The organism is Streptomyces sp. NPDC006335 (genome assembly GCF_040612795.1).
In the GTDB taxonomy this organism is placed as follows: Bacteria; Actinomycetota; Actinomycetes; order Streptomycetales; family Streptomycetaceae; genus Streptomyces.
In genome coordinates, this window is record NZ_JBEXQX010000003.1 from 572,510 (window position 1) to 628,294 (window position 55,785).

56 protein-coding genes and 1 pseudogene (2 of these 57 only partly in view) are annotated in these 55,785 nt (G+C 72.2%); 37 read left to right on the forward strand and 20 right to left on the reverse strand.

Annotation, left to right across the window (positions count from 1 at the left end):
- The 3 genes from ABZ098_RS13285 to ABZ098_RS13295 all read right to left on the reverse strand — a co-directional run.
- Positions 1–1,054, reverse strand: the 5' portion of a protein-coding gene (locus tag ABZ098_RS13285; protein ID WP_356590294.1) for a nucleotide sugar dehydrogenase. It extends 224 nt beyond the left edge of the window; only the first 1,054 of its 1,278 coding nucleotides appear in the window; the start codon lies at positions 1,052–1,054; the stop codon falls past the left edge of the window.
- A 315-nt stretch (positions 1,055–1,369) separates the two neighbouring features.
- Positions 1,370–2,185, reverse strand: coding sequence for a TetR family transcriptional regulator (locus ABZ098_RS13290; protein ID WP_356590540.1), 816 nt, complete (start codon positions 2,183–2,185; stop codon positions 1,370–1,372).
- A gap of 160 nt (positions 2,186–2,345) precedes the next feature.
- On the reverse strand, positions 2,346–4,151 hold the full coding sequence (locus ABZ098_RS13295; protein ID WP_356590296.1) for a 3-hydroxybutyryl-CoA dehydrogenase: 1,806 nt from the start codon (positions 4,149–4,151) through the stop codon (positions 2,346–2,348).
- A gap of 377 nt (positions 4,152–4,528) precedes the next feature.
- Here ABZ098_RS13295 and ABZ098_RS13300 point away from each other — a divergent pair, with 377 nt between their 5' ends.
- Positions 4,529–5,104, forward strand: a complete 576-nt coding sequence (locus ABZ098_RS13300) for an adenylosuccinate lyase (RefSeq protein ID WP_356590298.1) — start codon at positions 4,529–4,531, stop codon at positions 5,102–5,104.
- A 296-nt stretch (positions 5,105–5,400) separates the two neighbouring features.
- On the opposite strand, the gene ABZ098_RS13305 is transcribed toward ABZ098_RS13300, so the two are convergent.
- The 4 genes from ABZ098_RS13305 to ABZ098_RS13320 form a co-directional block, all read right to left on the reverse strand.
- A complete protein-coding gene (locus tag ABZ098_RS13305) occupies positions 5,401–5,925 on the reverse strand; it encodes a GNAT family N-acetyltransferase (RefSeq protein WP_356590300.1) in 525 nt (174 codons plus the stop codon).
- 41 nt (positions 5,926–5,966) lie between these two features.
- Positions 5,967–6,365: a RidA family protein gene (locus tag ABZ098_RS13310; RefSeq protein ID WP_356590302.1), complete on the reverse strand. Its 399-nt coding sequence runs from the start codon at positions 6,363–6,365 to the stop codon at positions 5,967–5,969.
- A 57-nt stretch (positions 6,366–6,422) separates the two neighbouring features.
- Positions 6,423–8,000: an alpha/beta hydrolase gene (locus ABZ098_RS13315; protein ID WP_356590305.1), complete on the reverse strand. Its 1,578-nt coding sequence runs from the start codon at positions 7,998–8,000 to the stop codon at positions 6,423–6,425.
- Positions 8,001–8,134: 134 nt separating this feature from the next.
- A complete protein-coding gene (locus ABZ098_RS13320) occupies positions 8,135–9,172 on the reverse strand; it encodes an Rv2578c family radical SAM protein (RefSeq protein WP_356590307.1) in 1,038 nt (345 codons plus the stop codon).
- A gap of 134 nt (positions 9,173–9,306) precedes the next feature.
- On the opposite strand from ABZ098_RS13320, the gene ABZ098_RS13325 reads away from it, so the two are divergent.
- From ABZ098_RS13325 to ABZ098_RS13340, 4 genes are all read left to right on the forward strand, one after another.
- Positions 9,307–9,750 carry an SRPBCC family protein gene (locus ABZ098_RS13325; protein WP_356590309.1) on the forward strand — a complete coding sequence of 148 codons (444 nt, stop codon included), beginning with the start codon at positions 9,307–9,309 and terminating at the stop codon, positions 9,748–9,750.
- Between the two features lie 149 nt (positions 9,751–9,899).
- Positions 9,900–12,278, forward strand: a complete 2,379-nt coding sequence (locus tag ABZ098_RS13330) for an MFS transporter (protein ID WP_356590311.1) — start codon at positions 9,900–9,902, stop codon at positions 12,276–12,278.
- A gap of 132 nt (positions 12,279–12,410) precedes the next feature.
- The gene (locus ABZ098_RS13335) at positions 12,411–14,879 is read left to right on the forward strand and encodes a SpoIIE family protein phosphatase (protein WP_356590313.1); all 2,469 of its coding nucleotides are present in this window, start codon (positions 12,411–12,413) and stop codon (positions 14,877–14,879) included.
- Positions 14,880–15,018: 139 nt separating this feature from the next.
- On the forward strand, positions 15,019–15,744 hold the full coding sequence (locus ABZ098_RS13340) for a class I SAM-dependent methyltransferase (protein ID WP_356590315.1): 726 nt from the start codon (positions 15,019–15,021) through the stop codon (positions 15,742–15,744).
- 35 nt (positions 15,745–15,779) lie between these two features.
- Here ABZ098_RS13340 and ABZ098_RS13345 read toward each other — a convergent pair whose 3' ends face one another.
- Entirely contained in the window at positions 15,780–16,895 is a 1,116-nt protein-coding gene (locus ABZ098_RS13345) for an acyltransferase family protein (protein ID WP_356590317.1), read from the reverse strand.
- A gap of 146 nt (positions 16,896–17,041) precedes the next feature.
- Between ABZ098_RS13345 and ABZ098_RS13350 the strand changes: the two genes are divergently transcribed.
- From ABZ098_RS13350 to ABZ098_RS13370, 5 genes are read left to right on the forward strand one after another with little or no spacing between them, the layout of a single operon-like run.
- Positions 17,042–17,875, forward strand: coding sequence for a M55 family metallopeptidase (locus ABZ098_RS13350; protein ID WP_356590319.1), 834 nt, complete (start codon positions 17,042–17,044; stop codon positions 17,873–17,875).
- A complete protein-coding gene (locus ABZ098_RS13355; RefSeq protein WP_356590321.1) occupies positions 17,868–19,172 on the forward strand; it encodes a M20/M25/M40 family metallo-hydrolase in 1,305 nt (434 codons plus the stop codon). Before ABZ098_RS13350 ends, ABZ098_RS13355 begins: the two co-directional genes overlap by 8 nt.
- A gap of 16 nt (positions 19,173–19,188) precedes the next feature.
- On the forward strand, positions 19,189–21,138 hold the full coding sequence (locus tag ABZ098_RS13360; protein WP_356590323.1) for a prolyl oligopeptidase family serine peptidase: 1,950 nt from the start codon (positions 19,189–19,191) through the stop codon (positions 21,136–21,138).
- On the forward strand, positions 21,135–22,058 hold the full coding sequence (locus ABZ098_RS13365; RefSeq protein WP_356590325.1) for an LD-carboxypeptidase: 924 nt from the start codon (positions 21,135–21,137) through the stop codon (positions 22,056–22,058). The genes ABZ098_RS13360 and ABZ098_RS13365 overlap by 4 nt, the downstream gene beginning before the upstream one ends.
- 33 nt (positions 22,059–22,091) lie before the next feature.
- Positions 22,092–22,655: a GNAT family protein gene (locus ABZ098_RS13370; protein ID WP_356590326.1), complete on the forward strand. Its 564-nt coding sequence runs from the start codon at positions 22,092–22,094 to the stop codon at positions 22,653–22,655.
- Here the strand turns inward: ABZ098_RS13370 and ABZ098_RS13375 are convergent.
- The gene (locus tag ABZ098_RS13375; RefSeq protein WP_356590328.1) at positions 22,627–22,974 is read right to left on the reverse strand and encodes a DUF6204 family protein; all 348 of its coding nucleotides are present in this window, start codon (positions 22,972–22,974) and stop codon (positions 22,627–22,629) included. The genes ABZ098_RS13370 and ABZ098_RS13375 overlap by 29 nt on opposite strands.
- A 59-nt stretch (positions 22,975–23,033) precedes the next feature.
- Between ABZ098_RS13375 and ABZ098_RS13380 the strand changes: the two genes are divergently transcribed.
- Together ABZ098_RS13380 and ABZ098_RS13385 are read left to right on the forward strand one after the other, a co-directional pair.
- Positions 23,034–23,933: an arginase family protein gene (locus ABZ098_RS13380; protein ID WP_356590330.1), complete on the forward strand. Its 900-nt coding sequence runs from the start codon at positions 23,034–23,036 to the stop codon at positions 23,931–23,933.
- Positions 23,934–23,973: 40 nt separating this feature from the next.
- Positions 23,974–25,902, forward strand: coding sequence for a DUF5107 domain-containing protein (locus ABZ098_RS13385; protein ID WP_356590332.1), 1,929 nt, complete (start codon positions 23,974–23,976; stop codon positions 25,900–25,902).
- Between the two features lie 10 nt (positions 25,903–25,912).
- On the opposite strand, the gene ABZ098_RS13390 is transcribed toward ABZ098_RS13385, so the two are convergent.
- Positions 25,913–26,263 carry a VOC family protein gene (locus ABZ098_RS13390; RefSeq protein ID WP_020119141.1) on the reverse strand — a complete coding sequence of 117 codons (351 nt, stop codon included), beginning with the start codon at positions 26,261–26,263 and terminating at the stop codon, positions 25,913–25,915.
- A gap of 124 nt (positions 26,264–26,387) precedes the next feature.
- On the opposite strand from ABZ098_RS13390, the gene ABZ098_RS13395 reads away from it, so the two are divergent.
- Positions 26,388–26,888, forward strand: a complete 501-nt coding sequence (locus tag ABZ098_RS13395; RefSeq protein ID WP_356590334.1) for a phage holin family protein — start codon at positions 26,388–26,390, stop codon at positions 26,886–26,888.
- Positions 26,889–26,921: 33 nt separating this feature from the next.
- Entirely contained in the window at positions 26,922–27,938 is a 1,017-nt protein-coding gene (locus ABZ098_RS13400; RefSeq protein ID WP_356590336.1) for an SDR family oxidoreductase, read from the forward strand.
- Between the two features lie 572 nt (positions 27,939–28,510).
- Here the strand turns inward: ABZ098_RS13400 and ABZ098_RS13405 are convergent.
- Positions 28,511–29,470, reverse strand: coding sequence for an LLM class F420-dependent oxidoreductase (locus tag ABZ098_RS13405; protein WP_356590338.1), 960 nt, complete (start codon positions 29,468–29,470; stop codon positions 28,511–28,513).
- Positions 29,471–29,610: 140 nt separating this feature from the next.
- On the opposite strand from ABZ098_RS13405, the gene ABZ098_RS13410 reads away from it, so the two are divergent.
- From ABZ098_RS13410 to ABZ098_RS13470, 13 genes are read left to right on the forward strand one after another with little or no spacing between them, the layout of a single operon-like run.
- Positions 29,611–31,488 (forward strand): FAD-dependent oxidoreductase, encoded by a 1,878-nt coding sequence (locus tag ABZ098_RS13410; protein WP_356590340.1) that lies wholly within the window; start codon positions 29,611–29,613, stop codon positions 31,486–31,488.
- A complete protein-coding gene (locus ABZ098_RS13415; protein WP_356590342.1) occupies positions 31,485–33,332 on the forward strand; it encodes a transketolase in 1,848 nt (615 codons plus the stop codon). The genes ABZ098_RS13410 and ABZ098_RS13415 overlap by 4 nt, the downstream gene beginning before the upstream one ends.
- Positions 33,329–34,261 (forward strand): non-homologous end-joining DNA ligase, encoded by a 933-nt coding sequence (ligD, locus tag ABZ098_RS13420; protein WP_356590344.1) that lies wholly within the window; start codon positions 33,329–33,331, stop codon positions 34,259–34,261. Before ABZ098_RS13415 ends, ligD begins: the two co-directional genes overlap by 4 nt.
- Before the next feature lie 44 nt (positions 34,262–34,305).
- On the forward strand, positions 34,306–34,674 hold the full coding sequence (locus ABZ098_RS13425) for a gas vesicle protein (protein WP_356590346.1): 369 nt from the start codon (positions 34,306–34,308) through the stop codon (positions 34,672–34,674).
- Positions 34,675–34,732: 58 nt separating this feature from the next.
- A complete protein-coding gene (locus tag ABZ098_RS13430) occupies positions 34,733–35,161 on the forward strand; it encodes a gas vesicle structural protein GvpA (RefSeq protein WP_356590348.1) in 429 nt (142 codons plus the stop codon).
- Positions 35,158–35,928, forward strand: coding sequence for a GvpL/GvpF family gas vesicle protein (locus ABZ098_RS13435; RefSeq protein ID WP_356590350.1), 771 nt, complete (start codon positions 35,158–35,160; stop codon positions 35,926–35,928). Before ABZ098_RS13430 ends, ABZ098_RS13435 begins: the two co-directional genes overlap by 4 nt.
- A 7-nt stretch (positions 35,929–35,935) precedes the next feature.
- Entirely contained in the window at positions 35,936–36,199 is a 264-nt protein-coding gene (locus ABZ098_RS13440; RefSeq protein ID WP_356590352.1) for a gas vesicle protein GvpG, read from the forward strand.
- Positions 36,196–36,954: a DNA primase gene (locus ABZ098_RS13445; protein WP_356590354.1), complete on the forward strand. Its 759-nt coding sequence runs from the start codon at positions 36,196–36,198 to the stop codon at positions 36,952–36,954. Before ABZ098_RS13440 ends, ABZ098_RS13445 begins: the two co-directional genes overlap by 4 nt.
- Positions 36,954–38,105: an SRPBCC family protein gene (locus ABZ098_RS13450; RefSeq protein WP_356590356.1), complete on the forward strand. Its 1,152-nt coding sequence runs from the start codon at positions 36,954–36,956 to the stop codon at positions 38,103–38,105. Before ABZ098_RS13445 ends, ABZ098_RS13450 begins: the two co-directional genes overlap by 1 nt.
- Positions 38,102–38,440, forward strand: coding sequence for a gas vesicle protein (locus tag ABZ098_RS13455; protein ID WP_356022240.1), 339 nt, complete (start codon positions 38,102–38,104; stop codon positions 38,438–38,440). Before ABZ098_RS13450 ends, ABZ098_RS13455 begins: the two co-directional genes overlap by 4 nt.
- The gene (locus ABZ098_RS13460) at positions 38,437–39,207 is read left to right on the forward strand and encodes a GvpL/GvpF family gas vesicle protein (RefSeq protein WP_356590358.1); all 771 of its coding nucleotides are present in this window, start codon (positions 38,437–38,439) and stop codon (positions 39,205–39,207) included. Before ABZ098_RS13455 ends, ABZ098_RS13460 begins: the two co-directional genes overlap by 4 nt.
- Entirely contained in the window at positions 39,204–39,392 is a 189-nt protein-coding gene (locus tag ABZ098_RS13465; RefSeq protein ID WP_037706474.1) for a gas vesicle protein, read from the forward strand. Before ABZ098_RS13460 ends, ABZ098_RS13465 begins: the two co-directional genes overlap by 4 nt.
- Entirely contained in the window at positions 39,389–39,673 is a 285-nt protein-coding gene (locus ABZ098_RS13470; RefSeq protein WP_356590360.1) for a gas vesicle protein K, read from the forward strand. The genes ABZ098_RS13465 and ABZ098_RS13470 overlap by 4 nt, the downstream gene beginning before the upstream one ends.
- Before the next feature lie 12 nt (positions 39,674–39,685).
- Here ABZ098_RS13470 and ABZ098_RS13475 read toward each other — a convergent pair whose 3' ends face one another.
- From ABZ098_RS13475 to ABZ098_RS13485, 3 genes and pseudogenes are all read right to left on the reverse strand, one after another.
- The gene (locus tag ABZ098_RS13475) at positions 39,686–39,856 is read right to left on the reverse strand and encodes a hydrophobic protein (protein WP_356590362.1); all 171 of its coding nucleotides are present in this window, start codon (positions 39,854–39,856) and stop codon (positions 39,686–39,688) included.
- 42 nt (positions 39,857–39,898) lie between these two features.
- Complete coding sequence (locus ABZ098_RS13480) at positions 39,899–40,744, reverse strand: class I SAM-dependent methyltransferase (RefSeq protein ID WP_356590542.1); 846 nt, start codon at positions 40,742–40,744, stop codon at positions 39,899–39,901.
- Between the two features lie 156 nt (positions 40,745–40,900).
- Positions 40,901–41,286 (reverse strand): annotated as a pseudogene (locus ABZ098_RS13485) (phosphoesterase); the annotation flags it as partial.
- Between the two features lie 188 nt (positions 41,287–41,474).
- Here ABZ098_RS13485 and ABZ098_RS13490 point away from each other — a divergent pair.
- Positions 41,475–43,097, forward strand: coding sequence for an ATP-binding cassette domain-containing protein (locus ABZ098_RS13490; protein ID WP_356590364.1), 1,623 nt, complete (start codon positions 41,475–41,477; stop codon positions 43,095–43,097).
- A gap of 31 nt (positions 43,098–43,128) precedes the next feature.
- Here ABZ098_RS13490 and ABZ098_RS13495 read toward each other — a convergent pair whose 3' ends face one another.
- Positions 43,129–44,232 carry a Vms1/Ankzf1 family peptidyl-tRNA hydrolase gene (locus ABZ098_RS13495; RefSeq protein ID WP_356590366.1) on the reverse strand — a complete coding sequence of 368 codons (1,104 nt, stop codon included), beginning with the start codon at positions 44,230–44,232 and terminating at the stop codon, positions 43,129–43,131.
- A gap of 66 nt (positions 44,233–44,298) precedes the next feature.
- Here ABZ098_RS13495 and ABZ098_RS13500 point away from each other — a divergent pair, with 66 nt between their 5' ends.
- Entirely contained in the window at positions 44,299–44,580 is a 282-nt protein-coding gene (locus ABZ098_RS13500; protein ID WP_356590368.1) for a DUF6158 family protein, read from the forward strand.
- Between the two features lie 95 nt (positions 44,581–44,675).
- Here the strand turns inward: ABZ098_RS13500 and ABZ098_RS13505 are convergent, their stop codons facing one another.
- Genes ABZ098_RS13505 through ABZ098_RS13515 form a run of 3 tightly spaced genes read right to left on the reverse strand, consistent with a single transcriptional unit; the run spans position 44,676 to position 46,083 of the window.
- Positions 44,676–45,221: a type 1 glutamine amidotransferase domain-containing protein gene (locus ABZ098_RS13505; protein WP_356590369.1), complete on the reverse strand. Its 546-nt coding sequence runs from the start codon at positions 45,219–45,221 to the stop codon at positions 44,676–44,678.
- A gap of 44 nt (positions 45,222–45,265) precedes the next feature.
- Positions 45,266–45,700 (reverse strand): CBS domain-containing protein, encoded by a 435-nt coding sequence (locus ABZ098_RS13510; RefSeq protein ID WP_356590371.1) that lies wholly within the window; start codon positions 45,698–45,700, stop codon positions 45,266–45,268.
- On the reverse strand, positions 45,697–46,083 hold the full coding sequence (locus ABZ098_RS13515; RefSeq protein ID WP_356590373.1) for a DUF2795 domain-containing protein: 387 nt from the start codon (positions 46,081–46,083) through the stop codon (positions 45,697–45,699). The genes ABZ098_RS13510 and ABZ098_RS13515 overlap by 4 nt, the downstream gene beginning before the upstream one ends.
- 123 nt (positions 46,084–46,206) lie before the next feature.
- Here ABZ098_RS13515 and ABZ098_RS13520 point away from each other — a divergent pair, with 123 nt between their 5' ends.
- The 5 genes from ABZ098_RS13520 (at position 46,207) to ABZ098_RS13540 (ending at position 50,810) form a co-directional block, all read left to right on the forward strand.
- Positions 46,207–46,386 carry a hypothetical protein gene (locus ABZ098_RS13520; RefSeq protein ID WP_356590375.1) on the forward strand — a complete coding sequence of 60 codons (180 nt, stop codon included), beginning with the start codon at positions 46,207–46,209 and terminating at the stop codon, positions 46,384–46,386.
- A gap of 268 nt (positions 46,387–46,654) precedes the next feature.
- Positions 46,655–47,452 carry an RNA polymerase sigma factor SigF gene (locus tag ABZ098_RS13525; RefSeq protein WP_356590377.1) on the forward strand — a complete coding sequence of 266 codons (798 nt, stop codon included), beginning with the start codon at positions 46,655–46,657 and terminating at the stop codon, positions 47,450–47,452.
- Between the two features lie 215 nt (positions 47,453–47,667).
- Positions 47,668–48,357, forward strand: coding sequence for a hypothetical protein (locus ABZ098_RS13530; protein ID WP_356590379.1), 690 nt, complete (start codon positions 47,668–47,670; stop codon positions 48,355–48,357).
- Positions 48,358–48,513: 156 nt separating this feature from the next.
- Positions 48,514–49,758: an aminotransferase class I/II-fold pyridoxal phosphate-dependent enzyme gene (locus ABZ098_RS13535; protein WP_356590381.1), complete on the forward strand. Its 1,245-nt coding sequence runs from the start codon at positions 48,514–48,516 to the stop codon at positions 49,756–49,758.
- Positions 49,755–50,810, forward strand: coding sequence for an MBL fold metallo-hydrolase (locus ABZ098_RS13540; protein WP_356590383.1), 1,056 nt, complete (start codon positions 49,755–49,757; stop codon positions 50,808–50,810). Before ABZ098_RS13535 ends, ABZ098_RS13540 begins: the two co-directional genes overlap by 4 nt.
- A gap of 13 nt (positions 50,811–50,823) precedes the next feature.
- Here ABZ098_RS13540 and ABZ098_RS13545 read toward each other — a convergent pair whose 3' ends face one another.
- Positions 50,824–51,438, reverse strand: a complete 615-nt coding sequence (locus ABZ098_RS13545; RefSeq protein WP_356590384.1) for a VTT domain-containing protein — start codon at positions 51,436–51,438, stop codon at positions 50,824–50,826.
- Complete coding sequence (locus ABZ098_RS13550; protein ID WP_356590386.1) at positions 51,435–52,208, reverse strand: MBL fold metallo-hydrolase; 774 nt, start codon at positions 52,206–52,208, stop codon at positions 51,435–51,437. Before ABZ098_RS13550 ends, ABZ098_RS13545 begins: the two co-directional genes overlap by 4 nt.
- Positions 52,209–52,291: 83 nt before the next feature.
- On the opposite strand from ABZ098_RS13550, the gene ABZ098_RS13555 reads away from it, so the two are divergent.
- The 3 genes from ABZ098_RS13555 to ABZ098_RS13565 all read left to right on the forward strand — a co-directional run.
- Positions 52,292–52,693, forward strand: a complete 402-nt coding sequence (locus ABZ098_RS13555) for a hypothetical protein (RefSeq protein WP_356590388.1) — start codon at positions 52,292–52,294, stop codon at positions 52,691–52,693.
- Positions 52,694–52,752: 59 nt separating this feature from the next.
- Positions 52,753–54,837, forward strand: coding sequence for a phage holin family protein (locus ABZ098_RS13560; protein ID WP_356590390.1), 2,085 nt, complete (start codon positions 52,753–52,755; stop codon positions 54,835–54,837).
- A gap of 152 nt (positions 54,838–54,989) precedes the next feature.
- Positions 54,990–55,785: the 5' portion of a MoxR family ATPase gene (locus tag ABZ098_RS13565; RefSeq protein WP_356590392.1), read on the forward strand. Its footprint extends 266 nt past the window's final position; 796 of the gene's 1,062 nt are visible here — the first part of the coding sequence; the start codon lies at positions 54,990–54,992; the stop codon falls past the right edge of the window.

The following is a 55,785-nucleotide window of genomic DNA, read 5'->3' on the forward strand; positions in this document are numbered from 1 at the left end:
CGAGCGCGGCCATGATCTCCAGGGACGGCGACTCCCGCAGATCGGCCACCCCCGACTTGTACGCCACCCCGACCACCAGTACCCGGGCCGCGCGCAGCGGTACGCCCCCGTCGGCGAGGACGTCCCGGGCGCGCTGCACGACCGCGTGCGGCCGGGTGGCGATCGCGGTCATCGCCGTGTCGATCAGCGGCGAGGCGACCCGCTTCTCGCGCAGTTGCCACAGCAGGTAGTGCGGATCGCAGGGGATGCAGTGCCCGCCCACTCCGGGGCCGGGGAAGAACGGCATGAACCCGTACGGCTTGGTGGCCGCCGCCTGGATGACCTCCAGGGCCTCCAGGCCCAGCTCCCCGCAGATGGTGGCGAACTCGTTGGCCAGGGCGATGTTGACCGCGCGGAAGGTGTTCTCCAGCAGCTTGGTCATCTCGGCGGCCTCGGGCGAGAGCACCTCGTGCACCTCGGCGCCGGTGCGCCGCAGCACGTCGGCGGCGCGCCGGGTGCACTCCGGACTCACCCCTCCGACCACCCGCGGGGTCGTGCTCTGGGTGTGCTCGGTGCTGCCCGGGTCGATGCGCTCCGGGGCGTAGGCCACGCTCACGTCCTCGGGCACCCGCAGCCCGCGCTCGGCCAGCGGGCCGAGGAGCAGGTCCCGGGTGGTGCCGACGTAGCTGGTCGAGGTCAGCACGATGGTCTGCCCGGGAACCGCCTGGGCCGCGGCGGTGGCGCAGGCGCCGGACAGGGCCCGCAGGTCGGGCACCAGATGGTCGTCGACCGGAGTCGGGACGCAGATCAGGACCGTCTCGGCGGCGCGCAGGGCCGCGGGGTCCGTGGTCAGGACGAACCGGTCGGCACCCGGGCCGTCACCGGTGTGCAGGCGCAGCCTGCGGTGGTCCTCGGGGACCAGGTCGACGTGGTGGGCGCGGACGGCGTCCAGCCGGGCGGCGTCCACGTCGAGGCCTATGACCGTGAGACCAGACTCCAGCAGGGCGAGAGCCGTGGGCAGCCCGACATAGCCCAGTCCGATGATGCCGACGACGGGCGGAGTGGAAAAGGACAAGGAAATCCCCCCTGAAAATGCCGCGCGCGGGCGGCAGAAAAGGATTGCGCGAGGGCGCGCACCGAGCCTCATTCCCCTGTTTCCCCGAGGCTTTTTCCGGTGTTCACGCCAAGACCGCCGGCCTCCCCAGGCCCGCGGATTTCGTTTCCGACGATCCGAGAGCCTGCCATGCCGTCGGACCGCGGGAGAGATTTTCGGTGAAGATCACGGAGGAGCTGGGTCATCCTTGGCGAAGAGTTCGAAAAGAAACCTTTCCTCGAACGCGAAAAAGGGGCCGGTACCGGGTTTTCCGGTACCGGCCCCTTGACGCGTACGTCAGGAGTGCTCCTTGAGCGCCTGCTCGATGGTGCGCATGACCTCGTCCAGCGGGGCGTCGGTGCGGGCGACCGCGACCAGGACCTCGCCGTGGGTGGAGACCGTCGCGTCGGCCGGCGGCTGAGCGGTCGTGGTGCGGCCCGCGCCGATCCCCGTCCCGAAGGTCTTCCGCACGATCGCGAAGGCGTGGTCCAACTGCGCCTCGACGTCCCCCTGCCCGCCGGCCCGCAGCCACCGCCGCAGCACGTGGTTGTGCGCGGTGACCACGGCCGACGCGGCGACCTCCGCCAGCAGGGGGTCGTCGTTGGCGTCGTCGTCATGTGCGTGCTCGTCGAAGTGTCCGAGCAGATACCGGGTGAACAGCCGCTCGTAGCGGGCCACCGAGGCGATCTCCGCCTCCCGCAGCGTCGGCACCTCGCGCGTCAGCTTGTAGCGGGCGACCGAGATCTCCGGCCGGGCCGCGTACATCCTCATGACTTCCTTGATGCCGCGGCACACCGTGTCGAGCGGGTGCTCGTGCGCGGGGGCCGCGTTCAGCACGGCCTCCGCCCGGATCAGGGTGTCGTCGTGGTCGGGGAAGATCGCCTCTTCCTTGGAGCGGAAGTGGCGGAAGAAGGTGCGGCGGGCGACGCCGGCCGCGGCCGCGATCTCGTCGACGGTCGTCGCCTCGTACCCCTTGGTGGAGAACAACTCCATCGCGGCGGCGGCCAGTTCTCGACGCATCTTGAGCCGCTGGGCGGCCGCGCGACTGCCCGCGGCACTCTCCGGCGCGTCGGACGTGGCTGGTGTACGGGACGACTTGGCGGGCTGGGACATGACCCGAACGTACTGCATGTGCGCAGGTTGGTGCGCGTGTCCGGGTTTTGTCCCGTCCGGGACCCGCGGGGCGCCGCCGGGTCCCGGGGGCGGGTGAGGACCGCCCGGACCGAGCAGTCCGCCCCAGTCCTCACCGCCCGTGAACCAGTCGCCGGCGTGCTCAGCGGCGGGCATGTTCGCGGAAGCCTCGGCCGGTCTTGCGGCCGAGGCAGCCCGCGGCCACCAGGTGCTCCAGGAGCGGGGCCGGAGCCAGACCCGGGTCGCGGAACTCGCGGTGCAGGACCTTCTCGATCGCCAGCGAGACGTCCAGGCCGACGACGTCAAGGAGCTCGAAGGGGCCCATCGGGTAGCCGCCGCCCAGCTTCATCGCCGCGTCGATGTCGTCGAGGGACGCGTAGTGCTCCTGCACCATCTTGATCGCGTTGTTGAGGTACGGGAACAGCAGGGCGTTCACGATGAAGCCCGCGCGGTCACCGCAGTCGACCGCGTGCTTCTTGATCCGGACGCAGACCTCGCGGACCGTCGCGTGGACGTCCTCGCCCGTCAGGACCGTGCGGACGACCTCGACCAGCTTCATCGCCGGCGCCGGGTTGAAGAAGTGCATGCCGATCACGTCCTGCGGGCGCGAGGTGGCGCGGGCGCAGGCGACGACGGGCAGTGAGGAGGTCGTGGTGGCCAGGACCGCGCCCGGCTTGCAGACCTTGTCCAGCGCCTGGAAGAGCTGCTGCTTGATCTCCAGGTCCTCGGCGACGGCCTCGACGGCCAGGTCGACGTCCGCGAACGCCTCGTAGGAGCCCGCCGCGGTGATCCGGTCCAGGGCCTGCGCGGCCGCCTCGGCGGTCATCCGGCCCTTGTCGACAGAGCGTGAAAGGGACTTGCCGATACGGGCCTTCGCGGTCTGCGCCTTCTCCTCGCTGCGGGCGGCGAGCACGACCTCGTACCCGGCCTTTGCGAAGACCTCCGCGATACCGGACGCCATGGTGCCGGAGCCCGCGACACCGACGGAGCGGACCTCGCGGCCGGGGACCTGGGTGGCGCTCTGCGCGGGAGTCAGCGCGTCCCGCACGACCGTCGCGCTGCCGGCGGCCTCGTAGGTGTAGAAGCCGCGGCCCGACTTACGGCCGGTCAGACCCGCCTCGCTGAGCTGCTTGAGGATCGGGGCGGGGGCGTGCAGCCGGTCGTGGGACTCGGCGTACATGGCCTCCAGGACCGTGCGCGCGGTGTCGACGCCGATCAGGTCGAGCAGGGCGAGGGGGCCCATCGGCAGGCCGCAGCCGAGCCGCATCGCCGCGTCGATGTCCTCACGGGAGGCGTACTTCGCCTCGTACATCGCGGCCGCCTGGTTGAGGTAGCCGAACAGCAGTCCGTCGGCGACGAAACCGGGCCGGTCGCCGACCGCGACGGGCTCCTTGCCGAGGTCGAGGGCGAGGTCGGTGACCGCCGCGACGGCCGCCGGGGCGGTGAGCACCGAGGAGACGACCTCGACCAGCTTCATCGCCGGCGCCGGGTTGAAGAAGTGCAGGCCCAGCACCCGCTCCGGGCGGGCCGAGTCGGCGGCCAGACGGGTCACGGACAGGGCGTTGGTACCGGTCGCGAGGATCGTCTCGGGCCGCACGATCCCGTCCAGCTCGCGGAAGATCTGGTGCTTGATCTCGTACGACTCCGGAGCCACCTCGATGACGAGGTCGGCGTCGGCCGCCGCGCGCAGGTCGGTGGAGGTGCGGACGCGGGCGAGGACGTCCGCGCGCTCCTGCTCGGTGAGCCGGCCGCGCTCCACGGCACGGGCGCTCGTGGTCTCCAGGACGGCGACGGCCTGGGCGGCCTGCGCCTCGCTGATGTCGATGCCGACGACCTCGCGGCCGGCCCTGGCGAGGACCTCGGCGATGCCGGTGCCCATCGTGCCGAGGCCGACGACGGCGATCGTCTTGAGCGGGGACAGAGAGGGGTGGGGCAGGGGAGTGGCCATCGCGGAACTCCAGGAATGAGGGTGACGACTGGGAGCGCGACCCGGTACGCCGAGGGGCGCACCGGGTGCGAGAAGAACTGCTGAGTGCGGGTGTTGCCGGGCTGCGAGCGCACACGCCCGGACCGTCGTCGCGGGCATCGCACATGCCCGGAGAACGGCGGAAACCGACCGGCCCTGTCCCAGGCCGGGTCGTACTGGTGGTACGCGAGGTACCGAACCGACTGCTCTCGCGGTAGCTGCGTCACCAGGCCACCGCAAGGAGTTCCGCGAGTGGGTAACTCGCTCGTCTGAGCTTAACCGGTGGGTAACGAGCGCGCCAGCCCCCGGATTTGTGATGTACGTCCCGCGCCCCGGGCGGGCCGCCTAACCTCGGGTTCATGGACGAAGAGTTGCGATCGCTCACGGAGCGCTTACGGCAGGAGTCGGGGGCGTCGGCCGCCTTCGACCGTCTGGTGGCGACCGAGGACCCGGACGAGCTGGCCTCTGTACTCACCGAGCCCGGACAGCCTTTGTGGGCCCGGGAACTGGCCGCCTTCCGGCTCGGCCTCGCCGGCGACCGCCGGGCCTTCGAGTCGCTCGTCCTGCTGCTCAACCACCGCGATCCGCCGCGCTGCGCCGCCGCCGCGTACGCCCTCGCCCGGCTCGACGACCCGCGCACGGCCCGCGCGGCCGCCGCCCTCGCCACCAACGAACTGCGGGTCGCCTACGCCCTGCACCCGGTCCGGCTGCTGGCCCAACTGCGCGCCCCCGAGTCCGTACCCGCCCTCATCACCACGCTGGAGCGCCGACTGCGCCCGCACGACCCCTACCGCCGCGTGGCACTGGCCTGCGTGGAGGGCCTCGGCACCCTGGCCGACGCCCGCGCCAGACCCGTACTGAACGAAGCCCTCGCCCATCCGTCGCTGGCCGAGGCGGCGGTGCACGCGCTGGCGCGGATTCCGAGGCAGCGGTGAGGGGGCGGCCGGGGGGTGCTGAGGGCCGGGTGTGGAGGGGGCGGTGTCGGATGGCGCGCCGCCGGGTGGACCGGGGCTTGGAGCTGGGCGGTGCGCGGAGGGTGCTGGTGGCGGTCGTGGCTTGCAGGTCCGGAGAGGTGAGAGCGCGGTCGGCGGGTGGGCGCCGGTCGGGAAGTCGATGCAGGGCGTGAAGCCGGTGCTCTTGCACACCTCGACCAACTGGCCGCGGCAGCGGCGGACGACGAGCGGGCGGGCCCCGACCCACGGCCCGTCCCCACGGCGCCGGCGGACGGCCTTCAGGCGTTGAGTGCCCGCACGTACCGCACCTCCGGGACCGGGACGCCGTCCACCTCGTAGGGATCCTCGGCACCGTCGGGCCGGAAGCCATGGCGTTCGTAGAAGCGTCGGGCGCGGGTGTTGCCCTTGACGACCCAGAGGAGCATGCGGGGGTGGCCGGCGGTCGTGCAGCGGCGTACGGACTCCTGGAGCAGGGCGTGTCCGAGACCGCTGCCGTACCGCCGCGCGTCCACGTAGATCGCGTACAACTCGGCGTCCTGGGTGCGGATCTCGCCGTCGCGGTAGGGGCCGTGGCAGGCCCAGCCGAGGATCTCGCCGTCCCGCTCGGCGACCAGGTCCACCACGCTGCCGCCCTGTCCGAACCGGGCTCGGCGGCGCTCGGCGTCCTCCGTCACGCTGAGCGCGTCGAGGAACGGCTGGGGCATGAGGCCCCGGTACGCGCTCTGCCAGCCCCGGATCCGGATCTCGGAGACGCGGTCGCAGTCGGCGAGGGTCATCTCGCGGATGAGGAGAGGGTCGTTCATGGCGGCACCCTAGACAGCCGCCGCCCGCGCCGGCCTCCGATTTACTCGCGCAGCACAGCGAGCGCCTCGATCTCCATCAGGAACTCCGGCCGCACCAGCGCCGCCACCTGTACGGCCGAGGCCGCCGGCAGTCGGTCGTCGGGTATGTGCTCGGCGCGTGCCGCGCGGATCGCCGGCATATGGGCCATGTCCGTGACGAAGTAGGTGAGCTTGACGACCTCGTCGAAGGTCGCCCCGGCGGCGGCCAGGCAGCGGCGGAGGTTCTCGAAGACCTGGCGGGCCTGGGCGGCGGGATCGCCGTCGCCGATGAGCCTGCCGTCCTCGTCGAGGGGGACCTGGCCCGAGACCGCCACGAAACGGCCGCGGCCCAGCACCACATGGGAGTACTGGGCCGCGGGGGCGACCCCGGCGGGGGCGGGAATCCTGGTCAGCTCACTCATGCGTCCATGGTGGACCACGGCACTGACAACGCCCGTCCCCGACGGAGTGTCAGGCGCTCAGCCGCGGGCGCCGAGCAGCCCGTGCAGGGCCGCGCCGCGCGAGGACGTCGACGCCGCCTTGGAGGCCAGGGGCTTCGGATCGGGCAGTGCCGCGCACACCGCGTCGGCCTCGCCACCGCCGCGCGGCACCTTGCCGTCGGTCAGATACGCGGTCAGGTACTTGTCCAGGCACGTGTTCCCGCTCAGCGTGATGCCGTGGTTCCCGCCGCCCCGCTCGACGACGAGACTGGAGTCCGCCAGCAGCCGGTGGACCGTGACACCGCCCTGGTACGGGGTCGCCGCGTCGTTGGTCGCCTGGAAGAGCAGCGCCGGCGGCAGCTTGCCGTTGGCGACGTTCACCGGGCTCAGCGACCGCGTGGGCCAGAACGCGCACGGCGCGTTGTACCAGGCGTTGTTCCAGGTCATGAACGGGGCCTGCTCGTACACGTCCCAGTTGTCCTTCTGCCACTGGCGCCAGTCGCGCGGCCAGGAGGCGTCACGGCACTGCACCGAGGTGTAGACGCTGTAGCCGTTGTCCCCGGACGCGTCGACGGCGCCGAAGTTCTCGTACGCCTCGACCAGCGGATCGGCGTTCTTCTTGTTCACGTACGCCGCGAACGCCTCGGCCAGGTAGGGCCAGTAGCCGTTGTAGTAGCCGCCCGGGATGAAGGTGTCCTCCAGTTCGGAGGCGCCGACCTTGCCGTCCGCGGGCTTCTTGGCGAGGGCCGCCCGCATCGCGTACCACTTGGCCTCGATCCTCTCCGGATCGGTGCCGAGCCTGTACGTCGCGTCGTACTTGGCGATCCAGGCCATCAGCGCCCGGTGCCGGTCGTTGAAGGCGTGGTCCTGGGCGAGGTTGTCGTCGTACCAGACGCCGGTCGGGTCCACGATCGAGTCCAGGACCAGGCGGCGTACCTGGTGCGGGAAGAGCTTGGCGTAGACCGCGCCCAGATAGGTGCCGTAGGAGTAACCGAAGTAGTTGATCCGCTGGGCGCCGAGGGCCCGGCGGATCGCGTCCATGTCCCGCACGGCGCTGATGGTGTCGATGTGCGGCAGCACGCTCGCGTACTTGCGGCCGCAGGCGGCGGCGAAGGACTTGGCGCGTTCGAGGTTCGCCTTCTCGATCGCGGGGCTGCTCGGCACGGAGTCCGGGCGTACCGGGTCGAAGTGGCCCGGCTTGCAGTTGAGGGCGGGCGTGCTCCTGCCCACCCCGCGCGGGTCGAAGCCGATGACGTCGTACTGGGCCGCGACGGCCTTGGGCAGGCCGGAGGCGATGAACCCGGCGAAGGTCAGACCGCTGCCACCGGGGCCGCCGGGGTTGACCAGCAGCGGGCCCTGGAACGTCTTGGCGGTGTGCGGGACACGGGACAGTGCGAGGGTGATCTGCCGCCCGCGCGGGTTCGCGTGGTCGAGCGGCACCTTGAGGGACGCGCACTGAAGCGTCGGGTAGTCGGCGGTGCCGCACTTCTTCCAGGTGAGTCGGGCGGCGGATGCGGTGGGTACGGACTGCGGGGCGCTGGCGTCGGCGGGGACGGCGGTGAAGGTCCCGGCCACGACGACCGCGGCACCGCACAGCACGGCTGCGCGCTTTCTCATGGGGTCCTCCCAGGACGGAGGTGGCGGACCGCGAGGGCCACGGTCCACGCGGCATCGTCCCGGAAAGCACGCCCGGAAGAACGTGTTCTGACAATACTTGACCCGATTGGTCAGTCCGATGCGCTCGAACGCTCTCAGATCAACGTGAGTTGTACCGGTTCGGACACCGGCTCGACCTCGGGCTCCGGCTCCCGGATCCGCCGACGCGTCCCCGCGCCCGCGGGACCGATGCCGTACTCCTGGGCCAGTTCATGGACCTGACGGGTGATCCGGCGCTGGTACCACTTGGGAGCGTAGGCGCCGTCCGCGTAGAGCCGCTCGTAACGGCGTACCAGATACGGGTGCTCGCGGTGCAGCCAGGCCATGAACCACTCGCGGGCGCCCGGCCGCAGATGCAGCACCAGCGGGGTGACCGAGGTGGCCCCGGCGGCGGCGATCGCGCGCACGGTCGCCCGCAACTGCGCGGGGCTGTCGCTCAGGAACGGGATCACCGGCGCCATCAGCACCCCGCACCCGATGCCGTGCTCGCCCAGCGTCCGTACGACGTCCAGACGCCGCTCCGGAGCGGGCGTGCCCGGCTCCACGGTGCGCCACAGGTCGGGGTCGGTGAAGCCGACCGAGACCGAGACGCCGATGTCCGTCACCGAGGCGGCCTGCCGGAGCAGGTCGAGGTCGCGCAGGATCAGCGTGCCCTTGGTCAGGATCGAGAAGGGGTTCGCGTGGTCGCGCAGGGCGGCGAGGATGCCCGGCATCAGCTTGTAGCGGCCCTCCGCGCGCTGGTAGCAGTCGACGTTGGTGCCCATCGCTATGTGGTCGCCGCCCCAGCGGTGCGAACCGAGCTGGCGGCGCAGCAGCTCGGGGGCGTTCACCTTGACGACGATCTGGGAGTCGAAGCCGAGACCGGTGTCCAGGTCGAGATAACTGTGGGTCTTGCGGGCGAAGCAGTACACGCACGCGTGGGAGCAACCTCGGTAGGGGTTCACCGTCCACTCGAAGGGCATGCGGGAGGCGCCCGGCACCCGGTTGATGATCGAGCGGGCCCGGATCTCGTGGAACGTGATCCCGGCGAACTCGGGCGTGTCGAAGGTACGGCTGACCACCGCGTCGGCGCCGAAGAGAGCGGCGTCGGCCCGCCCGTGTTCCGCGGACTCGGTGAGGTTCTCCCAGCGCATGAGGCCTCCTCGGTAGCACTGCCCTTCGAGTGAAACACTTGTTCGATTTTCTGCGCAACCCCGATTTGGGCGGCCACGGGCGGGGGTGGTTGGCTTGCCCCAAGCCCGAGAACTTGAAGTCCTGGAGGAAGTCGATGGCGCAGGTCGAGGCCACTACGGAGCGGATCGTCGCGGCGGACGCGGATGAGGTGTTCGACGCCGTCGCCGACTACACCGGCACGCGCGGCAAGGTGCTCCCGGAGCAGTTCAGCGAGTACGAGGTGCGCGAGGGCGGCGACGGCGAGGGCACCCTCGTCCACTGGAAGCTCCAGGCCACCAGCAAGCGGATCCGTGACTGCCTCCTGGAGGTCACCGAGCCCACCGACGGCGAGCTCGTCGAGAAGGACCGCAACTCCTCCATGGTCACCACCTGGCGGGTCACCCCGGCCGGCGAGGGCAAGTCCCGTGTCGTCGTGACCACCGTCTGGCAGGGTGCCGGCGGCATCGGCGGCTTCTTCGAGAAGACCTTCGCCCCCAAGGGCCTCGGCCGGATCTACGACTCCCTCCTGGACCGGCTCGCCGCCGAGGTCGAGAAGTAAGTCCCCGGCACCCGGCGGACGTTGCCGCCGGTCACCGGATCGAGTGGATCTCCGTACGGCCCACCGGGGTGCCGTAACTCGTCGCGCTTGCTCGTAGTTGTCGCCTTATGCGTGGAAATGCGGGGCAGGCGCGGCGAGGGGAGCGGGACGTGGGCGTGACGACGGCGACGGCGACTGCGGCGCACGAGGAACCGGTCGAAGCGCCACCGGAGGCCCCCGCCCCGACCGTCGAACTCGGCCCGCGCCGGGTGCGGTTGATCTTCTTCGGGCTGATGCTCGCACTGCTCCTCGCCGCGCTGGAGCAGATGATCGTCGCCACCGCGCTCCCGAAGATCGTCGGTGAGCTGCACGGCCTGGACCGGATGTCCTGGGCGATCACCGCCTACCTGCTCACCGCCACGATCGGACTGCCGGTCTACGGCAAGCTCGGCGACCTGCTCGGCCGCAAGGGCGTCTTCCAGTTCGCGATCGTCGTCTTCGTGGCCGGCTCCGCGCTCGCCGGACGGGCCGCGACCATGGATCAGTTGATCGCCTTCCGCGCGGTCCAGGGCGTCGGCGCGGGCGGCCTCATGACCGGTGTGCAGGCGATCATCGCCGACATCGTGCCGCCCCGGCGGCGCGGCCGCTTCATGGGCCTGATCGGCGCCGCCTTCGGGCTCGCCTCCGTCGCCGGCCCGCTGCTCGGCGGCTGGTTCACCGACCACCTCTCCTGGCGGTGGTGCTTCTATGTCAACGTGCCCTTCGGGCTGCTGACCCTGGCCGTCGTCACCGCGGTGCTCAAGCTTCCGAAGCCGCGGGTCAGGCCCCGGTTCGACGTCCTCGGTGCCCTGCTGCTCGCCGCGGCCTCCACCTGCCTGGTGCTGCTGACCAGTTGGGGCGGCACCGAGTACGCCTGGGACTCGCGGACGATCCTCGGCCTCGCGGTCGGAGCGGCGGTCTCCACCGTCCTCTTCCTGGTCGCCGAGCACGTCGCCGCCGAACCCCTCATCCCGCTGCGGCTGTTCAGGGACTCCGTCTTCAACGTCACCGGCCTGGTGGGCCTGGTGATCGGAGTCGCGCTCTTCGGGGCGGCGAGCTATCTGCCGACCTTCCTCCAGATGGTTGACGGCGCGAGCGCCACCGAGTCGGGGCTGCTGATGCTGCCCATGATGGCCGGGATCGTCGGCGCCTCCGTCGTCTCCGGACAACTCGTCAGCCACACCGGCCGCTACCGGATCTGGCCCCTTCTCGGCACCGCCCTCTCCGTCGTCGGCATGTGGCTGCTGTCCCGGCTCGAAGCCGACACCCCTCGGCTGCACTACAGCATCTGGATGGCTGTGCTCGGCGCCGGGATCGGCATGGTGATGCCGGTGCTGATCCTCGCCGTGCAGAACTCCGTCCGCCCCGCGGACCTCGGCACCGCCACCAGCGCCAACAACTACTTCCGGCAGATCGGCGGCAGCGTCGGAGCGGCGATCTTCGGCACCCTGTTCGCCGACCGGCTCGCGGACTCGCTGGAACGGCGGCTCCCCGGCGGGCAAGGGCTGCCCGACCCGGAGTCCCTCACCCCGCAGCTCGTCCACGCTCTGCCCCCGGCGCTCCGCGACGGCTACGTCCGGGCCTACGCCGACGCCATGCCGAGGATCTTCCTCTACCTCGTGCCGGTGCTCGTCCTCGGTCTGCTCATCGCCTTCTTCCTCAAGGAGAAACCGCTGGTGTCCCACCACACCGCCGACCCGGAGACCGCCCCCGTCCCGCAGGTCCCCATCCCACCGCGCCCGCCGCACGCCACCGCGATCCCCGTGCGCGGCACCGTGCAGCACTCCGACGGGACCGCGGTGCCGCGGGCCGCCCTCACCCTCATCGACATGGCCGGAGCGCAGGTCGGGCGCGCTTTCGGCGGCGAGGACGGGCGGTACGCGCTGTCGACGCCGGGAGCCGGGTCGTACGTCCTCATCGCCGCCGCGAGCGGCCACCAGCCGCAGGCCGTGTCCGTGACGGTCGGCGAGCACCCCGTCACGCTGGACCTCGTCCTCGGCGGCCCCGGACGGCTCGCGGGCCGGGTGCGGACCGCCGACGGCACACCGGTACCGGACGCCGCCGTCACCCTCACCGACGCGCACGGCGAGGTCGTGGCCACCACCCGCAGCGGGCAGGACGGCACCTACGTCGTCACCGAACTGGTCGCGGGGGAGTACACCCTCGCGGCCGGGGCGCCCGCGTTCCGTCCCGCCGCCCTGCCGGTCACCGTCCGGGCCTCCCGGGAATCGCGTCAGGACGTCGAACTGACGGGCGGCGCGATGCTGCGCGGTACCGTGCGGGCCGGTGGCGGTCGATCCGTGCAGGACGCGCGCGTGACGCTCCTGGACGGCGCCGGAAACGTGGTGGACAGCCTCACGACCGGCCCCGACGGCACCTTCCGATTCGGCGACCTGTCCGGCGGCGAGTACACCGTCATCGCCACCGGCTACCCGCCGGTCGCCGCCGTGCTCCAGGTGGCCGGAGGCGGCCGCACGGAGCGGGATCTCCAGCTGGGGCACGACGACTGACGGAGCGTCAGCGCCGGGCGCACGCCGGGGTGGTCCGGTCCGGGCCAATTCCCGCATTGCCGCACACTGTGACCGACCGGCGCCGTACGGTGGAGCAGGCGGCACAGATCTTGCGGAGAGAGGGCCTGGGCCATGGACCGTGGCACCGAGAGGGGCACACCTCCCAGCCGCGGAGCTGGGAACGGCGCGGCGGACGGACCCGCCGCGGCCGGACGGGTCCCGCTGGCCGTGGTGGTCGTGGACCGCGACGGCCTGGTCTCCCACTGGAGCCGCGGCGCGAGCCGGCTGTTCGGCGCCGGAAAGGAAGACGCCATCGGGCGCTCGGCGGCCGATCTGCTGCCCGTCTCCGGAGCCCTTCCCGACGAGGTGAACGCCCCGCCCCACGGCGGGTACGCGGCCTACGACGGGCTCGGACCCGACCTGGAGTCCTCCCTCGACAGCGGTCTGTCCTACCCGGCCGCCGGCCGCGCCCGCCTCACCGTGCCCGGCGCGGACCGGGTCGACGTCCTGTGGTGGGCCTACCCACTGGTGGGCCCAGGCAGCGAGCGTCTGCTGGTGCTGGCCGCCGACGCCGGTGCACTCCACCGGGATCTCGACCTGGACGGGGGCGGTGCGGCCGTCGAGCGGATCGCGCCCGCCTTCGCCCTGCACACCGACTTCCCCGGAGCCGACGAACTCGCCCGCCGGCTCCCCGAGATCCTGCCCAGCATGAGCGTCGGCGAAAGCGCCCGCATCGTCGCGCAGATCCTCGAACTGGGCTATCCCATCCTGGAGTTCAGCCAGAACGACCGGGTGCCCGTCACCCCCGACTGGGGCGTGCCCCGGCGCGCCGAGCGCAAGGCCCGCCGCGAGCGGGCGGCCCGGGCGGCCGCCGAGGGCCTGCCACTGCCGCAGGACGAGCCGGACGAGGGCGAGGACCTCGAGTACGTCGCCGTGCGCGAGCGGCTGGAGTTCCTCAACGAGGTCAGTGGGAAGATCGGCACCTCCCTCGACCTGTCCCGGACCATCGTCGAGGTCAGCAGGGCCGTCGTGCCCCGCTTCACCGACGTCGCCGGCACCTATCTGCGCGAACAGGTCGTCGCCGGCGAGGGGTTCCCCGACGGCGTGCCGGACACCACCACCATGTGGCACCGGGTGGCCCTGGAACACACCGACGAACCGGGCCGCTGGGACGACGTGGTGCCGGTCGGCGAGGCCATGCCGTTCCCCGCGCACACCCCGTTCTTCCAGTGCATGACCACGGGCGAGCCCGTCCTCGTGCCCCGCATCAGCGAACAGATGGGGCACGCGATCGCCTCGCAGTTCGAGAAGCGGGACATCAGGCCGCTGATCACCGGCCGCTCCATGCTCGTCGTACCGCTGAAGGCCCGCAACGTCGTCCTCGGGTTCATGATCCTGCTCCGGCACCCCGAGCGCGTCGAGTTCAACGACATGGACCGGGTCACCGGCGCCGAACTCGCCGCCCGCGCGGGCCTCGTGCTGGACAACGCGCGCATGTACACCTTCCAGGAGTCCGTCGCCGAGACCCTCCAGGACAGCATGCTCCCGCACATCCCGCCGCGCATGGCGGGCTGCGACATCGCCACCCGCTATCTGCCGGGCACGCTCCTCGGACGCGTGGGCGGCGACTGGTTCGACTCCGTGAAGCTGCCCGGCGCACGCACCGCCCTGGTCGTCGGGGACGTCATGGGGCACGGGCTCAACTCGGCCGCCATGATGGGCCAGTTGCGGACGGCCGTACAGACCATGGCCGCGCTCGACCTGCCGCCGGCCCAACTGCTGCGCAACCTCGACGACCTCGCCCAACGGCTCGGCGACACCTACCTCGCGACCTGCCTCTACGCCGTCTACGACCCGATCGCGGGCGAACTCCACCTCGCCAACGCGGGACACATCCCGCCGGTGATCGTGCGGGCCGAGGACGGCCGCAGTGAGCTGCTCGACCTGCCCACGGGCGCGCCCATCGGCGTCGGCGGGGTGCCGTTCGAGGCGGTACGCGTGCGGGTGGAGCCCGGAGACAGGCTGCTGATGTGCACCGACGGCCTCGTGGAGGTGCGGGGCGAGGACATCGGGGTGGGGCTCGCGACGCTCACCGAGTCCGCCGCGCACCCGGCCGCGTCCATGGACGACGCCTGCGACGCGATCATCCGCGCGCTCAACCCGCGGGGCGGACGCAAGGACGACGTGGCGCTGCTCATGGCGCGGCTCAACGGCATCGAGCCGGACGACGTGGCCGAGTGGCGCATCTCCCTCGACCCGGCCGAGGTGGGGCGGGCCCGGGCGGTGGTGCGGGAGCAGCTGCACGACTGGGGGCTGGCGAAGCTGGCCGACGGCGCGGAGCTCATGGTGAGCGAGCTCGTCACCAACGCCGTACGGCACGCGCACAGCCGGCCCGTCGAGCTGCGGCTCGTGCGGGAGGACACCTTGCTGTGCGAGGTGGACGACGACGACCACGAACTGCCGAACCTGCTGAGCGCGGGACCCACCGACGAGCACGGGCGGGGACTGAGGGTGGTGAGCACGCTGGCCCGCGAGTGGGGCGCCAGTCGGACGAAGGCGGGGAAGACCGTCTGGTTCGAACTGACCTTGCCGCGGCGCTGAACCGCCCCTCACGGGGGCGCGTGCGCGTCGAACTGGCAGTGAAGGATCGCGTCATGCGCTTGTCCGCGTGATCTCGGCGCGATACACCGTACTGGCCCGCCGATGTGGTGGGTCTGTGGCGCATCCTGGGGAGTTGGGCATGGGCGTGACTGGTCGGTACCGGGAGTCCTGGGAGGGCTTCTGGCGGGAGGCCCCGGGGCGGCAGGGGGCCGTGTTCTGGGACGCGGAGCCGGTGTTGACCGCCGGAGTCCACCTCGCCCACTTCGAGCCGCTCCTGGTCGATCCCGGGCTCCCCCTCGTGGACCTGGGCTGCGGCAACGGCACCCAGAGCCGCTTCCTCGCCGCCCACTTCACCCAGGTCGTCGGCGTCGACCTGTCCGCCGCCGCCCTCGACCGCGCGCGCGACGCCGACCCCGACGGACAGGTGACCTACCGGCTGCTGGACGCCTCCGACAAGAGCGAACCGCAGAACCTGCACGCCGAACTCGGGGACACCAACGTCTACATGCGGGGCGTGCTGCACCAGGCCGCGCCCGAGGACCGGCAGCAGTTGGTCGACGGGATCGCGACGCTCGTCGGGGAGCGCGGCCGCGCCTTCCTGGTCGAGCTGTCCGAGGCCGCCAAGGCTGTCCTGGTGGGCCTGGCACAGAGCCCCGACGGGCCGCCCGCGAAACTGGCCCCCGTCTTCCGGCACGGCATCGCACCCGGCGAGGTCGCCGACGAGGCGGTGCCCGTGTACCTCGGGGCGGCCGGGCTGACCGTCGTGGCGAGCGGTGAACTACCGCTCGTCACCACCGAGTACCGGTCCGACGGCACCCGGATCGAACTGCCCTCGAAGTGGTGGGTGGTGGGACGCGCCGGCTGACAGTCGGATGGGGCCCGCTTCCCCGGAGGCAGGCCCTAGCGGCGGACCTGGGCGGGCACCCCGTCCGTGACCGGCGAGGCCTTCCGGAACGCCCACTCCATCCTCGGCTCCATCACGCACCGGAAGACCCGCCGCACGGGAGCGGTGCACAGGGCGGTCACCACGACACCGGCGACCAGCGTGACGGCGATCTCGCCGAGCGGGGTGTGCGGCCAGCGGTGGCCGGCCCAGTCGAAGTGGTTGCCGGCCTGCACGACGAAACCGTGCAGCAGATAGCCGTAGAGCGTGCCCGCGCCCAGGGTGGTGAACCACATCCGGCGCCCCGGCACCCAGGACAGGAAGCAGGCGACCAGGACGAGCGAGCAGCCGAAGAGGCCCAGGGTCATCAGCGGGCCGTACCAGTCGGGCACCCCGAAGTGCTCGGCGGCGTCGCGGTGGAAGAACCAGGCGTAGTCCATGCGCGGGACCGCCCAGTACGAGAAGACAAGCGCGCCCGCGGACACCGGTACCGCCAGGAGGCGGACCCGCCACCGCCGTACCAGCGAGAAGTGCTCCGGACGCAGGCACAGGCCGAGCACGAAGTACGGCAGGAACTGCAGGGTCCGCTGGAGGTCGAGGTCGTCGCCGATGGACGGGCTGAGGGTGGCGAGCGCGGCGATCGTCAGGGCGATCGGCAGCGGCCACCGCACGCAGCGCCAGATCGGCGTGGTGAGTCGCCAGATGAACAGCGCGGCCAGGAACCACGTCAGGTACAGCGGGTCGAGCAGGCTGATGGGGCGGTCCGGGACTCCGTCGGACCAGCGGGTGAAAAGGGTGTACGCCGTCTCGAACACGACATACGGGACGACGACCCCGGTGACCAGCCGCTTGATCTTCGCCGGGCTCGCGTCGAACGAGCGGGAGAAGTAGCCCGAGACGATGATGAACGCCGGCATGTGGAAGGCGTAGACGAACGTGTACAGCGCGGTGACGGCACGGCTGTCGGAGCGCAGGGGCTCCCACGCGTGCCCCATCGCCACGAGCACGATCGCCAGGTACTTGGCGTTGTCGAAGAACGCGTCGCGTTGCTTCGTGCGAACAGGCGGGTTCCCCGGCGCGGCGGTCGTCGCCGTCCGTCGTGCCGACCGTACGGGCTGTGCGGTGTCGCTCACGCTTCTCCCTGTCCGTCTCCTGTGGAACCCGCGAGGGAGGATACGCGTCTTCCAGGAGTTGCCTGTGCGCCGGGGGCGAGCGGCATTCGGCTCGACTCAGCACGGGCGGGCGACGTGAACCCCTTCGCCGCGTAACGTGGCGGACCATGAAGATCCTGATCAGCGCCGACATGGAGGGCGCCACCGGCGTGACCTGGCCGGCCGACGTGCTGCCGGGCACAGCGCAGTGGGAGCGGTGCCGGTCGATGTTCACCTCGGACGTGAACGCCGCCGTGCTGGGCTTCTTCGACGGGGGCGCCGACGAGGTGCTCGTCAACGAGGCCCACTGGACCATGCGCAACCTGCTGCTGGAGCGGCTCGACGAGCGCGCGCAGATGCTCACCGGCCGGCACAAGTCGCTGTCCATGGTCGAGGGCGTCCAGCACGGCGACGTCGACGGCATCGCGTTCCTCGGCTACCACGCGGGCGCCGGCCAGGAGGGCGTCCTCGCCCACACCTACCTCGCCAACTCCATCACCGGGGTGTGGCTGAACGACGTCCCCGCCAGCGAGGGGTACCTCAACGCACACGTGGTCGCGGAGTACGGCGTCCCCGTCGTCCTCGTCACCGGAGACGACGTGGCCTGCGAGGACGCCCTCGGGTACGCGCCCGGGGCGCTGAAGGTCGCCGTCAAGGACCACGTCTCGCGGTACGCGGCCGTGTGCCGGACCCCGGCCCGTACCGCCGCCGACATCCGGGCCGCGGCCAAGGAGGCCGCACAGCTGGCGGTTCGTCAGGAACCCGTTCAGGCGGGCCCGTTCACCATCGCCGTGGAGTTCGACGCCGAGCACCTCGCCATGGCCGCCACCGTGGTGCCGGGCGTCGAGCGGATCGGGGCGCGGAGGGTGGCGTACACGAACGAGACCATGTACGCGGGAATCCGTACCTTCAAGGCGGTCACCACCATCGTCTCGGCCGCCGTGGAGGAGCAGTATGGCTGACCAGCAGGCACTGGACGAGGTCGTCCGGTTCACGTCCGACCTCATCCGCATCGACACCACCAACCGGGGCGGCGGCGACTGCCAGGAGCGCCCCGCCGCCGAGTACGCGGCCGAACAGCTGGCCGGGGCGGGCCTGGAGCCCCTGATGCTGGAGCGCACCAAGGGCCGTACGAACGTCGTCGCCCGCGTCGAGGGCACCGACCCGTCGGCGGACGCGCTGCTCGTCCACGGCCATCTGGACGTGGTGCCCGCCGAGGCCGCCGACTGGAGCGTGCACCCGTTCTCCGGGGAGATCCGCGACGGGGTCGTGTGGGGCCGCGGGGCGGTCGACATGAAGAACATGGACGCGATGATCCTGGCCGTCGTGCGGAACTGGGCCCGCCAGGGCGTACGGCCCCGGCGCGACCTCGTGATCGCCTTCACCGCCGACGAGGAGGCCAGTGCCGAGGACGGCTCCGGGTTCCTCGCCGACGAGCACCCGGAGCTCTTCGAGGGCTGCACGGAGGGGGTCAGCGAGTCCGGGGCGTTCACCTTCCACGACGGCGCCGGGCGGCAGATCTACCCGATCGCGGCGGGGGAGCGCGGCACCGGCTGGCTCAAGCTCACCGCCAACGGCCGCGCCGGACACGGCTCCAAGGTCAACAAGGAGAACGCGGTCACCCGGCTCGCCGCCGCCGTGACCCGCATCGGCGAGCACGAGTGGCCGCTCAGGCTGACCCCGACCGTCAGCGCCGCCCTCACCGAACTCGCCGCGCTCTACGGCATCGAGACCGACCTGACCGACGTGGACGCGCTGCTGGAGAAGCTGGGCCCGGCGGCCAAGCTGGTCGAGGCGACCGTCCGCAACAGCGCCAACCCGACCATGCTGGAAGCCGGTTACAAGCTCAACGTGATCCCGGGGGAGGCCGTGGCCTACGTCGACGGCCGCTATCTGGCCGGTGGCGAGGACGAGTTCCGCGCGACCCTCGACCAGCTCACCGGCCCCGACGTGGACTGGGAGTACAGCCACCGCGAGGTCGCCCTCCAGGCGCCGGTGGACTCACCGACGTACGCCCGGATGCGGGCCGCGGTCGAGGAGTTCGCGCCCGAGGGGCACGTGGTGCCGTACTGCATGTCCGGCGGCACGGACGCCAAGCAGTTCTCCCGCCTCGGCATCACCGGGTACGGGTTCGCGCCCCTGAAGCTCCCGGAGGGCTTCGACTACCAGGCCCTCTTCCACGGGGTCGACGAACGCGTCCCCGTCGAGGCACTGCACTTCGGCGTGCGGGTACTCGACCGCTTCCTGAGGACGGCCTGAGCGAGTGGGGGAGAACGTGCAGACGTCGGCATACGGTTCCTGGCCCTCGCCCATCGACGCGGCGCTCGCGGCCGCGCACGACGGGCACCCCGAATGGCTGGGCTTCGTCGGGGACGAGGTGTGGTGGACCGAACCCCGGCCCGCCGAGGGCGGCCGCCGCACCCTGGTGCGCAGGCGCGCCGACGGGACCGAGGAGTCGGTGCTGCCGGCGCCGTGGAACGTGCGCAGCCGGGTCATCGAGTACGGCGGTCACCCCTGGGCCGGCGCGGTGGTGGCCGGCGCACCGCTCGTCGTGTTCGTGCACTTCGCCGACCAGCGGCTGTACCGGTACGAGCCCGGCGGCGAGCCGACGCCTCTCACGCCCGTCTCCCCGGTGGGCGGCGGACTGCGCTGGGCGGAGCCGCAGTTGAGACCCGACCTCGGCGAAGTGTGGTGCGTCCTGGAGGAGTTCACCGGCGACGGGCCCACCGACGTCCGCCGGGTCCTGGCCGCCGTGCCGCTGGACGGCTCGGCCGTGCAGGACCGGGACGCGGTGCGGGAACTCACCGACGACCGCCACCGGTTCGTCACCGGCCCCCGGCTCTCTCCCGACGGCTCGCGCGCCGCCTGGCTCGCCTGGGACCACCCGCGCATGCCCTGGGACGGCACGGAGCTGATCGTCGCCGACGTCCACGAGGGCACGCTCCGGGAGCCCCGCACGGTGGCCGGCGGGCCGGAGGAGTCCATCGCCCAGGCCGACTGGTCGCCCGACGGCCGTCTCCTGTACGTGAGCGACCGCACCGGCTGGTGGAACCTCTACCGCGACGGCGAACAACTCTGCCCGCGCGAGGAGGAGTTCGGCGGCGCCCTGTGGAAGCTCGGGCACCGCTGGTTCGCGCCGCTCGACAGCGGACTGATCGCCGTCGTGCACGGCACCGGCTCGACCGCGCTCGGCATCCTGGACCCGGAGACCGGTGAACTCGTCGACGCGGCAGGCCCCTGGAGCGAGTTCGCGCCCACCCTCGCGGTGCACGGTGAACGGGTCGTCGCGGTCGGCGCCAGCCCGCGTACCGCCTACGAGGTCGTCGAGCTGGACGCGCGCACCGGCCGGGCCCGGGTGATCGGCGCCGAGCACGACGACCCGGTGGACCCCGCGTACTACCCCGAGCCCCTGATCCGGGTGTTCACGGGGCCGGACGGCCGGGACGTCCACGCCCACGTCTATCCGCCCCACCACCCCGAACACTCCGCTCCCGGCGGTGAGTTGCCGCCGTACGTGGTCTGGGCGCACGGCGGGCCGACCGGACACGCCCCCCTCGTCCTCGACCTCTCCATCGCCTACTTCACCTCGCGCGGCATCGGCGTCGCCGAGGTCAACTACGGGGGCTCCACCGGGTACGGGCGGGAGTACCGCAACCGGCTGCGCGAGCAGTGGGGCGTGGTCGACGTCGAGGACTGCGCGGCCGTCGCGCTCGCCCTCGCCGACGAGGGCACCGCCGACCGCGACCGGCTCGCCGTGCGCGGCGGCAGCGCGGGCGGCTGGACCGCCGCCGCCTCGCTCACCGCGACGGACGTCTACGCCTGCGGCACGATCGTCTACCCCATCCTCGACCTGACCGGCTGGGGCACCGGAGAGACCCACGACTTCGAGTCCCAGTACCTGGAGAGCCTGGTCGGACCGCTCGCCGAGGTCCCCGGACGGTACGCGGAACGCTCGCCCGTCGAGCACGCCGACCAGGTCACCGCGCCCTTCCTCCTGCTCCAGGGCCTGGACGACGTGATCTGCCCGCCCGCGCAGTGCGAGCGGTTCCTCGCCCGGATCGCCGGCCGGCAGGTGCCGCACGCCTACCTCGCCTTCGAGGGCGAGGGGCACGGCTTCCGCCGCGCCGACACGATGATCCGCGCACTGGAGGCCGAACTCTCCCTGTACGCCCAGGTGTTCGGGCTGAACCCGCCCGGCGTCCCGACATTGGAGCTCACCAGGTGAAGGAACTCGTACGGCCGCCCAGGCTCGCGCCCGGAGCCCGCGTGGCCGTGGTCGCGCCGAGCGGTCCGATCGTGGAGGAGCGGTTGCAGGCCGGGCTCGACCTCCTGCGCGGTTGGGACCTCGACCCGGTGGTCGCCCCGCATGTCCTCGACACCCACGGCGAGTTGGGCTACCTGGCGGGTTCCGACGCCGACCGTGCCGCCGACCTCCAGCAGGCCTGGTGCGACCCGTCCGTGGACGCGGTGCTGTGCGCCCGGGGCGGCTACGGGGCGCAGCGGGTGATCGACCTGCTCGACTGGGAGGCGATGCGGGCCGCCGGACCCAAGGTCTTCGTGGGCTTCAGCGACGTCACGACGCTGCACCAGGCGTTCGCCACCCGGGCGGGGCTGGTCACGCTGTACGGTCCGGCCGCCGCCGGTGCCGACTTCATCAAGAGCGCCGTCGCGCAGGAGCACCTGAGGGCCACGCTGTTCGCCCCGGAGACGGTCCGCGTCCTGACCTCCCGGGGCAACCCCCTGGTGCCCGGGAGGGCTCGCGGGGTTACTCTGGGCGGCTGTCTCAGCCTGCTCGCCTCCGACCTCGGCACCCGGCACGCCCGCACCGGGGCCCGGGGCGGACTGCTGCTGATCGAGGACGTGGGAGAGCAGGCGTACCGCGTCGACCGCATGCTGACCCAACTCCTGCGCGCGGGCTGGCTGGACGGCGTCAAAGGGATCGCCCTCGGCTCCTGGGCCGGATGCGGCCCGTACGCCCCCCTGCGGGCGGTCCTCGCCGACCGCCTCGGCGGCCTCGGCGTGCCCGTCGTCGAGGAGTTCGGATTCGGCCACTGCGAGGCGGCGCTGACCATGCCGTTCGGAGTGACCGCCGCACTGGACGCGGACGCGGGCACGCTGACCCTCGACGAACCCGCACTGCGCTGACCAGGGCACCGGCTCGGGTCGTAGGCTGGCGGGATGCCGCACACCGCTTCCCGCTATCTCGCCGAAGGCCCCCGCGTGGGGATACGTCACTTCACCTACGAGGACGGCGCCGAGTTCACCGCCCGGGCCCGGGAGAGCAAAGAACTGCACCAGCCGTGGCTCTTCCCGCCGGACAGCGAGAGCGCGTACCTCGCGTACGCCGGCCGGCTGATCGAGGACCCGACCAAGGCCGGATTCCTGGTGTGCGAGAAGGACGGGGAGCGGGGCGCCGGGGCCATCGCCGGGTTCATCAACATCAACAACATCGTCCAGGGCGGCTTCCGGTGCGGGGCCCTCGGCTACGGCGCCTTCGCGCACGCCGCCGGGCGCGGGCTGATGCGTGAGGGGCTGGACCTCGTGATCGACCACGCCTTCGGACCGATGGGGCTGCACCGCCTGGAGATCAACGCGCAGCCCCGCAACACGGCCTCCCTCGCCCTCGCCCGCAGCTGCGGCTTCCGGCTCGAAGGGTTCTCGCCGAAGATGATCTACATCGACGGGGAGTGGCGGGACCACGAGCGCTGGGCGATCACCGCCGAGATGCGGGCTTCCGGTTGATCTTCATGGTGTCGAGGTCCGTGACCGTCGACTTCAGGTCCCGGAAGCCGTAGCCGAGCTCGCGCAGGGCCGTCTCCGCGCGGTCCTCGGCGATCGCGCCCGCCATCTCCTCGCCGTCGGCGGCGTCCGACACCACCACGTACCGCATCGAGAAGTGCTTCAGCGGAGCCGGCTCGTACGACAGCGAGCCCTCCTCCGAGAACCGCATGCTCGCCATGCCGTGGTCCGCCGCCTCGGCGAGCAGCCGGGCCCGGGCCTCGTCGGTGAGCCCCTCCCACGTGCCGCGGACGATCACCCGGTAGGTGTGCTGCTCACTCACTGTCGCTCCCTCGCGTATCCCCGTGGACGGTCGACTGTACGTCGGCGAGGATGATCCGCATGCGGAATATCGTCGTGCTGGACGCCCCCTCCAACCTCGGCCTGCGCCCGCCCGCCCCCGGCACCGTGCCCGGCTGCTACAAGCTGGCCGGTGCCCTGCGCGAGCAGCGGATCGTGCAGAGGCTGCACGCCCTGGAGGGCGGGGTGGTGGTGCCGCCGCGCTACGACCGCGGGGACTGGCAGGAGGGCGACGGCGTCTTCAACGCGGCCGCGATCGCCTCCTACACCGTCAGGCTGGCCGACCGGATCGAGCACCATGTGCGCGCCGGGGACTTCCCCGTCGTCCTCGGCGGCGACTGCTCCATCCAGCTCGGCGCCTCCCTCGCCCTGCGCCGCGTCGGGCGCTACGGGCTGGCCGCGATCGACGCGTCGCCGGACTTCCGGCACCCCGGCAACTCCGACCGGATCGGCGCGGCGGGCGGCGAGGAGGTCGCACTGGCCACCGGGCGCGGACAGGAGGACCTGACGGACCTGGAGGGGCTGAAGCCCTATCTGCGGGACGAGGACGTGCGGTACTTCGGGATCCGGGACGCGTTCGAGGAGGACCGGGCCGAACTCGCCGCCCTGAAGATCCCGGTCGTGACCGTCGGCGACATCCGGGAGTGGGGCGCGGACGCCCTCGCCCGGGCCACCGCCCAGGCCTTCGAGATCCCCGAGATCGACGGTTTCTGGGTGCACCTGGACGCCGACGTCCTCGACCCGTCCGTCATGCCCGCCGTCGACGCCCCCGACCCCGACGGGCTCCTGTCCGACGAACTCCTCGCGCTGCTGCGGCCGTTGCTCGCCTCCCCCTCCTGCGCCGGCCTCAACATCACCATCTACGACCCCGATCTGGACCCCGAGGGCACGGCGGGCGCGCTGCTCACCGACATCGTCGTGGACGCCTTTGCGCAATCCTGACCGGCAGCTCCCCTGGCCGACTCACCGCCGAGCGGTTTCCATGGTGATCGTGACGACGATCCGGCGAGACGTACTCACCCTGCCCGCCGCACCGCTGGGCCCCGACAACCCGCTGCCCCCGCTGCGGCTCCCGCACGAGGTTCATCGCGTGGACGTACAGGACCGGGACGACCTGCCCCGGGACATGGCCCGGCAGGCCGGTTACGGGCAGCTCGGGAGCCTGCTGCCGGTCCGGGTCCGGGACGGCTACGGCAGAGAGCGCGCGCCCCGCCGGTTCGAGACGCTCGTGATCGAGAACGACCGGCTCCGGGTCACTGTCCTCCCCGGTCTCGGCGGCCGGGTCGCCTCCCTGTTCCACAAGCCGACCGGGCGTGAACTCCTGTACCGCAACCCGGTGTTCCAGCCCGCGAACTTCGCCCTGAACGGCGCCTGGTTCTCCGGCGGCATCGAGTGGAACATCGGCGCCACCGGCCACACCACCCTGTCCTGCGCACCCCTGCACGCGGCCCGCGTGCCCGCCCCGGACGGCGGGGAGATGCTCCGCCTGTGGGAGTGGGAGCGACTGCGCGACCTGCCCTTCCAGGTGGACCTGTGGCTGCCGGACGGGTCGGACTTCCTGTACGCCGGGGTACGGATCCGCAATCCGCACCAGCGGCCGGTGCCGGGCTACTGGTGGTCGAACACCGCCGTGCCCGAGGGGCGCAGGGTGCTCGCGCCGGCGGAGGAGGCCTGGCAGTTCGGCCACGAGCGCCGGCTGCGCCGGGTGCCCGTACCGCCGGACCCCCTGGACAGCCCGCACGCCACCGACTACTTCTACGACCTGCCCGACACGCGGCGCCGCTGGATCGCCGCCCTCGACCCCGATGACGGTCACGGCCTCGTGCAGGCGTCCACCGACCTCCTGCGCGGACGGAAGCTGTTCGTCTGGGGCACCGGCAGCGGCGGCCGACGCTGGCAGGACTGGCTCACCGAACCCGGCACCGGCGGCTACTGCGAGATCCAGGCCGGGCTCGCCCGCACCCAGCTGGAGCACGTCCGGCTGGACGCCGAGAGCGAGGTGGCGTGGCTGGAGGCGTACGGGCCGCTGGCGGCGACACCGGTGATGGCCGAGGCGGAGGCCCGACTGGAGGCCGTACTGCCGCGTGCCGCCGTCGACGAGGCCTACGCCGCCTGGAAGCCGTACGCCGACACCGAACCCGGCGAGATCCTGGCCACCGGGTCGGGCTGGGGCGCCCTGGAAGTGCTGCGCGCCGACTGGAAGCTGCCCGGCACCCCCTTCGCGGAGAGCACCCTCGGCGAGGCGCAGGCCCCCTGGCTGGAGCTGCTGCGGGCCGGGTCCCTCCCCGAACCGCGCCGGGTACGGCCGCCCGGCGAGACACTGGTCGCCCCGCACTGGCGGGACATGCTGGAGACCGCGCCCGCCACCCCGCTCACCGAGTACCACCTGGGGGTGGCCCAGTGGCACGCCGGTGACCGGGCGCAGGCGGTGCGCAGTTGGGAGCGGGGACTCGAACTGGCCCCCTCCCGCTGGCCGTTGCTGCGCTGCCTCGCCGTCGCCGACCAGGTCACCGGCAACCGCGAGCGGGCCGCCGACCGGTACGCCGACGCCTTCGACGACCTGTGCCACGAGCGGCGCGACGACGGCGAGACCTGGACGGCGGCCACCGCGGCGCTCGCCCGCGAGACGCTGGAGGCGCTGCTCGCGGCGGGGCGTACGGCCGAGGCGCGTGCCGTGTGGGAGCGGCTGTACCCGGCGATCCGGGCCCGCGGGCGGTTCCGGCTGATCGAGGCCGCCCTGCTGCTCGCCGAGGAACGGCCCGAGGCGGCCCGGGCCGTCTTCGAGGAGGGCTTCGAGGTCGCCGACCTGCGGGAGGGCACCGAGGCGATCGGCGACCTGTGGAGCAGGATCAGTTCCCCCGGCGAGCCGCTTTTGCCGCGCTACGACTTCCGGATGCGGCCGCGGACGTGAGCCGGACTTTCTAGGTGACGTTGCGGTCCACGTACTCGTACACCACTCCGTCCGGGTGCATCGCGATCAGGTTGCGGCCCACCGGGGTGGGCACCGGGCCCGCGATGACACGGGCGCCCAGCTCGCTGAGGAGCTGGTGGGCCTCGTCGACGTCCTTCACCGCGATGGTCGCCGCGACCTTGCGCAGCACCTCCAGCTCGGCCTCGGGGCCGCTCATCAGCAGGAAGCAGCCCACCGCGGCCACCTGGACGCCGCCGCGCTCGAAACGGAGGGCCGTGGCGCCCGCCAGCCGTTCGTAGAAGACGACCGCGGCCTCCAGATCGTCGACACAGACACGCAGCGTGGTTCCCAGAATGTCCATGCGGACGAGCCTAATTGCGGCGGCCCGGCCGCGGAGATCGTTTCACGCGATCCTCCCGACCCGGCCGCCGGCAGCGCACACGGGCCCGGCGTTACGCGCACGCCCGTACGGGTACCCGGCGGCCATGGAGCGCTTGGATCACCTGGAGCATCTGGACAGGCATCTCGTCGACGAGCTGGCGCAGGTGGCGCGCGAGACCGTACGGGACGAGCTGCGCGAGCAGACGCGCAAGCAGCGCCGTACGGCCATGCTGTACGCCGCGTCCGGCGCCGTCGCGCTGTACGCGGGAGCGGCCCTGGCACTGGCCGTGGGCCTCGCCCTCGCCCTCGGGCTGCCCGACTGGGCCGCCGCGCTGATCACCGCCGTGATCCTCGGGGCCGTGGCCTACGCACTGCGCGGTGCGGCCAGGCCCTCCGCGTCCCGGCCGACGGCCGCGCGGGACGCGGAGGCGGCGGCCGTGCCGGACCGGGCTGCCGGGGGAGCGGCGCCGGTCGCCGGGCCGCCGGGCGGGCTCGGGACGCCGGTCCCGCCCATGCCGCCGGTCGCCCCCGAGACGCCCGCGAAGCCGGGCGCGGCGCCGCGGCAGGACGACATCGACCCCGAGCAGCCGCACCACCGGGCGTGACGCCTGGTGCGCGGCACAGGGAAGGAAACGCGCGTGAAGCACGGCAAGGTCGTCGTGGTGACCGGGGCCAGCGGCGGCGTGGGACGGGCCACGGCCCGGGCCTTCGCCGAACGCGGGGCCCGCGTCGCCCTGCTGGCCCGGGGGCGCGAGGGTCTCGCGGCCGCCGCCGACGATGTGCAGCGGGCGGGCGGTGAGGCGCTCGTCGTGAGCGTCGACATGTCCGACGCCAAGGCGGTCGACGACGCGGCCCAGCAGGTCGTGGACGCCTTCGGACACATCGACGTCTGGGTCAACAACGCCTTCACCGGGGTCTTCGCCCCGTTCACGGAGATCACCCCGGACGAGTTCCGGCGGGTGACCGAAGTGACGTACCTGGGCTATGTGTTCGGCACCCGGGCCGCCCTTCACCACATGCTGCCGCGGGACCGCGGCACGATCGTGCAGGTGGGATCCGCGCTGGCCTACCGGGGCATTCCCCTGCAGTCCGCGTACTGCGGGGCCAAGCACGCCATCCAGGGCTTCAACGAGTCCCTGCGGTGCGAGCTGCTCCACTCGGGTACCGGTGTCCGTACGACGATGGTGCAGATGCCGGGCCTCAACACCCCTCAGTTCGACTGGGTGTTGAACCGGATGCCCGGGAGGGCCCGTCCGGTGGCGCCGGTGTACCAGCCGGAGGTCGCCGCCCGTGCGGTCGTGCACGCGGCCTTCCACGCGCGGCGGCGGGAGTACTGGGTCGGCGGGTCCACGGCGGCCACCCTCATCGCCAACGCGATCGCGCCCGGGGTGCTGGACCGCTACCTCGCCCGCACCAACATCGAGGCACAGCAGGAAGAGGGCGAGCACGGTGGTCCCGGGAACCTGTGGGCTCCCCTGGACGGCCCGCACGGACGGGACTTCGGGGCGCACGGCCGGTTCGACGAGGAGGCCGTGTCCAAGAGCCCGCAGGACTGGGTCTCCCGCAACCGCGCCCGCATGGGCATGGGGCTCGTGGCCGCCGCGGCCGGTGGGCTGGGCATCGCGGTGACCTCCGGTCTGCGACGCCGGGGTTGAGCACTGGGGGTACCGCGGTTCAAGCCACTCGGTACTCCTCCACCTCCTCCGTCCGCAGCGTCAGGCCGTGGCCCACGCCCGCCACCGGGCGGACCGTGCCGGCCGCCGGGCCACGGGGCCTCGTGCGCGCGAACGCGCAGCCCGTCAGGCCGTTCGAGGACACCGTTCCTCGAACCGGCCGACGCAGTGCTCCACCAGGGTGTTGCCGACCCGGGTCACCTGCTTGCCGTTCGCGTCGACCTACAACTCCGCGTCGGGACCGATGACTTCACGCGCCGTACGGACCCGGGAGAGGTCGCCGACAGGTCGCCGGGATCGCGCCGTGCAGCGCCGGCCGGAATGTCCAGCGCACCGGCGCACCGCGGCCCTCGACCTGCGGCCCGAGGCGCTCGGTGAGGGAAGTCACCGACCGCCGCCGGGCCGCAGGTCCCACCCCGTGCCGGTCTCCTCGCCGGTCGTCATCTCGGCGGTCACCATGGTCGTGGATGTCCCGGGCGAACGTGCCGGCGGCCTCGGGGGCGTCGGTCGGCGCCGTTCCCCACCGAGACGACCGGGTGGTGGAGTTTCGTCGATCACCCCTGCTGGAGCTGGGGCAGTACCTTCGTGCGGTAGAAGTCGAAGAAGGCGCGCTGGTCGGGGCCGATCTGGTTGACGTAGACCCGGTCGAAGCCCGCGTCGGCGAAGGCGCTCAGCGCGGAGACGTGCTCGTCGACGTCGTCCCCGCACACCGCCTTCTCGCTCACCATCTCGTCGGTGACCAGCGGTCCGAGCTGTTCGAAGTGGCGCGGCGAGGGCAGGATCTGGGCCATCTCACCGGGCAGGAACTGGTTGAACCACAGCTTGCGGACCGTACGGACGCACTCGTCGCGGTCGGTGCCGTAGCAGACCTTCGTGCCGCCGATGACCGGCTTCCCGGCTCCGCCGCCCTTGCGGAACTGCTCCACCATCGACTCGTCGGGCGTCATCGTGATGAAGCCGTCGCCGACCCGGGACGCGAGCGCCGTGGCCGCCGGGCCGAAGCCGGAGATGTCGATCGGGACCGGCTCGTCGGGGATCGTGTACAGGCGGGCGTTCTCCACCGTGTAGTGCGTGCCGTGGTGGTTGACCTCCTCGCCCGTGAAGAGCCGGCGCATCACCTGGATGGACTCCTCCAGCATCTCCAGACGGATGTGCGCGGGCGGCCAGACATGGCCGAGCACGTGCTCGTTGAGGGCCTCGCCGGAGCCGACGCCGAGGCGGAAGCGGCCGTTGGTCATCACGGCCGAGGTCGCCGCGGCCTGCGCCACCACCGCCGGGTGGATCCGCACGGTCGGACAGGTCACCGCCGTCTCGATCGGCAGGGACACCGCCTCCGAGAGCGCGCCGATCACCGACCACACGAAGGGGCTCTGGCCCTGTGCGTCGTTCCACGGGTGGTAGTGGTCGGAGATCCACAGCGAGCTGAAGCCCGCCTGCTCGGCCATCCGCGCCTGCTCCACGAGGTCCGCGGGACCGAACTCCTCGCACGACAGAAAGTAGCCGTATTCGGGCATGGGGGGTACCTCCGGCGGTTCCGTGATGAGAGGGGCCTCGTCCGAGTACCCGGCGGCCCGTACGGAAACCGGCGTTTGGGGGCTCCGGCCAGGGGGACGCGGAAGGCTCCCGAGGTACGCGACAGCCCCGGAGGCGAACCGTGAGTCGACCCCGCATCGTGATCGTCGGTGCCGGCTTCGCCGGGTACCGGACGGCCAAGGAACTGTCCCGAAAAGCCCGCGGCAAGGCCGACATCACCCTGCTCAACCCGACCGACTACTTCCTGTATCTGCCCCTGCTGCCCCAGGTCGCCGCCGGCATCCTGGAACCCCGGCGGGTGACCGTCTCCCTCTCCGACACCCTCCCGCAGGTGCGGCTGGTCCTCGGCGAGGCCGACGGCATCGACCTGGACGCCCGCACCGTCCACTACACCGACCCCGAGGGCACCGACGGCACACTCGGCTACGACCGGCTGGTGCTGGCCGCCGGAAGCGTCAACAAACTGCTGCCCATCCCCGGCGTCGCCGAGCACGCGCACGGCTTCCGGGGCCTGCCCGAGGCGCTGTACCTGCGCGACCACGTGACCCGGCAGGTGGAACTCGCCGCGGCCGCCGACGACCCGGAGACCTGCGCCGCCCGGTGCACCTTCGTCGTGGTCGGCGCCGGCTACACGGGCACCGAGGTCGCCGCGCACGGGCAGCTCTTCACCGACGCACAGGTGCGCAAGCACCCGCTGCGGGAGGGCATGCGGCCACGCTGGATCCTCCTCGACGTGGCCGAACGGGTCCTGCCCGAACTCGACCCGCATCTGTCCCGCACCGCCGACCGCACGCTCAGGGAACGCGGCGTGGAGGTGCGGATGGGCACCTCCGTGAAGGAGGCCACGCCGGACGGGGTGCTGCTGACCGACGGCGAGTTCGTCCCGACGCGGTCGCTGGTGTGGTGCGTGGGCGTACGGCCCGATCCGCTCGCCGAGTCGCTCGGACTGCCCATGGAACGCGGCCGGCTGCTCGTCGACCCGAACCTCCAAGTACCGGGCCGCCCCGAGGTGTTCGCGTGCGGCGACGCGGCCGCCGTGCCCGATCTGGACAACCCCGGGCAGTACACGCCGATGACGGCTCAGCACGCCTGGCGACAGGGTCGTACGGCGGCCCTCAACGTCGCCGCCTCGCTGGGGGCCGGTGTGCGCCGCCCCTACGAGCACCGGGACCTGGGCTTCGTCGTGGACCTCGGCGGTGCGAAGGCCGCGGCCAACCCGCTGGGCGTCCCGCTGTCCGGCCTCGCGGCCGGTGCCGTCACCCGCGGCTACCACCTCGCCGCGATGCCGGGCAACCGCGTCCGGGTCGCCGCCGACTGGCTCCTGGACGCCGTACTCCCGCGCCAGGCCGTCCAGTTGGGCCTCGTACGGTCCTGGTCGGTACCGCTGGACACCGCCTCGCCGGAACTGGCCCGGGTCCCGGGACGACCCCGGGAACGCCGTGAGGCCGACGCACGCTCCGGGCCCGGCGCCGCCACGGAGCCGGAAACGAGGCCGGGGCGGCGGCCGACCGAGCGGCCGGCCCCGGGAGAGCCCGCGGCCGCACCGGCCGACGCGGTGGAGCCGCCCGACGCGCGGGAGCCGACAGCCGAGGCTGATCCGACCTTCGTGGCGAGCGCGGGCGAGGCGGTGATCGCGGAGGCGAAGGCGCGCGAGGCGGCCGAGCAGGAGTCTGCCGATCGGCAGGGGCCCGAGTCGCGGACGCCCGAACGGCAGGCGCCCGACCCGGGACTGCCCGAGCGCCGGACGCGTGAACGACAGGCCGCCGAGCAGGAGTTGCCCGAGCGGCAGACACCCGAGCAGGGGAAGAACCGGCGGCCCGACGGTGAACCGGCGAACAACCAACCGGCTCCCGAGCCCGCCAGGAACCAACCCGCCCCCGAGCCCGCCAAGAACCAACCCGGCGGTGAACCCGCCAGGAACCAACCCGGCGGTGAGCCGGGCCAAGCCCCCGGCCCCGTCCAGCCCACTCACGCGGACCCCGCGGAAGGAGACTCATGAACACCGGTGAACTCGTCGAACTCGCCCAGCAGTTGCGCGTGGACAGTGTGCGCGCCTCGGCCGCCGCGGGCTCCGGGCACCCGACCTCCTCGATGTCCGCCGCCGACCTGATGGCCGTACTCCTCGCGAACCACTTCCGCTACGACTTCGACCGCCCCGCGCACCCCGGCAACGACCGCTTCGTGCTGTCCAAGGGACATGCCTCGCCGCTGCTGTACGCCGCGTACAAGGCGGCCGGTGTCGTCGACGACGAGGAGCTGCTGACCTTCCGCAAGCTCGACAGCCGCCTCGAAGGACACCCGACCCCGCGCAAGCTGCCCTGGGTGGAGACGGCGACCGGATCGCTCGGCCAGGGGCTGCCGGTGGGCGTCGGCATCGCGCTGTCCGGGAAGCGGCTGGACCGCACCGGCTACCGCGTGTGGGTGCTGTGCGGCGACAGCGAGCTCGCCGAGGGCTCGATCTGGGAGGCCGCCGAGCACGCCGGCCACGAGCACCTCGACAACCTCACCGCGATCGTGGACGTCAACCGGCTCGGCCAGCGCGGCCCCACCCGGCACGGCCACGACCTGGACGCCTACGCCCGCCGCTTCCAGGCCTTCGGCTGGCACACCGTCGAGATCGACGGGCACGACGTGGACGCCATCGACCGCGCCTACGGCGAGGCCGAGTCCACCAAGGGCCAGCCCACCGCGATCCTCGCCCGCACCCTCAAGGGCAAGGGCGTCGCCGACATCGAGGACCGCGAGGGACTGCACGGCAAGCCCCTCAAGAACGCCGACGACGCCATCGAGGAGCTCGGTGGCGTGCGCGACCTCCGTGTCCAGGTGCACGAGCCGCCGGCCGCGCGCATCTTGCACGCCGTCCGCGCCGGGCACCTCGAACTGCCCCGCTGGGACACCGGCGACGAAGTGGCCACCCGCGACGCCTACGGCCAGGCCCTCGCCGCCCTCGGCACCGGACGCGGGGACGTCGTCGCCCTGGACGGCGAGGTCGGCGACTCCACCCGTACCGAGTTCTTCGCCAAGGAGCACGCCGACCGCTACTTCGAGTGCTACATCGCCGAGCAGCAGATGGTCGCGGCCGCCGTGGGACTCGCCGCACGCGGCTGGGTGCCGTACGCCGGGACCTTCGCGGCCTTCCTCACCCGCGCCTACGACTTCGTACGCATGGCCTCCATCAGCGGGGCCGGCATCAACCTCGTCGGCTCGCACGCGGGAGTGGCCATCGGGCAGGACGGGCCCAGCCAGATGGGCCTGGAGGACCTGGCGATGATGCGGGCCATCCACGGCTCGACCGTGCTGTACCCGTGCGACGCCAACCAGACCGCCCGCCTGGTCGCCGAGATGGCCGGCCTGGAGGGCATCCGCTATCTGCGCACGGGCCGCGGCGAGAGCCCGGTGATCTACGGCGCCGACGAGGAGTTCCCGATCGGCGGCAGCAAGGTGCTGCGCTTCTCCCAGAGCGACCGCATGACGATCGTCGCCGCGGGCGTCACCGTGCACGAGGCCCTCAAGGCAGCCGAGGCGCTGGACCAGGAGGGCATCCGCGTCAGGGTCGTCGACCTGTACTCGGTCAAGCCCGTCGACCGGGACACCCTGCGCCAGGCCGCCGAGGACACCGGCTGCCTGCTGACCGTGGAGGACCACCGCGAGGAGGGCGGCCTCGGCGACGCCGTCCTCGACGCCTTCACCGACGGCCGGCCCGTGCCGCGCCTGGTGCGCCTCGCCGTCCGCACGATGCCGGGCTCGGCCTCGCCGGAGGAGTCGCTCCACGCCGCCGGCATCGACGCCGAGTCGATCGCGGCGGCCGGACGGCTCCTCGTGGAGCAGGCGATCGTGCCGTGACCAGGGACGACGTACGGACCGTCCGCGCGGGGAAGCACACCGTCGAGGTGCACCGGCCCGACAAGGTGCTCTTCCCCGGCGGCGACGGCGTCAAGGAGTACACCAAGGGCGATCTCGTCGACTACTACCGTGCCGTCGCGCCCTTCATGCTGCCGCACCTGCGCGGCCGTCCGCTCATGCTGGAACGGCATCCGGACGGTGTCACCGGCCCGCGGTTCATGCAGAAGAACACCCCGGACTCCTACCCGGAGTGGATCAGCCGGGTCGAGGTGGGCAAGGAGGGCGGCACCGTCTGCCACACCGTGTGTGACGACACCGCCACCCTCCTGTACCTCGCCGACCAGGCCTCGCTCACCCTGCACCGCTGGCTGTCCAGGGTCGGGAGCGTCGAGCGGCCCGACCGGATGGTCTTCGACCTCGACCCGGCCGGCGACGACGACTTCGCCCTCGTGCGCGAGGCGGCCTGGCTGCTCGGGGAACTGCTCGACGAGCTGCACCTGCCCTCGGCGCTGATGACCACCGGCTCGCGCGGGCTGCATGTGATCGTGCCCCTCAACGGCCGGCACGACTTCGACGAAGTGCGCGAGTTCGCCAAGGACGTCGCCGACACCCTGGTGGCGGGCCACCCCGACCGGCTCACCACCGCCGCCCGCAAGAAGGACCGCGGCGACCGTCTCTACCTCGACATACAGCGCAACGGCTACGCGCAGACCGCCGTCGCCCCCTTCACCGTCCGTGCGAAACCCGGGGCTCCCGTGGCCACCCCGATCGCCTGGACCCAGCTCGACGATCCGGGCCTGGACGCCCGCCGCTGGACCGTCGCCGACGCGGTCGAACAGGCCCGCACCAATCCCTGGGCCGGGGTCATGGCCAAGGGGCGCGCCCTGGGTCCCGCCCGCCGCAGGTTGAACGCCTTGATGCCCTCTTGAAGGTTTGGCGAAGGAACGAGCGGCCACCCGAGGTGAGAGGTGCCATGTCGAACACAAAAAACTCATCGGAATCACCGAATTCACGGAACTCCCGCAAAGGGACAGACGAGGACACGGAAGAGAACGTGACGGAGAACCGGCGGCCGAAGCCCATGGAGGTGCTGCGCAACGCGCGCACCCAGCTCGCCGAGCTGACCGGCATGGACGCCGAGAACGTGTCGTCGTTCGAACAGACGGAGGACGGCTGGTCGCTCGAGATCGAGGTTCTCGAGCTGTCCCGCGTGCCCGACACGATGAGCCTCATGGCGAGCTACCAGGTCGAGCTCGACCCGGAAGGCCAGCTCACCGGCTATCGGCGCGTTCGCCGTTACGAACGCGGGCGCTCGGACGCACAGAGGCAGGGCGGCCGCTAGACCGCTCCGCCGTACAGACATCCCTTCACCAGCACACAGAAAAGGAGGCGCGGTCGACATGACCGTTGTCCCGGCACAACAGGGCGGTGGCGGAGGCGGCTCCAGTGGCCTCTACGACGTTCTGGAACTGGTCCTCGACAGGGGTCTCGTCATCGACGCGTTCGTACGGGTCTCCCTGGTCGGCATCGAAATCCTGAAGATCGACGTACGGGTCGTGGTGGCCAGCGTCGACACGTATCTGCGCTTCGCCGAAGCGTGCAACCGGCTGGACCTGGAATCCGGCCCGAACAAGAGCCCCGGTCTGCCCGACGTCGTCGGCGGGATCACCGAGTCGGGGGCGCGCGGCAAGTCCAAGGGCGCGCTGTCCGGCGCGGCGGAGACCATCTCCGACGCCTTCAAGCAGGCACGCGAGGGCGACGGCCAGGGCGAGTCCCGGCCGCGTGCCCGTAAGTCCACGGCTTCGCGCAGGAAGGAGGAACAGGAGTGAGCACGTACGTGTACGGCATCACCGCCGCTTCACACCCGACGCTGCCCGAGGACCTGACAGGGGTCGGCGACCCCGCCCTTCCGGTGCGGGTGCTGAAGGCGGGCGAGCTGGCGGCCATCGTCAGCGACGCCCCCGAAGGACTGCGTCCCAAGCGCCGTGACCTCCTCGCCCACCAGAACGTGCTGAGCGAGGCGGGCGCGGACGGCTGCATCCTGCCCATGCGGTTCGGCAGCGTCGCCCCCGACGACGACACCGTCACCGGGGTGCTCGCGGAACGCTCCGAGCACTACCAGGAGCGCCTGCGGACCCTCGACGGCAAGGTCGAGTACAACGTCAAGGCCACGCACGACGAAGAGGCCGTGCTGCACCGCGTGATGTCGGACAACCCCGAGGTCAGGGCCATGGCCGAGGCCAACCGGCAGGCGGGCGGCGGCAGTTACGACGATCGCCTCAGGCTCGGCGAGATGGTGGTGGCCGCGGTCAAGGCCCGCGAGGCCGAGGACGCCGGCGAGGTGCAGCGCGCCCTGGAGCCCGTGGCCGAAGCGATCAGCGTGGGCCCCGAGTCCTCGGGCTGGCTGGCCAACGTGTCCTTCCTCGTGGGGCGCGACTCGGCCGCGTCCTTCCTGGACGCCGTGGACGAGCTGCGCAAGGCCCATCCGCACCTGGACCTGCGGGTCAACGGCCCGCTGCCGCCGTACAGCTTCGTCGACCCGGGGCCCGGCGAACCCGCGGGCACCACGGTCGGCATCGACCACGCGGAGGAGTGAGGCGGCCGTGGGTCTCATAGGAGAGGTGCTGCTGCTGCCGTTCGCCCCGGTACGCGGCAGCGCCTGGGCGATCAAGCAGGTGCTGCGCGAAGCCGAGCGCCTCTACTACGACCCGGCGGCGGTCCGGGCCGAACTCGCCCGGCTCGAGGAGCGGCTCGAGGCGGGCGAGATCGACGAGGAGGAATTCGACCGACAGGAGGACGAACTCCTCGAACGACTGGAGATCGGCCTGCGCGGCGGCGCGGGGACTGGCGACGGGACGACACGATGAACCGAACAGGACTGGGCCTCGCCGTAGGGGCCGGATATCTCCTAGGGCGGACGAAGAAGCTGAAAATGGCGTTCGCCGTCGGCACGCTCGTGGCCGGCAAGCGGATGCACCTCAGCCCGAAGGCGCTGGCCGATCTGGTCTCGCAGCAACTGCTGAAGAACCCGCAGTTCAAGGAGATAGGCGACACGCTCCGCGAGGACCTGCGAGGCGTCGGCAAGGCGGCCTCCGGGGCCATGGTGGAGCGGCAGATCGACGCGATCGCCGACCGGCTGCACGGACGCACCGCCCAGGTCCGTGACCAGCTCTCGGGCGTGGCGCCGGAGGTGCCGGGCCTCTCCGACGACGAGGAGTCCGAGGGGGACGAGGAGTCCGAGGAAGAGGAGACTGGGAACCCGGAGGCCGAGGCCGACGAGGAGCCCTCGGACGAGGACGACACCGAGGCTGACGCCGAGGACGACGACGCCGAGGACGCCGAGGACGACGAGGACGACGAGGAGGACGGGGCTCCGGCGGCGAAGAAGACCGCCAAGAAGGCCCCGGCCAAGAAGGCGCCGGCCAAGAAGACGGCCGCGAAGAAGGAGCCGGGCCGCAAGCCGCCGGCGAAGAAGACGGCGCAGGGCCAGGGCGGCTCGGCCGGCAAGAAGACCCCGGCCAAGAAGACCTCGGCGAAGAAGACGGCCGCCAAGAAGACGACCGCGGCCAGGGGGGCCGGCCGGAGCACCCGGACCCGACTGCCGAAGGGAGGCGGTGAGTGATGACCGAGACACTCGGATCCGCCCGCGACGCCGGCGACAAGGCGAAGAACAACCCGCTCACCGACGTGGCCCACAGCGAGGCGGCCGACCGGCTCAAGGCCGAGCTGCAGGAGTACGTCGCCGCACAGGCCCAGCGCATGCTGGTCGGCGTCGGCCGCAAGCTGGGCGAGACCACCGGCAAGCTGAACGACATCGCCGAGGGCAACAGCCCCGGCTTCGCCAAGCTCGCCCTCGACGGCGGCCGCAAGCTCGCCGAGGGCAAGGGGCCGCTGCGCAGCGCGCTGGAGCTCGGAGCGGGCAAGGCCAAGGACAGCGTGGTCGGGGCCTTCAAGAACCTCGGCGGCGGCAAGGGCAAGCGCAAGCGCGGGTCCGGTCAGAAGCCCACGGTGATCATCGAGTTCATCGACGTCGGCGTCGATCTGCGCACGGCCTACGACCAGTGGACGCAGTACCAGGACTTCTCCACCTTCGCGAAGGGCGTCAAGAGCGCGAACCGCGCCGACGACACCCACAGCGACTGGCAGATGAAGATCTTCTGGTCCAACCGCAACTGGAAGGCCACCACCACCGAGCAGATCCCCGACGACCGGATCCAGTGGACGTCGGAGGGTGCCAAGGGCACGAGCAAGGGCGTCGTCTCCTTCCACAAGCTCGCCGACAACCTCACCCGCGTCCTGCTGGTGATCGAGTACTACCCCCAGGGCCTGTTCGAGAAGACCGGCAACATCTGGCGCGCCCAGGGCCGCCGGGCCCGGCTGGACCTCAAGAACTTCGCCCGCTTCATCACCCTCAAGGGTGAGGCGGAGGACGGCTGGCGCGGCGAGATCCAGGACGGCGAGGTCGTCAAGAGCCACGAGGACGCGGTGGCGGAGGAGGAAGAGGCGGAGGGCACCGAGGACGCCGAGGACTCCGAGGACTCCGAGGACACCGAGGAAGAAGAGGAAGAGCAGGAAGGCCCGTACGCCGAGGACGAGACCGAGGACGAGGGCGAGCCCGAGGACGAGTACGAGGAGTACGACGAGGAGGAGCCGGAGGACGAGGCTCCCGCAGACGAGGTACCCGAGGACGAGGAAGAGATGTCCGAGGAAGAGGTGCCTGAGGAAGAGGAAGAAGAGGAAGACGAGTACGCCGAGGGTGGGAGCCGACGATGAGCATGCCCAGCCGGCTCCCGGATCCCTACGGTCAGGGCAGCGGAGCCAACCTGGCCGACATCCTGGAGCGTGTGCTGGACAAAGGCATCGTCATCGCGGGAGACATCCGCATCAACCTGCTCGACATCGAGCTGCTCACCATCAAGCTGCGGCTCATCGTCGCCTCGGTCGACAAGGCCAAGGAGATGGGGATCGACTGGTGGGAGGACGACCCGGCGTTGTCCTCCCGCGCCCGCCGGGACGAACTCGCCCGGGAGAACAACGAGTTGCGTGAGCGGCTCGCGCGCCTGGAGGAGCTGGAGCCCAGCCGCCGTGCCGAGGAGGAGAGTTCATGACCGGACTGCGGTACGTGTACGCCGTCTGCCGCCCCTTCGGCACCCCGTTGCAGGCCCAACTGGCCGGGGTCGCCGGTGATCCGCCCAGACTGCTGCACCACCACGGCCTGGTGGCCGTCGTCAGCCATGTGCCGGAGCGGGACTTCGCCGAAGAACCGCTCCGCAGGCATCTGGAGGATCTGGAATGGCTGACGGGAACGGTGCGCGCGCACCAGAGCGTGATCGACGCGCTCACCGTCGTCACCACCCCGCTGCCGCTCCGGCTCGGCACCGTGTTCCGTGACGACAGCGGCGTCCGGGTGATGATCGAGGAACGCGAGGAAGGCTTCCGCCGCACCCTCGACCGGCTCCAGGACCGGGTGGAGTGGGGCGTCAAGGTGTACGCCGAGACGGCGGCCCAGGACCGGGCGGAGGCCGCGGAGTCACCGGCCAAGCCGAGCTCGGGCCGGGATTATCTGCGCCAGCGCCGCCAGCGGGTGCGCTCGCACGAGGAGCTGTGGCAGCAGGCGGAGGCCTTCGCGACCCGGCTGCACGAGACGCTTTCCGGATACGCCGAGGACGCACGGCTGCACGCACCGCAGAACCCCGCGCTTTCCGGGGCCTCAGGACAGAACATTCTGAATGCCGCTTATCTCGTGCCGCGCGCCGACTCCGAGGAATTCGTGGAAATGGTGGACCGCACCAAGGACGACATCCCGGGAATGCGGGTGGAACTCACCGGACCCTGGGCGGCTTATTCCTTCGCGGGGGAGGAACAACAGCCGTGACCGTCATCGAACGCCGCGAGGTGGCCCTCGTCGACCTCCTCGACCGGCTGCTGGCCGGCGGGGTCGTCATCACGGGGGACATCACCCTGCGCATCGCGGACGTCGACCTCGTCCGCATCGACCTGAACGCGCTGATCAGCTCGGTCAACGCACAAGTTCCCTCACCGTTCGAGGAGTTGTTGTGACGTCCCGACGCAACCGGCTCGACCTGGAGCCCGACACGGTCGAGCGAGACCTGGTCAAGCTCGTCCTGACCGTCGTGGAGCTGCTGCGCCAGCTCATGGAGCGCCAGGCGCTGCGCCGGTTCGACGAGGGCGACCTGAGCGAGGAGCAGGAGGAGCGGATCGGGCTCACGCTCATGCTCCTCGACGAGCGCATGACCGAACTGCGGGAGCGGTACGGACTGCGGCCCGAGGACCTGAACCTGGACCTCGGGCCGCTCGGACCGCTGCTTCCCCGGGAGTGATTCCGGGGAAGGTCACCACCTGTACCAACGACCCCTGCCTCCGGCCGACGTCGTCCCGCGCACCAGGAATCCCAGCAGCCATAGCACCAGGACGGCCAGTGCGATCCACCAGAGAATCTTCACCGCGAATCCGGCGCCGAACAGAATCAGCACCAGAAGCAGTACCAGCAGAAGGGCAACCATGATGTGAACCTCCTGCTGTCCGGGTATCCCCGAAATGAAGATTCAGGCGCCTTTTCGGCACAGAATTTCTCCGTGCAGTACACAGAACCACCCGTCGTCCTGCCGGCCCCACTCCCGCCAGGCGTCCGAGACGGCCCGCAGTTGCTCCACGGTGGCGTGGCCGCCCTCGGTGGCCCGCTCCGCATAGGCGGAGGCCAGGGTGCGGTCCGCCCACAGCCCGCTCCACCACTGACGCTCCTCGGCGGTGGAGTACGTCCAGGTGCCGGAGCTCGCGGTGATGTCCGTGAGCCCCGCCCGCAGCGCCCAGGACTTCAGCCGTCGGCCCGCGTCCGGCTCCCCGCCGTTGGCGCGGGCCACCCGGCGGTACAGGTCCAGCCAGTCGTCCAGCCCCGCGGACGCGGGGTACCAGGTCATGGCCGCGTAGTCGGAGTCGCGGACCGCGATGAATCCGCCCGGCCTGGTGACCCGCCTCATCTCGCGCAGGGCCCGCACCGGGTCCCCGACGTGCTGGAGCACCTGGTGGGCGTGGACCACGCAGAAGGTGTCGTCCGGGAAGTCCAGCGCGTGCACGTCGGCGACGGCGAAGTCGACGTTCGTCAGACCTCGCTCGGCGGCTGTCGCGCGGGCCTGGTCCAGGATGCCGGGCGCGTGGTCGACGCCGGTGACCTGTCCGTCCGGGACCAGTGCGGCGAGGTCGGCGGTGATCGTGCCCGGCCCGCAGCCGATGTCCAGGATCTTCATGTGGGGCTTCAGTGAGCCGAGCAGGTAGGCCGCCGAGTTGGCGGCGGTGCGCCAGGTGTGCGACCGCAGCACGGACTCGTGGTGACCGTGCGTGTAGACGGCGGTCTCCCGTGGCTTCTCCTGCGGCTTCTCCCGCGATGTCGACATGACTGGGCTCCCCTTTTTCGACAGGTCCGTCGGTACGCGAAACCGTACGCCCGCATGTCGCATGGTGAGACCCCCGTATTGCCATGTGGACTGACGGGTGATCAGTTCCCGGGGGGGGCAGCGGGTCGTGCGCGGGGTGGCGGTCTGGGGGAGGGGCAGCGGGCCCGCGACGGCGGCGGCGAGCAGGCGCAGCGCGGGTCGGCGCAGTCGTGCACCACCCGCACGTCAAACCGGCCGTCCGCGAGGCCGGTGCGGCGGCCGGGGGTGAGCCCCATCCGGTGGTGGGGGCCGTTGCCGACGAAGAGCAGCCATACACGTCGGCCCGGCTGCGGAACTCGGCCTCCAGTGGACGCCGGTCGGCCCGCAGCACCCGCAGCGTCCCGAGCACCCCGACCGGCCGGCCACCGATCCGCTTCGACCAGCGCTTCCTCTCCCGCACCGGCTCCGGGCACACGCCCCCGTCTGCCCATTGACGAAGACACCTCCGCGCCGAGGTCGTAGGCGAAGTGGTTCAGGGTGCCGCCCGGCAGGACCGCGAGGGGTCGCCGCCGTGGTGCAGGGTGATCTCGGCGGCCGCGTCGACCGGGGGAACGTAAGTCGCCGCCGCACACGCCGAGCACCGTGGCGCGGGTCGCCCGCGCGGCGGAGTCGCAGATCGACGCGGCCCCGTGCCCTCCGGGGCGCGATATGCGTTTGCCCGGGTCCCGTTCTGCCACCGACAATGCGGCCCATGGGACATCTGGAAGCCGCACATCTCGAGTACTACCTCCCCGACGGGAGGGCGCTGCTCGGCGATGTGTCGTTCCGGGTGGGCGAAGGGGCCGTGGTGGCCCTCGTCGGGCCCAACGGCGCGGGGAAGACCACCTTGCTGCGGCTGATCTCCGGTGAGCTGAAACCGCACGGCGGGACGGTCACCGTGAGCGGCGGCCTGGGCGTGATGCGCCAGTTCGTGGGGTCCGTACGGGACGAGACGACCGTACGGGACCTGCTCGTGTCGGTCGCGCCGCCCAGGATCCGGGAGGCCGCGCAGGCCGTGGACAGGGCCGAGCACCTGATCATGACCGTGGACGACGAGGCGGCCCAGCTCAAGTACGCGCAAGCCCTGTCGGACTGGGCCGAGGCGCGCGGGTACGAGTTTGAGACGCTGTGGGACATGTGCACCATGGCCGCGCTCGGGGTGCCGTACGACAAGGCGCAGTTCCGGCAGGTGCGGACCCTGTCCGGCGGTGAGCAGAAGCGGCTCGTGCTGGAGGCGCTGCTGCGCGGCTCGGACGAGGTGCTGCTGCTCGACGAGCCGGACAACTACCTCGACGTGCCCGGCAAGCGCTGGCTGGAGGAGCGGCTGGGGGAGACCCGCAAGACCGTCCTGTTCGTCTCCCACGACCGGGAACTGCTGTCGCGGGCCGCCGAGAAGATCGTCTCCGTGGAACCCTCGCCCGCCGGTGCGGACGCCTGGGTGCACGGCGGCGGGTTCGCCACCTACCACGAGGCGCGGCGCGAACGCTTCGCCCGTTTCGAGGAGTTGCGCCGACGCTGGGACGAGAAGCACGCGCAGCTCAAGAAGCTGGTGCTCAACCTCCGCCAGGCGGCCAGCATCAGCCATGAGCTGTCCTCCCGCTACCAGGCGGCCCAGACCCGCCTGCGCAAGTTCGAGGAGGCCGGGCCGCCGCCCGAGCCGCCGCGCGAGCAGGACATCACCATGCGGCTCAAGGGCGGGCGCACCGGGGTAAGGGCCGTCACCTGTACGGGACTTGAACTGACCGGCCTGATGAAGCCCTTCGACCTGGAGGTCTACTACGGCGAACGGGTCGCCGTCCTCGGCTCCAACGGCTCCGGCAAGTCGCACTTCCTGCGGCTGCTCGCGGGGGACGCCGGCGTGGCGCACACGGGGCAGTGGAAGCTCGGGGCGAGGGTCGTGCCCGGCCACTTCGCGCAGACGCACGCCCACCCCGAGCTCTTCGGCCGCACCCTGCTCGACATCCTGTGGAAGGAGCACGCCCAGGACCGCGGTGCCGCGATGTCCCGGCTGCGCCGCTACGAACTGACGGGCCAGGCCGAGCAGAGCTTCGACCGGCTCTCCGGAGGCCAGCAGGCCCGCTTCCAGATCCTCCTGCTGGAGCTCCAGGGCGTCACCGCGCTGCTTCTGGACGAGCCCACGGACAACCTCGACCTGGAGTCCGCGGAGGCCCTCCAGGAGGGCCTGGAGGCCTTCGACGGCACGGTCCTCGCGGTCACCCACGACCGCTGGTTCGCGCGGTCCTTCGACCGGTACCTGGTCTTCGGGTCGGACGGCCGGGTGCGCGAGACGCCGGAGCCGGTGTGGGACGAACGACGCGTGGAAAGGGCCCGGTGACCGCCGGTCACCGGGCCCTACCCGAGCCTCTCTAGGCCCAGCGCAGCAGGGCGCCCAGGCCGCCCACCGGTACCTCCTCGGCCACCGGCGTCACCGACAGCGCCGGAGCGCCCGTCGCCACCGCCGACCTGATCAGCGCGTCGTCCGCGCGCGCCGACCAGGAGTTCTGCTCACCGAGGATCTTCAGATCCGTGCGGCGCACCGCGAGCTGGTCCGGGTCCTCCCCGACCCACACCTCGCGGTGCGCGTCGGGCCCGTCCGGACGGATCAGGAGTTCGTCGATACGGTGCTCCCGCGCGGCCTCGACCAGCGCGGGAACGCCCTCCACGGCGCCCGGACGGCCGTCGTCGCCCGGCGTGCGGGCCGCGAGGAACCGTTCCAGCTCCCGCTCCGCGCGCTGCCGTACGTGCTCGGCACGGGCCCGCTCCACGTCCTCGTCGAGCAGCCGGCTCCCGGCGCCGTGCTCGGCCTCCACGACCCGGCCGTGCAGCCGCTTCGGCAGCCGCTCGCGCACCGACCGCTTCTCCCGCTCCTCACCTACCAGGATCAGCAGGTCGGCACCGGTCTCCTCCTGGCAGACGGCGAGCGCGTCGGCGATCTCGGCCGCGTTGTGCTCCCAGGTGTTCTCCACCCGCAGCTGGAAGTGCCGCTCCGACCAGTCGGCGCTGCTCGTCCGGTGGACGGGCCACTGCCTGCCGGTGACCGACCCGGCGCCCTGCGTGCCGAGCGCCCCGCGCAGCTCGAAGTCGGCGCCCTTGCGGTCGACGTACGCCACCACGCACACCGGGTCCTCACCGGCCAGCTCCAGAAGCGGCGCGGTGTGCGGCAGCGGGGCCCAGCGCACCAGGCTGCCCTCGGGCGACCTGGTCAGGGGCGGGTCCAGGACCACCTCGCCGGCCCTGGCGAAGACGGCCCGGCCGTGCGGTTCGGACGAGTGCCGCAGTTCCTCCAGGGCCTCTCGCACGGCCACGCAGGTCTTCTCGTCGGCCCCCTGCGTGGACAGCTCGCGGGAGACCGCGACTGCCGCGAGATGCCGTTCGTGGGGGGTGTCCTCCGTATGTCGTGAGGTGTCGACGTACACGGAGGCCCACGGGCCCGGATGTTCGTAGAGTGGATGCAGGAAAGCGAGATCCATTGGTTCCCTCCCGGATGCCGCTCGGGGGCAGTGCGGTAATGCTCGCGGGGCGGGTACCCGAAGCACATGAACGAACACGACGAGCGGGACACCACCATGACCGGAGTCGACCCCAGCCAGTTGGACGACCAGCAGCTCATGAAAGAGCTGGAGACGATCCACCGCACCCGGCACGAGACGCTGCTCCACGGCTCGAACGACGCGCTCAGCACCCACAACGAGCGCATGGCCCGGCTCGAGGGCGAGTATCTGCGCCGCAACCCGCGCCGGACGGTGGCCGCGGGCCGGACACGCGAGGGCGCGCGGGAGCGCGGGCCGGGGGAGTCGGCCACCCCGGCGCTGGACTGACCGGGCGCACCGGGCCGACACACCGGAGGTGACCTGCCGATCACATGATCAGCAGGCCACCGGTGACGTGCCCGAAGGACGCGGGGGTCCGGCCGCTACGCCGCGGCCTCCTTCTCGAACACGTCCAGGAACGTCTCGCAGAACGCCTTGAGGTCGTCCGGCTTGCGGCTGGTGACCAGCTTGTTGTTCCCGTGGTCGCAGACCTTGACCTGCTCGTCCACCCAGGTCCCGCCCGCGTTGCGGATGTCCGTCTGCAGACTCGGCCAGGAGGTCAGCACCCGCCCCCGTACGACGTCCGCCTCGACCAGCGTCCAGGGCGCGTGGCAGATCGCGGCCACCGGGCGTCCCTGGGTGAAGAAGTCCCGTACGAACGCCACGGCCTTCTCGTCCATCCGCAGGAAGTCCGGGTTGGCCACCCCACCGGGCAGCACCAGAGCGCCGAAGGAGTCCGCGGACGTCTCACCCACGACCTCCTGCACGGGGAAGGTGTCCGCCTTGTCGAGGTGGTTGAACGCCTGGATCTTCCCGGACTTCGTCGACACGAGCACGGGCTCGTGCCCCGCGTCCACCGCCGCCTGCCACGGATCGGTGAGCTCGATCTGCTCGACGCCCTCGGGTGCGGTCAGAAACGCGATGCGCATGATGGTTCAACGTCCTTTCCTGGAAAGCTTTTCCTCACAAGTCCTCACAAGGGGGCCCTGTCGCCCGGATCCGCGCGGCTGATGTCGGCGAGCGCCGAGCCCGGGTCGCGGGCCTCCGCGATGTCGCCGAGGCTCACCATGCCCACGGGCAGGCCGTCCTCGACGACCGGCAGCCGCCGTACGGCGTGGGCCCGCATCAGCGCGGCCGCCTGCGTCACCGGGTCGCCCGGGGTGACCGTCAGCGGATCCGGCGTGCACACCGACCGGGCGCTCACCGTCGACGGGTCGGCGCCGTCGGCGACCGCCCGGACCGCGATGTCCCGGTCGGTGAGCATCCCCACCAGGTCCTGACCGTCGGTCACGACGACATCGCCGATGTCCTGCGCGCGCATCAGCCGCGCCGCCTCGACCAGCGAGGCGTCCGGGCGGACGGCCACCACACCGGGTGTCATCACGTCCTTGACGAACTCCGCCGTCACGCGGTGCCCTCCGTCCGGGTCAGCGCCCGCGCGAGTTCCTGGACATTGGCGTAGTTCTCCTTGCGCGGCAGTGCCTCCACCGCCTCGGCGAGGGGGTCGGGGGCGTTCTTGCGGCGCAGCACCCGCCCCAGCTCCACGGGGGTGGCGGGGAACGAGCTGCGGCCCAGGAGCCGGGCCAACTCCAGCCGGACGGTCTCCAGCGACGCCCCGTCGCTGCCGGGCGCCACGGGGCCGCCCCAGACCTGCGGATCGTCGTCGGCGGTGGGCTCCGGGTCGTTCCACTCCTCGGTCCGGGTGGGGTGCCCGGAGCGGAGCAGACCCTGGAGTTCGTGCTTCATCTCGTCGTCGCGGTGGCGGCTCAGCCGGTCGCTGCCTCGCTGCATGTCTCCCTCCAGATCTTCGGGGTCCGCACCGCGTACCCGAGCACCGGGGGCCGACACGGGGTTTGCCGGACAGAACTCGGGAGACCCGTTCCGAACCCCCCGCGCACCTCCCTTGGGAAGGACATGGCGATGGTCGTCCTCGCCGCGCTCATACCGATCCTCATGCTCGCCGCGGTGCTCGCGCTGGGCAGGTACGAGGAACTGATGCTGCCGGAGCCGAAGGACGACCGGCGCGAACCGGCCGCCCTCCCGACGGTCACTTCCTCTCCCGCCCCGGCAGGAACTCCCGCACCTTCGCCTTGAAGCCCCGCTTCACCCCACCTGGTGCTCATGGGCCGGCCTCCCGGACATGGACGGCACAGGCAGCCCTACGAGTCACCCTGGGGCCCTCCGGAAAACCCCGCCCGGTGTTTGCCCCGCGGGGCCGGGGGCAGGCGCACCCACAGTGCTTCGGACCGGAGGCACGTCCGTGGGAGCGGCGATCGGCCGCCGCGGCCGCGCCTGTCCGCACGAGGACGCGCTCCCCACGCCGATCGTTCACCAGAGCACGATCTAGGGAGTTGCGACGCACATGCCCACTCCAGTGAGCGCGAAGCACCACCCGCACGACGACGCCCCCGACACCGCCGAGGCCTTCCGCAGGCTCGCCGCACTGCCCCCGGGCCCCGAGCGCGACACCCTGCGCGGACAGCTCGTCGAGGCCTGGCTGCCCATGGCCGACCGGCTCGCCGGACGCTTCCGCAACCGCGGCGAGAGCCGTGACGACCTGCGCCAGGTGGCCGCCCTCGGCCTGGTCAAGGCCGTCGACCGCTACGACCCCGCGCGCGGCAACGCCTTCGAGAGCTACGCCGTCCCCACCATCACCGGTGAGATCAAGCGGCACTTCCGCGACCACATGTGGACTCTGCATGTGCCGCGCCGGGTCCAGGACCTGCGCAACCGCGTCCGCTTCGCCTCCCAGGACCTCGCCCAGACCATCCCGGGACGCGGGCCCACCGTCGCCGAGATCGCCGAGCACGCGAACATGAGCGAGGAGGACGTCCTGGTGGGCCTGGAGGCCCTGGAGAGCTTCACCGCCCTCTCCCTGGACGCCGAACTGCCTGGCAGCGAGGACGGCTACTCGCTCGCCGACGCCCTCGGCTCGGCCGACCCCGCCCTGGACACCGTCGTCGACCGCGAGTCCGTCAAGCCCCGGCTGGCCGCCCTCCCCGAGCGGGAGCGCGCCATCCTCTACATGCGCTTCTTCGGCGACATGACCCAGAGCCGGATCGCCGAGCAGCTCGGCATCTCCCAGATGCACGTGTCCCGGCTGATCAGCCGCTGCTGCGGGCGGATGCGCGAGCAGATCCTGCGCGACGCCGCCGACTGAGGGGGGGGGAGCGCTCCGCAGACGGGACGCCGTCGGCACGCCCGGCGTCACCCACTCGGCCCTCCCCGTCCCGCCAATGGCCTCCGGCCGCGCGCGGGGCGGGGAGGGCCGGGCTGTGATGGCCGTGGGTGCGACCGTCGTGCCCCCGGCCCGGTCGTCGAGACCCCGACGCCCGACGACGGGCCCCGCAGCCGTCGGCCGAAGGAGTCCACCCCATGCGCCGCACCGCCCGTCTCCGGGCCCTGACCGTCGTCCTCCCCGCGCTCGGCGTCGCCCTGGGCGCCACCGCGCCGAGCGCCTTCGCGGATCCGGCCGCAGAGGTCAGCCCGAGCAGTGTCCAGCCGGGCGGCAGCGTCACCGTGTCCGTCTCCTGCGACCCCGGCACCGGGACACCGCCCGCCACCCTCGACGCCACCTCGGACGCCTTCGAGTCGCAGACCGTACGGCTGCAATTGGTGCCCGGCAACGACGACACGGTCTCCGGCCCCGCTTACAGCGGCACCGCGCGCATCTCCGCCGACCCGGAGCTCCAGGACGGAGCCGGCGGTGTCGGCCCGGACTCGGCGTGGACCGTCGACGGCACCTGCCCGACCGCGGACCGCGCGCCGGGCAAGGCGTGGAGCGCCACTTTCACCGTCACCGGCGGCGCCTCCACCGGCACCAGCCACCGCCCGTGTCCCGAGCCGCGCACCGACGCGCGGACCGAGCCGCGTACCGAGTCCCGCCCCGAGCCGAGCGCCGAGAGCTGCGGCACGGCGGCCGTCCACAGGCCCGTCCGCGCCGGGCAGGGCGGCTCGTTCACCGACTCCGTGCCCGCCCTGGTCGCCGGTGGTCTGCTGATCGCGGGCGCCGCCGCGGGCGCTGTGTACCGGCTGCGCCGCAAGTCCCCCGCGACCGGCTTCTGAGATCGAAACCTCCGGTCCGTGTGAGAGGCGCAACCCGCGCGGCCGCCCATGGGCCGGGCGTGCCGTGGGTACTCGGAGCGCGAGGAGCGCGCCAGGCGCGAGCGAACGAGACGGCGGACCGGACGAGCCACCGGACAGCGCCTTACGGAGGTGACCATGCGGACCGACCCGGAGGGCCACGGCCCCGTCCGCTACGGCCCTCCACTGCCCGACGACGGGCTGCCCGTCCTTCCCGAACTCACCGCGGTGCTCGCCGCCGCGGCCGCCCGCCCCCGCGCCGAACCGGTCGGCGGCGGCACCCCGCTCCTGGAGGCCGCCTGCGGCTACGCGGCCCGGCGCGGCCTGCCCGCCGAACCCGACCACGTGGCCGCCGCTCCCGGCGCCCCCGCCCTCCTGCTCGCCCTGACCGCCGCGCTCGGCGGCGACGTCCTGGTGCCCCGGCCCTGTGCCGCCTGGTGGGCGCCGTACGCACGCCTGTTGGGCAGACCCGTCTTCCACGTGGCGACACCGGCCGAGTGCGGCGGTGTCCCGGACCCGTACGCCCTCCTGGAGACCGTGCGGCGGGTGCGCGCCGAGGGCGGTGACCCGAGGCTGCTGGTGCTGTCCGTCGCCGACGACCCCACCGCCACCGTCGCCCCGCCCGAGTTGCTGCACGAGACCGTCGAGGCCGCCGCGGCCGAGGGCCTGCACCTGGTCAGCGACGAGACCTGGCGCGACACCGTGCACGCCCCGCACGAGACGGTCTGGCTCAGCCCCGCCGAGATGCTGCCCGACCGGGTCACCGTCGTCACCGACCTGGCCGGCAGCCTGCTCCCGGCCGGCTGGCCGGCCGCCTTCGCCCGCTTTCCGGCGAACGGCGGCGGCGACGGCCTGCGCGCCCGCGTGCTGGACATCCTGACCGCCCTCGGCGCCCGTGCCGCCGCCCCCGTCGCCGCGGCCGCCGCCCACGCCCTCACCGAGCCCGACGCGGTCACCGCCCGCCGCACCGCCGTAGGACACCTCCACGCGCGCGTGGCCGCCGCCGCGCACTCCGCGGTCGTCGGCGCGGGTGCCCTGAGCCGGCCGCCACGGGCCGGCCGCCACCTCTACGTCGACCTCGGCCCCCTGCGGCCCGCGCTCGTCGCGCGGGGTGTCGCCGACGCCCAGGACCTGGAGGACCTCCTCACCGCCCGGCTCGGCATGCCCGCCCCCGGCGGCCACCGCTTCGGCGACGACCTCGGCGCGTTGCGCGTACGGCTGTCCACCGGCCCCCTGCTCGGCCGTTCCGACGAGGAACGCGCGGAATGCCTCACGTCACCCGCGCCGTTGGAACTGCCACACGTGCAACGCGCGTTGAACACCCTGGAGTCGGTCTTCGACGACCTCCGCGACGACGCTCAGCGATGGGAGCCTCCTCGATGACGCAGCAGTCCGAGTCGACCACCAGCACGCGGCTGGCCGACCAGCCCCCGGCCCCCTCCACCCTCGCGCCCGCGCCGCCGCCGCTCGCCGAGCCCCGCCCGCTGGGGGAGCGCAGAGCGTGGCCGAAGTCCTTCCACGACCGTCTGACCGCCCCGCTGCCCGGCCTGAAGGCCATGGCCCGCTTCGCCCGCGAGGGCGCCGTACGGCCAGGACCCGAGGGCCTCGCCGACATCCCGAAGCTGCCCTACGCCCCCGGCCCGCTCCCTGCCGTCGACGCCCGCACCGTCGCCGTCTCCTGGGCGGGACACGCCAGTTGGGTGGTGCGGATCGGCGGCCTGACGATCCTGACCGACCCGGTCTGGTCCCGCCGCATCCTCGGCACCCCGGCCCGCATCACCCCGGTCGGCATCGAGTGGGACGCGCTGCCGCGCGTCGACGCGGTCGTCATCAGCCACAACCACTACGACCACCTCGACGCCCCGACCCTGCGCCGCCTGCCGCGCGACACCCCGGTCTTCGTCCCGGCCGGTCTGGCCCGCTGGTTCCACCGCCGCCGTTTCACCGCCGTCACCGAGCTCGACTGGTGGGAGGCGGCCGAACTGGACGGCGTCCGCTTCGACTTCGTCCCCGCCCACCACTGGTCCAAGCGCTCCCTCACCGACACCTGCCGCACCCTGTGGGGCGGCTGGGTCCTCACCGACCGGGACGGGCAGCGCGTCTACTTCGCGGGCGACACGGGCTACGGCCACTGGTTCTCCCGCATCGGCCACCGCTACCCCGGCATCGACCTCGCCCTGCTGCCCATCGGCGCCTACGACCCCCGCTGGTGGCTCAGCGACGTGCACTGCGACCCGGAGGACGCGGTGCGAGCCGCCCAGGACCTGGGCGCCCGCCGCATGGCCCCCATGCACTGGGCGACGTTCGTGCTCTCGGCGGAGCCGGTGCTGGAACCGCTGACGAGGGTGCGCGAGGCCTGGGAGAAGGCCGGGCTGGCCCGCGAGGACCTGTGGGACCTGCCGGTCGGCGGCTCACGGGTGCTGGAGCGCCCGTAGGAGCGCATGCCGCTCAGGAGCGGACCCGCTTCCACACCGTCGGGGTCGCGCTGATCGCTATGGTCAGCGCGACCGCCGCCAGCACGCCCTCCCAGGGCTCCTTGAACAACGACCCGCCCAGAATCCCGATCAGCTGATACGTCACGGCCCAGGCCAGACAGGCCGGCAGATTCCCCCGCACGAACCGCCGCAACGGCCACTCGGCCATCAGACAGGCCAGCATCACCGGAATCCGCCCGGCCGGCACCAGCCGGGACAGCACGAGAACGGCCACCCCGTGGTCGGCCAGCTTCCCCTGCGCCTGGGAGAGCCGCTCCTCGGGCGCCCTCGACCGCAGCGCCTCCAGCCACCGCGACCCGTTCTTCGACTTCATCCCGCGCCGCCCCAGCCAGTACAGCGCGATGTCCCCGAGGAACGCGGCGACGGAGGCCGTGACGAACACGAACAGCAGGGACAGGGGCGCCGTCTGGTGAAACGCCACGACCGCCGCCGAACTCACCAACGCCCCCGTGGGTATCACGGGCACCAACGCCCCCAGGAACACCAGGAAAAACAGCGTCGGGTACCCGATCGCCTGTCCGGCGGCCCCGGGTGTCGCCCCCGTGGTGGCGGCCGCGAGCCACGTCACCGCGCGACCCCCAGCCGCACGCTCTCCCCGTGCTCCAGCCGGTGAACGTCCACCCCGGGCGCGAGCTGGGCCGCCAGCCGCACGAACTCCGCGCCCGGTGCGTGGAATTCGTGCGGCCGTACCGCGTCCATCCCGATCGGCCAGTACGTCCCGTAGTGCACCGGCACCGCACTGCGCGGCCCCAGCCGGTCCAGCGCCTGGGCCGCGCGCCCCGCGTCCAGGTGCCCCTCCCCGAGATACGGCCCCCAGCCGCCGACCGGCAGCAGGGCCACGTCGACCTGCCCGACCTCCTTGGCCATGTCGTCGAACAGCCCGGTGTCCCCGGCGAAGTACGTCCGCGCCGAGCCCTCGACGACGTAGCCGAGCGCGGGGGAGCGGTGCGGTCCGAGCGGCAGCCGCCGCCCGTCGTGCCACGCGGGCACCGCGCGTATCAGCAGGTCGCCGACGCGCCGCTCGTCGCCGGGCACCACCTCCTCCACCCGCAGATGGGTGAGCCGGCGCAGCCCCGGCACCTGGCGTGGTGCGCCCCGGGGCACGAGCAGGCGCGTGCCCGGCTCCAGCCGCGCCAGCGAGGGAACGTGCAGATGATCGGCGTGCAGATGGGAGACGAGTACGACGTCCGCGCGCCGGGCCTGAGGCGGGGGCACCGCACCGCGGCGCCGGCGCAGATGCGCGAGCCGGCGCGCGAACAGAGGGTCGGTGAGCACACGTACGTCCGAATCCGTGACCGTGCAGGTGGCGTGGCCCCACCAGGTGATCTCCACCGGCACCTCTTTGCCTCCTTCGCGCGACTCCCCGAAGCCTACGGGCTGGAGTATGGTCGGCGGCGAAACCCGGAGGTGAGGGGGACACCATGGGAGCGGTCCGAGTCACGGCGATCGCGAGTCTGACGCCGCTCGAGGAACTGGACGCCGATCCCTTCCTGGTGGACTCCCGCAGCCAGCACGCGATGTGCGCGCGCTGGGCCGCGGAGCGGGGGTACACCGTGCGGCGGGAACTGCTCGTGCGGGGCCTGCGCGCCGACCACTGCGTGCTGTGGGACGGGGTGCGGGCGGGCCGGGACCTGTTCGTGGCACCCAGCCGCCGGGTCCTGGAGAGCGCCCTGTCCTCCGTGGACGAGTTCACCGCCGAATGCGCCCGCCGCGGGGTCCGGGTCGAGACGGTGGGCTTCGCGGAGCCCCTCTACGACGCCCAGATGAAAGCCAGGGTGCACCGCAGGCTGTCGATGCCGACGGCGGGATACGACGGCCGCTGACCACCCGTGTGACACGCTGGTCCCAGCGCCCGCACCGACGACGGGCCAGGACGTGAGGTGTGCGGGGCGTGGGTGCGGGGCGTTGGCGGAGGGTGGCCAGTCAGGTCGGGCGGAGCGTCTCGGTATGGGTCGTCTCGACCCTGACCATGCTGGTGCTGGCCGGCATCCTGCCGGACTTCCGGCTCCAGTCCCCGACCGGTGACAGCGCGACCCGGATCGCGGTCACGGCGGCGTTCGGCGCCGGTGCCTTCGGTGTCCTGTCGGCCGTGGTGTGGCCGCTGCTCGTACGGCTGTTCCTGCTCGTGCCGACGCTGGTGCTCGGGCTCCTCGTCTTCTTCCTCAACGGGGCGCTGCTGCTGCTCGCCCTGCGCCTCAACCCCGCCGAGCGCGGCGACGCCGCCCCGGAGACCGCCGTCGTGGTCGCCGCCGTGATGTCGGCCGTCGCCTCCGCCACCGGCGGTGCCCTCGCGGTACGCGACGACGACGCCTACCGGCGCCGCCTGTACCGTCTCGCCGACCGCCGCCGCCGACGCGGACCCGTCGGCCCGGCCACCCCCGGCACCGTCTTCCTCCAGCTCGACGGCGTCGGCCACGACGTCCTGCTGGCCGCGGTCGGCAAGGGCCTGATGCCCACGATCGCCCGCTGGCTCGGCCACAGCGACACCCCCGGCCGCGCGGTACGCCCCACCCACCGGCTCACCTCCTGGCGCACCGACTGGTCCAGCCAGACCGGCGCCAGCCAGCTCGGCATCCTGCACGGCAGCAACCACGACGTTCCCGCCTTCCGCTGGTACGAGAAGGACCGCGGCGAGGTGATGGTGTGCAACCGCCCGACCAGCGCCGTCGAACTCCAGCGCCGCGCCGTGGAACAGGCGGGCCACGGCGGACTGCTCACCGTCGACGGCGCCAGCCGCGGCAACCTCTTCTCCGGCGGCGCGGAGGAACAGGCCCTCGTCCTGTCCATCGCCACCCGGCGCCGCAGCCGCGAGACCCGCTCCCGGGCCGGGTACTTCGCCTACTTCTCCGACCCCGCCAACGCCGTGCGCACCGCCCTGTCCTTCGTCGCCGAGGTCGGCCGCGAGATCGGCCAGTCGACCCGCGCCCGGGCCCGCAAGGAACGCCCGCGGGTGAGCCGCGGCGGCCTGTACCCGCTCGTCCGCGCCTTCGCCACGGTCGTCGAGCGCGATGTCGTGGTCGCCGCCGTCATGGGCGACATGCTCGCGGGCCGCACGGCCGTCTACGCCGACCTCGTGGCCTACGACGAGGTCGCCCACCACTCCGGGCCGACCAGCCGCGACGCCGCGAAGGTCCTGGAACGACTGGACCGCTCGCTCGCGCTGATCGAGAACGTCGCCGAGCACGCCCCGCGCCCGTACCGGATCGTCGTCCTCTCCGACCACGGCCAGAGCCCCGGCGAGACCTTCCGCACCCGCTACGGGCTCACCCTCGGCGACCTGGTCCGGGCCGGCTGCGGGCTGCCCGTGCCGCGCAGGGCCGAACGCACCCACAGCGGGGCCGAGGCCCGCGCCGCCGTGCGTGCGGCGCTGCGCCGGCCGGGCAAGGAGGCGCGTGAGCAGTATCGGCCCGCACGTGACTGCGAACCGATCGTCCTGGCGTCCGGGAACCTCGGACTGGTGTCGTTCCCCGATGTGCACCACCGGATGAGCAAGGAGGAGATCGACGCGCGGCACCCCGCCCTGCTGACCACCCTCGCCAACCATCCCGGCATCGGGTTCCTCCTGGTGCGCAGCGAGGAGCACGGCGGCGTGGTGCTGGGGCCGTTCAACACGGAGATCCCGCTGGAGCGACTGGACGACGATCCGGGGCCGTTGGCCGACTTCGGGCCCGGTGCGGTGGAGGCGGTACGGCGCACCCACTCCTTTCCGCACACCGCCGACATCATGGTCAACTCGTGGTACGACCCGGCGGAGGGGGAAGTGCTGGCCTTCGAGGAGCAGATCGGGTCGCACGGGGGACTGGGGGGTGCGCAGGGGAAGCCGTTCCTGTTGTCGCCGCTCGCCTTGTCGGCGCCGCCGGAGGGGCTGGTCGGGGCGGAGCGGGTTCATGATGTGCTGCGGGGGTGGCTTGATGAAGCGGGGGGTCCTCAAGTGCCGTTGGAAAAGGCCGAGGAGAAGGCCGCGTAGGTGGTCGGCTGCGGGCCGGTGGGGGCCGTTCGCGCAGTTCCCCGCGCCCCTGGGTGGGTCCGGTCGGCCTGAGAAAATCAGCTGCGTATCTCAGACCCGGCGCGGACACTGTGCGAGCACCCTTTCTCGAACACTCCCCTGGAGCCACCGCTTTGCAGGCTGCCGTCACCGTTTCGCCCTCCCGTATCCCCGACCTCCTCATCGGGCTCGCCACCGTGCGGCCCGTGTTCGTCTGGGGTGCCCCCGGTATCGGAAAGTCCTCCCTCGTCAGGGAGTTCGCCGCTTCCCTGGGGCTGGAGTGCGTGAGTCTGATCGGGACGCAGCTCGCTCCCGAGGACCTCATCGGGGTGCCGCAGATCCGGGACGGCCGGTCGGTGTTCTGCCCGCCGGAGTCCATCGCGCGCGACGAACCGTACTGTCTGTTCCTGGACGAGTTGAACGCGGCCACCCCGGACGTGCAGAAGGCGTTCTACTCGCTGATCCTGGACCGCCGGATCGGGGACTACGAACTCCCCAAGGGCTCCATCGTCATCGGCGCCGGAAACCGAGCCACCGACAACGCGCTGGCCCGGCCCATCGCCTCCGCCCTCGTCAACCGCCTCACCCATGTCCACCTGGAGGCGTCCGCGAAGGACTGGCTCGTGTGGGCCGGCGAGAACGGCATCCACCCCTGGATCCTCGACCACCTCACCGACCGGCCCGACCACCTGTGGTCCAAGCCGCCGAAGACCGAGGAGCCCTTCTCCACGCCCCGCTCCTGGCACATGCTCTCCGACGCCCTGCACTCCTTCGGCCGGGACCTCGACGAGGAGACCCTGAAGGTGCTCGCGCACGGCACGCTCACGCCCCGGCACGCGACCGCGTTCTGCGGCTACGTCAAGATCGTGCGCAGCCGGTTCGGCATCGAGGCGATCATCAAGGGCGACGCACGCTGGCCGAACCGTCTGG

Bases quoted from the DNA above. Each gene is read 5' to 3' on its own strand.
- ABZ098_RS13455 (WP_356022240.1), top strand. From the start codon at position 38,102: ATGAGCATGCCCAGCCGGCTCCCGGATCCCTACGGTCAGGGCAGCGGA.
- ABZ098_RS13355 (WP_356590321.1), top strand. From the start codon at position 17,868: ATGGCTGACCAGCAGGCACTGGACGAGGTCGTCCGGTTCACGTCCGAC.
- ABZ098_RS13500 (WP_356590368.1), top strand. From the start codon at position 44,299: ATGAACGAACACGACGAGCGGGACACCACCATGACCGGAGTCGACCCC.
- ABZ098_RS13335 (WP_356590313.1), top strand. From the start codon at position 12,411: ATGGACCGTGGCACCGAGAGGGGCACACCTCCCAGCCGCGGAGCTGGG.
- ABZ098_RS13530 (WP_356590379.1), top strand. From the start codon at position 47,668: ATGCGCCGCACCGCCCGTCTCCGGGCCCTGACCGTCGTCCTCCCCGCG.
- ABZ098_RS13415 (WP_356590342.1), top strand. From the start codon at position 31,485: ATGAACACCGGTGAACTCGTCGAACTCGCCCAGCAGTTGCGCGTGGAC.
- ABZ098_RS13505 (WP_356590369.1), bottom strand. From the start codon at position 45,221: ATGCGCATCGCGTTTCTGACCGCACCCGAGGGCGTCGAGCAGATCGAG.
- ABZ098_RS13540 (WP_356590383.1), top strand. From the start codon at position 49,755: ATGACGCAGCAGTCCGAGTCGACCACCAGCACGCGGCTGGCCGACCAG.
- ABZ098_RS13370 (WP_356590326.1), top strand. From the start codon at position 22,092: ATGCCGCACACCGCTTCCCGCTATCTCGCCGAAGGCCCCCGCGTGGGG.
- ABZ098_RS13555 (WP_356590388.1), top strand. From the start codon at position 52,292: ATGGGAGCGGTCCGAGTCACGGCGATCGCGAGTCTGACGCCGCTCGAG.
- ABZ098_RS13380 (WP_356590330.1), top strand. From the start codon at position 23,034: ATGCGGAATATCGTCGTGCTGGACGCCCCCTCCAACCTCGGCCTGCGC.
- ABZ098_RS13310 (WP_356590302.1), bottom strand. From the start codon at position 6,365: ATGAGTGAGCTGACCAGGATTCCCGCCCCCGCCGGGGTCGCCCCCGCG.
- ABZ098_RS13340 (WP_356590315.1), top strand. From the start codon at position 15,019: ATGGGCGTGACTGGTCGGTACCGGGAGTCCTGGGAGGGCTTCTGGCGG.
- ABZ098_RS13295 (WP_356590296.1), bottom strand. From the start codon at position 4,151: ATGGCCACTCCCCTGCCCCACCCCTCTCTGTCCCCGCTCAAGACGATC.
- ABZ098_RS13450 (WP_356590356.1), top strand. From the start codon at position 36,954: ATGACCGAGACACTCGGATCCGCCCGCGACGCCGGCGACAAGGCGAAG.
- ABZ098_RS13350 (WP_356590319.1), top strand. From the start codon at position 17,042: ATGAAGATCCTGATCAGCGCCGACATGGAGGGCGCCACCGGCGTGACC.
- ABZ098_RS13315 (WP_356590305.1), bottom strand. From the start codon at position 8,000: ATGAGAAAGCGCGCAGCCGTGCTGTGCGGTGCCGCGGTCGTCGTGGCC.
- ABZ098_RS13480 (WP_356590542.1), bottom strand. From the start codon at position 40,744: ATGTCGACATCGCGGGAGAAGCCGCAGGAGAAGCCACGGGAGACCGCC.
- ABZ098_RS13300 (WP_356590298.1), top strand. From the start codon at position 4,529: ATGGACGAAGAGTTGCGATCGCTCACGGAGCGCTTACGGCAGGAGTCG.
- ABZ098_RS13460 (WP_356590358.1), top strand. From the start codon at position 38,437: ATGACCGGACTGCGGTACGTGTACGCCGTCTGCCGCCCCTTCGGCACC.
- ABZ098_RS13430 (WP_356590348.1), top strand. From the start codon at position 34,733: ATGACCGTTGTCCCGGCACAACAGGGCGGTGGCGGAGGCGGCTCCAGT.
- ABZ098_RS13290 (WP_356590540.1), bottom strand. From the start codon at position 2,185: ATGTCCCAGCCCGCCAAGTCGTCCCGTACACCAGCCACGTCCGACGCG.
- ABZ098_RS13445 (WP_356590354.1), top strand. From the start codon at position 36,196: ATGAACCGAACAGGACTGGGCCTCGCCGTAGGGGCCGGATATCTCCTA.
- ABZ098_RS13305 (WP_356590300.1), bottom strand. From the start codon at position 5,925: ATGAACGACCCTCTCCTCATCCGCGAGATGACCCTCGCCGACTGCGAC.
- ABZ098_RS13515 (WP_356590373.1), bottom strand. From the start codon at position 46,083: ATGCAGCGAGGCAGCGACCGGCTGAGCCGCCACCGCGACGACGAGATG.
- ABZ098_RS13395 (WP_356590334.1), top strand. From the start codon at position 26,388: ATGGAGCGCTTGGATCACCTGGAGCATCTGGACAGGCATCTCGTCGAC.
- ABZ098_RS13390 (WP_020119141.1), bottom strand. From the start codon at position 26,263: ATGGACATTCTGGGAACCACGCTGCGTGTCTGTGTCGACGATCTGGAG.
- ABZ098_RS13475 (WP_356590362.1), bottom strand. From the start codon at position 39,856: ATGGTTGCCCTTCTGCTGGTACTGCTTCTGGTGCTGATTCTGTTCGGC.
- ABZ098_RS13385 (WP_356590332.1), top strand. From the start codon at position 23,974: ATGGTGATCGTGACGACGATCCGGCGAGACGTACTCACCCTGCCCGCC.
- ABZ098_RS13495 (WP_356590366.1), bottom strand. From the start codon at position 44,232: ATGGATCTCGCTTTCCTGCATCCACTCTACGAACATCCGGGCCCGTGG.
- ABZ098_RS13320 (WP_356590307.1), bottom strand. From the start codon at position 9,172: ATGCGCTGGGAGAACCTCACCGAGTCCGCGGAACACGGGCGGGCCGAC.
- ABZ098_RS13425 (WP_356590346.1), top strand. From the start codon at position 34,306: ATGTCGAACACAAAAAACTCATCGGAATCACCGAATTCACGGAACTCC.
- ABZ098_RS13490 (WP_356590364.1), top strand. From the start codon at position 41,475: ATGGGACATCTGGAAGCCGCACATCTCGAGTACTACCTCCCCGACGGG.
- ABZ098_RS13405 (WP_356590338.1), bottom strand. From the start codon at position 29,470: ATGCCCGAATACGGCTACTTTCTGTCGTGCGAGGAGTTCGGTCCCGCG.
- ABZ098_RS13520 (WP_356590375.1), top strand. From the start codon at position 46,207: ATGGCGATGGTCGTCCTCGCCGCGCTCATACCGATCCTCATGCTCGCC.
- ABZ098_RS13525 (WP_356590377.1), top strand. From the start codon at position 46,655: ATGCCCACTCCAGTGAGCGCGAAGCACCACCCGCACGACGACGCCCCC.
- ABZ098_RS13325 (WP_356590309.1), top strand. From the start codon at position 9,307: ATGGCGCAGGTCGAGGCCACTACGGAGCGGATCGTCGCGGCGGACGCG.
- ABZ098_RS13535 (WP_356590381.1), top strand. From the start codon at position 48,514: ATGCGGACCGACCCGGAGGGCCACGGCCCCGTCCGCTACGGCCCTCCA.